Origin of the sequence: Olsenella absiana (genome assembly GCF_036408855.1) — a bacterium.
GTDB classification, from domain to species: Bacteria; Actinomycetota; Coriobacteriia; order Coriobacteriales; family Atopobiaceae; genus Olsenella_K; species Olsenella_K absiana.
In genome coordinates, this window is sequence record NZ_JAZGJQ010000009.1 from 1 (window position 1) to 57,671 (window position 57,671).

A 57,671-nucleotide genomic window follows, 5' to 3' on the forward strand; every position below is an offset into this window, starting at 1 on the left:
CCGCTCCTTCGGCAGTTGGTTTTGTTTGGCGACTTACCATCCTACCGTCAGCGGGGCCATGTCCCTGTCGCGGGACTGGGTCTATTCGGTTCTCAACATTTGCGAAAGAAACTGTACGTCATCTCCAGGAAGGGCGGGGCAAACCACGCCATCGGCCGCCCGTAGAGGTACCTCAGGTCGTAGCAGAGGTGGAAGGCCATCATCGAGAGGACCGAGAAGCCCCTCACCGCGTCGAAGACGCGCACGCGCCCCATCCGAGCTCCTAGGAGATCGAGCGGATGAGGGCGGTCACCCTGCCGAGGATCTGTGGGTTGTCGGCGTAGATGGGCTCCATGGCGTCGTTCTCCGGCTGGAGCCTCACGCGGTCCTTCTCCTTGTAGAAGGTCTTGACCGTTGCCGAGTCGTCGATGAGGGCGACGACGATCTCCCCGTTGTGGGCCTCGTGCTGCTCCTTGACCACGATGTAGTCACCGTCGAAGATGCCTGCGTTGATCATCGACTGTCCGCGGACCTTGAGGATGAAGGAGCTCGAGTCCCCCACGATGCTCGTGGGGAGCGTCAGCACCTCCTCCACGTTCTGCTCGGCGAGGATAGGGAGGCCGGCCGCGACGCGGCCCACGAGCGGGAGCCTGATCGTGTTTGCGTCCACGTCCTCAGAGACGTCCACGAGGCGGTCGGGGCGCTGCTCCTGCTCGCCCTCGACGACCTCGATGGTGCGGGGCTTCTTGGAGTCGCGGTGGATGTAGCCCATCCCCTCGAGCGACTTGAGGTGCATGTGGACCGTGGAGGGCGAGGCGAGCCCCACCGCGGTGCCGATCTCGCGCACCGAGGGCGGGTAGCCGTGGTCTCGCGTGTAAGCGCAGATGAAGTCGTAGATGCTCTGCTGACGTGCGCTGAGTTTGCCCTTGGCCATCCGAGCCTCCTGTTTGGGTCTCCAAACGAATGTTCTAGGTTCTCTTGACACGAACCTCTGTACGTAAATAATGGTAGCAGAAGTTGGGTACAGAAGTTCGGACTTCTTTTCTTGTCCCGTCCTTTCCGTATAACAGTCGCGAAGCAAAGGAGAGGGGATAGAAGATGAGCGCACAGGCATATGAGTTCGACGGTTCCGCGGCGATCGAGCGCGAGGCGGGCCCGAGGTTCAGCGTCGTCGAGGGCGGGCTTGCGGGCGTCCCGGCGAGCGCCTGCGTCGCGGCCGCGAGGAGGCCCGGGAGGCCCCAGTCGTGCCCCCAGGGCGCGCCTCTCGGCCATGCCGTGCAGGGCAGGTCGGCATGGCTCGGCGCAATCGCCCTGCTCGCGGCGGGCGCCCTCGTCGCCGTCGCCGTCAGCCTCGGGCAGTCCGCGGCCAGGGACGCGCGCTCCGCGAGCCTGCTCGGAGCGGCCCCCGAGCAGGCGATCTCCGTGGCCCCCGGGGACACGCTCACCTCGATAGCGGAGCGCCAGTCGGGCGGGGAGGTCGACACCTACGCCGTCGTGGACTGGATCCGCGAGAGGAACGGCCTCGAGGACGCCGACCTCGTCCCGGGGCAGATCCTCGAGGTTCCCGTTCTCGGATAGCGTTGCGGCGGAGCCTCGATGTGCTCGGATAGAGAATCGTGTCGTCTGACAGATTAAATGTTGAACCCGAATGAACTTTTGTCGCATAATGCCGCTTAATTTGTGGACGAAATGTGTTACTGTGCCTAGGTGGTTTTTCCTAGGAGGTCAGATGCGCTGTCCCAACTGCGGTTGCGAAGAGTCGAAGGTCGTTGATTCACGTCCATCGGAGGGCAACGACGCCATACGTCGTAGACGCGAGTGCTCGCGGTGCGGGTTCCGCTTCACGACGTACGAGCGCAAGGAGGAGATGCCGCTCCTCGTGGTCAAGCGGGACGGCACCAAGGAGACGTTCGACCGACAGAAGATCATGCGCGGCCTCGTGCGCGCGACCGTGAAGCGCAACATACCAATAAAGAGGCTCGACCAGCTCATCGACTCCATCGAGTCTGAGCTCAGGGACGAGGGCGTCGGCGAGGTGAGCTCCCAGGAGATCGGAAGCATGGTGCTGAAGAAGCTCCTCGACGTCGACAAGGTCGCCTACGTGCGGTTCGCCTCGGTCTACCGGGACTTCAAGGACATCGACGAGTTCAGCGCCGAGCTGAGGAGCCTGTCCAATGAGTGACGCTGAGGTCAAGCTCAGGGTCAGGAGGCTCGACGGAGGAGTCGAGCTTCCTGCGTACGCCTACGCCGGCGACGCCGGCCTCGACCTGAGGTCGGCAGAGGACGTCACGCTCGAGCCTGGCGAGCGCAGGCTCGTCTCGACGGGCCTCGCCGTCGCGATCCCGGACGGCTATGCGGGATTCGTGATGCCGCGGAGCGGTCTCGCCCTTCGGGAGGGCCTCTCGATGGCCAACACCCCCGGGCTCATCGACGCGCACTACCGCGGCGAGCTCAAGATCTGCGCGATTAACCTGGACCCCTCGCGGCCCATCCGCATCGAGCGCGGCGAGCGGGTCGCGCAGCTCGTCATCATCAAAGTCCCCCGCGTCGAGCTCGTCGAGGTCTCCTCGCTCGACGAGACGGACCGCGGGACGGGCGGCTTCGGTTCAAGCGGCGTCGACTAGCGGCGCCCTCGAATATGCGCGGAAGGCTCGGCAGGACCCGGAGGGGGTCATGCCGCCGCGCGGTCTTGGCAAGAAGGAAGGAAAGAAGCTGATGGAAAAGTTCTTCAAGATGAGCGAGAGGGGCTCGAGCGTCGGTACCGAGATTCGTGCCGGCCTGACGACGTTCCTCGCGATGGCCTACATCATCGCGGTGAACCCCGCCCTGCTCATGGACGCCGGCATTGCCCCCGCCGCCGCCGTCACCTCGACCTGCCTCGGCGCGGGCATCATGACCATCCTCATGGGCCTCTTCTCCAACAGGCCCGTGGCCTGCGCCTCCGGCATGGGCATCAACGCCATCCTCGCGTACACGCTCGTGGGGATGACGGGCGGCGACTGGCACGCCGCGATGGCCGTCATCTTCGTCGAGGGCATCGCGATCCTCGTCCTGGTCCTGTGCGGCCTGCGCGAGGCGATCATGGACGCGATCCCTGTGTCGCTGCGCCATGCCATCTCGGTCGGCCTCGGCCTCTTCATCGCGATGATCGGCCTCGCTGACGGCGGCGTCATCGTCGCCAACGAGAGCACCATGGTAGCCCTCGGCAACGTGAGCGACCCCAAGTTCATCGTCGGCCTCGTCTCCATCGTCGCCTCCATCATCCTGTACGCCATGAACGTCAAGGGCTCCCTGCTCTGGGGCATCCTGATCGCGGTCGTGGCCGGCATCCCGCTGGGCGTCACCCAGATCCCTACCGGTGTTGTCTCGTTCCTCGACTTCTCCTCCTTCGGCGCACCCTTCCAGGCCGACGCCAACGGCGTCATGGGCATCGCCAAGGTCGTGACCACGCCCACGCTGCTCGTCTTCGCGTTCTCCCTCATGATGTCCGACTTCTTCGACACCATGGGCACCGCCATGGCCATCGGCAAGCAGGGCAAGTTCCTGAACGAGGACGGCACCGTCGAGAACATCAAGGAGATCCTGACCGTCGACTCCGCGGCTGCGGCCGTGGGTGGCTTCATCGGCGCCTCCTCGATCACGACCTTCGTCGAGTCCGCGTCCGGCGCAGCCGACGGCGGCCGCACCGGCCTCTCCTCGATCATGACCGGCGCCCTCTTCATCATCGCCTCGTTCTTCTCGCCCCTCATCACCATGATCAGCTCCGCCGCCACCTGTGGCGCCCTCGTCGTGGTCGGCTTCCTCATGATGGGCGACGTCGTCGACATCGACTGGACCGACCTCCTGCAGGGCTTCCCCGCGTTCATGATCGTCGCTGGCATCCCCCTGACCTACTCCATCTCGAACGGCATCGGCATGGGCTTCATCTGCTACGTGCTGGTCGCCATCGTCACCGGCCAGGTGAAGAAGGTCAAGCCGCTCATGTGGGTGGCCACGGCGGCCTTCGTCCTCTACTTCCTGCTCGTATAGCCTGAGAGCCACCAGGGACCCGGAGACCCCGGGTCCCTTTTTTTGCCGGCGCGTCGCCGGCGTATAAGATTGGAGGTCACAATGCCGCACAGGCAGAGAGAGATTATCGGCGTCGATGACCGCGTGTCGGTCGGTCGCGCCATACCGCTCGGCATACAGCACATGATGTCGATGTTCGGCTCGACCGTCCTGGTGCCCGCCCTGACCGGGCTCAACCCCAACGTCGCCATCATGTGCTCGGGCATCGGCACGATCGTGTACCTGCTCGTCACCCGCCACAGGATCCCGAGCTACCTAGGAAGCTCCTTCGCCTTCATCAGCCCGATCCTCATCGCCACGGCGATGACGGGAAGCCTCAGCATGGCCCTTTCCGGCGTGGTCGTCTCGGGTCTCGTCTATCTCGTGGTGGCGGGCATCGTCAAGCTGGTCGGCTCCGGCTGGCTCGACAAGCTCCTCCCGCCGGTACTCGTGGCTTCGGTCATGGTCGTCATCGGCGTCGGCCTGTCCGCTACGGCGGTTAAGATGGCGCTCAACTCGTCGACCGAAGGGTTCCAGGCGGTGGGTGCGCTCGTCGCGATGATCACCCTCGTGGCCGCGGTCGGCTTCTCCAGCATGGGCGGCCTCTTGGGCACCATGCCCATCCTCATGGCGATCATCGTCGGCTACGTCATCTCCGCCGCCTTCGGCCTCGTGGACTTCGCTCCCGTCGCCGCGGCCCCCTGGCTCGGCCTGCCGCCCATCACGACGCCGACCTTCAGCCTCAAGGCCATCAGCCTGATCGCCCCCGTGACGCTGGTCGTCGTGATCGAGCACATCGGCCATCTCCTCGCCGTCGGCGAGATCGTCGGCAAGGACTACCGCGACATGCTGCCCCGCTCGCTCATGGGCGACGGCATCTCGACCATCATCTCCGGCTTCCTCGGCGGCCCCCCGACCACGACCTACGCGGAGAACATCGGCGTCATGAGCGTGACGCGCGTCTACGCGACCCAGGTCTTCTGGTACGCGGCCGGCTTCGCGCTCGTCGTGGGCGGCTTCTGCCCCAAGGTCGCGGCCTTCATCAGCTCGATCCCGACGCCCGTCATGGGCGGCGTCAGCCTGCTCATGTTCGGCCTCATCGCCTCCAACGGCCTGCGCATGCTGGTGACGAACAAGGTCAACTTCGACGAGAACCGCAACCTCATGATCGCCTCGGTCGTCATCATCCTCGGCGTCGGCATGGAGACCACGGGCATCACCATCCCGGTGGGCGACTACGTGCTGCCCGGCATGGCGACCTCGGCCGTCATCGGCGTAATCCTCAACCTGCTGCTCCCGCATGAGAAGGCTGAGGAGCAGGGCGCGGAGGCCTCCGGGGACACCCTCGAGGCCTAGGCCTCGGCGAGCGGCCCTCCGTCGAAGGGGGGCGCCGAGGGCGCACAACCACAGCCCAGGAGAGCGGGGGCGTCGGGAAGCCGGCGCCCCCGTTCGCTTTCAAGGCGGGCTAGAAGGACGTGCCGCACGCCAGTCTTCGCAGCCTGTAGGGGTGTCGGTGCCAACCTCAAGAGCCTTCTCGAACGCGGTAGAGCATACTAGAACAAACGTACTGAAGGGGAGAAGGACCTGGGCTCGAGTGGCGCCACGCTGTTCGGAGGGCGATTCCGGAGTGCATCTCAAGCAGCGCAGGTCCCGCAATCCGCACGGGCCCCACAAGCCGCACGGGCCTCACAGGCCATGTGCGCTCGCAAGTATGCATGCACGGCGCCTCGGCGTGTCGACGACGCCGGTTGCGCAGACTGCCGCAGTCAGGTGCGACGTGTACCTCACTCACGGACGGCTGCGAGGAGGACGCAGGGTGGGATCGCACTGGGATTCGGGGGCCTCTGTCCGGACCCATCCGGCTGCTTGACGTCCATTCGCTTCTCCGCTAAAAGCCGGATAATATATCTTATGTAAAGTTGGAGTCTAAGGCCCGACCCTGTGGCTGGTAGCAGTCCCCTGGGGACGGCCGCGTCGAGGCGTCAGTCGCGCTGCGGCGCCCACTCGGTCTCGATAGAGCCACGGCAGAGGCGCCGGAGCCTGGGCATGGCCTCGTCGGCGACATCGGAGCCCATGATGACGGTCAGCGTATCGAGCGCCTGGAGGCGCGTGTCGCCGCGCGGCAGGATCTCGTCGCTGCCGCGCTCGATGGTGACCACGAGCGTGTCGTCGGGCCACCGCACGTCCTTTATGAGCTTGCCCTCGAGGCTGCTGCCCGCACCGACCACGAAGCTGTGGAGCTCCTTCTCGCCCGCGCGTCCCGAAGTTCCGGTGGCGGGCGCGCCGCCGTCGGAGGCACCGACGAGGTTGGCGTAGAGGTGCTCGTAGAACGGGTCGATCTTGATCATGTTCGCGGTCACGTACGAGATGATCGAGACGACCGACGTGGCGAGGAGCGCGTCGAGCGAGCCGGTGAGCTCGAACACGAGCACGACCGCCGTCACCGGCGCCCTCACGACCGACGCGAAGAGCCCGGCCACGCCGAGGACGATGAAGCTGTTCATGTACGCCGTGGCGTTTCCCGTGAAGAGGCCCACGACGGACGAGAAGATCGCGCCGGAGAGGGCGCCCATAACGACCAGCGGGAAGAGCGTGCCGCCGGGTGCCCCCGAGGCGAAGCTCACGTTGGTGAAGAGGTACTTCCCCACGAGGAGCGCCACCAGCACGGCGAGCGACGGCTCCAGGACGCCCGGCGCGAGGATGAGGTCGATGATCGCGTCGCCGCCGCACATGAGGCTCGGGGACGCGAAGGCCACGACGCCGGCGACGGCGAAGGGCACGGCGAGGCGCGCGTACGGCAGGTGTCGGCGGATCCTCCCGTAGAGGCGCTCCTGGCAGAGGAACATCCCCTTGTTGTGGAGCGCCCCCAGGACGCCGCAGTAGAGCCCCATCAGCAGCACGAGGGCGTACTCGTGGTGCGGGATGTCGTTCAGGAACGAGAGGATCAGCACCGGCCTCACGCCGAGGACCTGCGAGACGAGGAAGTCGGAGACGACCGAGGCGGCCATGACCGAGATGATCAGGGGCGCCGTGAACTCCTTGTGGATCTCCTCGATGGCGAAGAGGACGCCGGTGAGCGGGGCGTGGAAGGCGGCTGACATGCCGGCCGCGGCGCCGCAGGTCACGAGGAGGCGCTCCTCGCCCCTCTTGCGCCCGAGCAGCTTGGAGACGGCCTTGCCTGCCATGCCGCCGAGCTGGACCGAGGGGCCCTCGCGGCCGAGCGAGAGCCCGCCGAGCGCGCAGAGGGTGCCCTCCACGAACTTCGCCGCGAGCACGCGGTGCCAGGGCATGTCGATCTTGCCTGCGACCTCGGCGTCCACCTGCGGGATGCCCGAGCCCTGCGTGTAGGGCTCCCAGAGCATCAGCCGGCACACGACGAAGCAGATGGCCGCGAGCGCGCAGACCCAGAGCGCCACGAGGAGCGGGTTGCCCGCGGCCGCGGAGGTGAGCGAGCGCAGCAGGCGCTCCGCGTGGCTGAGGGAGAAGCGGTAGAGCGACACGACCCCGCCGCCGAAGAGGCCCACGAGCGCCCCCTCGCCGACGAGGTTCATCTGGTAGGTGTGGCTCAGGTGGCTTGCGGTGCCCCGCGGCCCGTCTGCCTCCCCCTTCGACTCATGGCTGCGCACGTGCCCTTACCCCGGTTTCCTCGCGGCCCACCGAAGGAGCGCCCCGCCGGGTTGGCGGGGCGGCGGCGCTTCGCTTGGTCGCGCTGTGTTTCTTGGCTGACGTCACTAGGGTACGACAAGAACGCGCGCTCGCGCGACCTCTTTCGCCACGAGGCGTGCTACCGCCGTGACTTGAGCGCGGACAGGATGCTCGAGAGCCGCTCGCCCACCTCGGGGCGCTCCGGGCTTCGGAAGCCCCTGATCCGGCCCACGACGCTCCTGTGCACGGCGTCCATGGAGCCCACGAAGGCGTCGGCCGCGATACGCTCGAGCCTCTCCCCTCCACCGACGATCCTTGCGGAGGCGTCGGCGGCCGTCTGGGCGACCTCGCCCCTGATTCTGCCGGGTGCGTTCGACACGGTGGTGGCGACGCGCTCGGTCACGGCCTCCGCCCGGTCGTTGAACGACCTGTCGGCGCTGGCGACGCGCTCCTCGAAGTCGGTGAGCACGGTCACCGTGAGCGTGGCGTCCACGGACATGAGCAGGACGACGAGGTAGGAGCAGGCCTCGAGGGCGACCTCGGGGACGCTTGCGGAGACCTGCGCCATAGCGGGCATGAGCACGTAGACCGCGAGGAGCCCTCCGCCGCCGAACAGCAGGCCCGCGGGCACGCACGTCCTGCCGCGGATGTTGAGGGGTACGTTGGAGTAGTCCCACCAGTAGGCGTGGAAGGCGCGCTCCATCGCCCAGGAGGTCGCGTACTCGAGCGCCATGCTCCCGGCGAACGAGACGAGAAAGACCTGCCACCAGCCCGTGAGCTCGCACCCGAGGGAACCCGCTGCCTGGAGCGCGAGGACGATCGAGACGACGCCCACGCCGTAGATGGGGCAGACGGGCCCGAAGAGGAAGCCGCGCCGCTCCCACCTGCCGGTCCTCAGGATGGCGAAGAGGGTCTCCCAGAGCCAGCCGCCGAGGCTGCAGGCGGCGAAGAGGCAGATGGTCGAGGCTATCGTCATCTTCGTGCGCCCCCCTCGGGCGTCGTGGGGGCAAGGCCGCCGTCCAGCGCGAGGGCGGCGGCCGCGACCGTCGTGTCCTTCTCGCCCCGCGGAGCGCGCCTCATGAGCAGCGTCTCGCCGAGGCTGCACCACTTGTCCGCCGCGCACAGGATGAGCGCCTCGCGGCTGCGCGGCGGCCGGCTAGGCGGCAGCGGCCACATGTGGGACTCGATGATCGCCCTCACGCGGTCGCTCACGCCGAGGAGCTCCACGGCGTTCTCGGCGGCGTAGAGCGGGTGCATGGTGGCGTGGTGCGGGCGCGAGGTCGAGCGGTCGTGCCAGTCGTAGAGGTAGAAGTCGTGCAGGAGCGCCCCCACGACGAGGTCCTCCATGTCGACGTGCACGCCGAGGGCGCTCGCCCACGCGTAGCAGGTGCGCGCGACCCGCAGGCAGTGCGCCAGCGTCGAGACGGTCCCGTGCTGGACGAAGTCCCCCATGCGGAGGACCTCCTGGCGGGACAGGTATGGTTTGACGATGCGCGAGAAGTCCGCGCGCTGGTCTGCCGTGAGCTCTCTCATGGGGACCATCCTACCATCGGGCTCCGGCGGGGCCCGCGTGCGGAGGGTCGCACACGGTATCGCTACGAGCCGCCTTGCGAGGGGCCCGCGGCGGGGCGTGCGGCGACCGGTCCTGGCCGACGTCCGGCAAACCGACGACAAATGGAGAATATCTCAATGTGATTACTTTATAGCTATGCATAAAATGCCTACGCACTTTTGCGCAAGACGTAACACGCCCTGGCCGCTCACCGCCCGTCCCTGGAAGGCGGGCGGCGAGGCCGCGACCCATGACCGAGGAGGGCCAGCCCATGGAGACGGAAGGAACGCACGCCGGCCCCGTCGTCGGCGCTGCGGGCGCGGACGCCGCGGAGGGCGACGGGGCACTGGCGTCGGTCTCGCTCTCGCAGCGCGACCTCAGGCGGCTCGAGCGGCGCGACCGCACGCGCGCACAGCAGCTCGCAGACCGGCTCGTCTGCCTGCTCCCCGTGCTCGCGGGGCTTCTCGCCGTGCTCGAGTACCTCTACGTGCCGAGCGTCCCCTCCGCGCGCCTCACCTGGACCTACCCCGCCTTCATGGCAGGGCTCATCGCGCTCGCGCTCGCGGGCTTCGTGGCCTCGCTCGTCTCGGAGCGCGTCTTCGAGTACCTGCGATACCACGCGCCCTTCTACACCCTGGTGTTTCTCCTCTTCCTCGCCTACGACGTGCTGACCGTGAAGACGGGGGTGCTCCCGCTCCCCTACTTCCCCTGGGTGGACCAGGTGCTCAACGCCGCGATCGGCGACGCCGGCTACCTGTGGATGTGCGTCAAGAGCTCCCTCAGGCTGCTCTTCTGCGGCTACTTCATAGGGGTGGCCGTGGGCCTCGCCACCGGCGTCGCCTGCGGCTATAGCCGGCGCGTCTCCTACTGGGTGGACCCCTTCCTCAAGGTGCTGGGCGCCATCCCCTCCACGACCTGGATCCCCGTGGTGATGGTCATCGCCGCGAGCCTCTTCTCCGGCGCGGTCTTCATCATCGCGCTCGGCGTCTGGTTCGCCGTCACCATCGCCACCGCGACGGGCATCAAGAACATCGACCCGGCGCTCTACGAGGCCGCGCGCACCCTCGGCGCGAGCACGCGCGAGCTCGTGGTCAACGTGGCCATCCCCTCCGCGCTCCCGAGCATCTTCCAGGGCATGATCCAGGCGATGAGCTCGGCCTGCACGGCCCTTCTCGTCGCCGAGATGGTCGGCGTGGAGTCCGGCCTCGGCTGGTACATCACCTGGCAGAAGTCCTGGGCGCAGTACGGGAAGATGTACGCCGCGATCGTGATCATCTGCCTCGTGTTCGTGCTCGTGAACTTCCTGCTCAAAAGGATCAGCGGCCGCGTGCTCCGCTGGAGGAAGGGGCTTGACGGCTGATGGCTCTCGTCCTGGATGACATCACCAAGTGCTTCGCCGCCGCCGACGGCGAGGGCGTCACGACGGCGCTCGAGGGGGTCAGCCTCACGGTCGAGAGGGGCGAGTTCCTCTCGCTCGTCGGCCCCTCGGGCTGCGGCAAGTCGACGCTGCTCAGGATCATCGCCGGGCTCACCCGGCCGACCACCGGCTCGGCCCGGCTCGACGGCGCCCCCATCGAGGGCGCAGGCCCCGACCGCTGCGTCGCCTTCCAGCGGCCCACCCTCTTCCCGTGGCTCACGGTCGAGGAGAACGTCGCCTTCGGGCCGCGCATGCGCGGCGAGCGGGACGCCCGCCGCCAGGAGGTCCTCGACCTCATCGACCTCGCGGGGCTCACGGAGTTCCGCGACAGCTACCCCCACCAGCTCTCCGGCGGCATGGCGCAGCGCGTGGAGCTCGTGCGCGCGATGGTCATGGAGCCCAAGGTCCTTCTCCTCGACGAGCCCCTGGGCGCGCTGGACGCCTTCACGCGCATGAACATGCAGGACGAGATCCTCGCCCTCTGGCGGCGCGTGGGGTGCACGGCGATCATGGTGACCCACGACGTCGACGAGGCCATCTACATGGGGCAGTCGGTGCTCGTGATGGCGCCCCATCCCGGCCGCATCGTCGAGCGCCTCGAGGTGGGCATGGACTACCCGCGCGACCGTACCGCGCCTGAGTTCTTCGCGCTCAGGAGCGAGGTGCTCTCGCGGCTCGACTACGCGTCGGCGGCGACCGCGAAGGGGCGCTAGTCCAGGCTCCGCTCCAAAGCAAGGCTGCACAACGAAGCTGCCGTCAATCCGGCGGGAGGTGGACTCCCGCCGTCGGGCGCGTGCGCGCCCTTTCGAGAAAGGATGGAACGTATGCTCAACCAGGACCTCACGCGCAGGGGCTTCCTCGGCCTCGTCGGTGCCGCCACCGCAGGCCTCGGCCTCGCGGCCTGCGGCTCCACTCAGGTGGAGAGCTCCAACGCCGCCCCTGCCGAGCAGGCCGCGACCGTCCAGTCGGCGGCCGAGAAGGTCAGGGGCATGTCCGAGCAGGAAGAGGAGGAGGCCTGGAAGAAGGAGCCCGCCTATGGCAAGACGCTGAACCTCGGCTACACCGGGGGCCTCTGCCTCGGCGCCCTGGGGCTCGGCCTCTCCAACGGCTTCTACCAGGACGAGGGCCTCGACGTCACGATCGTCAACATGAGCAGCACGACCGACGCCCTCGGGTCCGGCAAGGTCGACGTGGCCGGCGACCACATCGCCACGCTCCTGGTGCCCGCCACCAACGGCGTGAAGCTGACCATGGCCCACGCGGCGCACACGGGCTGCAAGTCGCTCTACGTGCTGAGCAGCTCGGACATCCAAAAGACCTCCGACCTCGTCGGCAAGACGGTGGGCCTGCCCGATGGCATCGGCAACTCCGACCAGAACATCTCCATGCGCTACTTCAACAAGGACGGCGTCGACATCAACAGCGTCAACTGGAAGGCCGTCACGAGCGATGCCGTCGTGCAGGCGCTCCAGAGCGGCGAGATCCAGGCGGCCAACATCTCCGACCAGTTCGCCTACCCCTTCGTCGCCGACGGCACCCTGCGCGCCATCCGCTCCATCACGACCGACGACGACTTCAAGAACGAGCCCTGCTGCGTTGTCTCCTTCAACACCGACTTCTACCAGCAGAACCCGGTGACTGCCAAGAAGTTCGTCCGCGCCTTCTCCAAGGCCAGCCAGTGGGCCCAGGACAACAAGGCCGAGTTCGTGGACATCCTCTTCGAGAACAGCTGGTCCTCGGGCGACAAGGACGTCGCGCTCGACCTCGCCAACAAGTACAACTTCGTGGTCAACGACTCAACCACCGAGGCCGCCCTGCGCGACATCATCACGGACTACAAGAAGTTCGGCGTGATCGAGTCCAAGGACGACGTCGACACGATCCTCGACAACGTCTGGGCGCCCGTCCTGGCGTAGAGGCACGAAAGCCCCCGAGCCCTATAGCTCGGGGGCGTCGCTTCTGGCAGTCCCCATGGCGCCCCGGACCTCGTAGGCGAGGTCCGGGGCGCCTCGCGTCTCCTGCTAGCTCTCCTTGGCCTCGGCGGCGCGGAGCTGCGGGCGCACGACGAGAAGGACGACGAGGAGCCCGACGATCGAGACGACGCCGGCGACCAGGAAGGTGAGGTTCACGCCCGCCTGCACGTTCGCCAGGATCGTGGGGTCAGGAGCGGTCTTGAGGTTGTAGGTGAGGGCGAAGACCGCGGCGGCGACGGAGCTCGCGAGCGAGTTGAAGAAGTTCACGAGCGAGGTGCCCACGCCGATGTCCTCCGGCGTGAGGGTCGCCTGGGCGGCGGGGGTGATGGAGACGGAGCGGAAGCTCTCGGCGACGCCCGTGAGGCCGAGCGCGACGAAGTAGACGGCGAGCGGGAGCTCGGGGGAGGTCAGCGACATGGCGAGCATGGGGACGCCGGCGAGCAGCGTCGCCACCGCCATGGCCTTCCAGTAGTTCTCCTGGCGCCTGGCGACCCAGACGCCCACGACGGCGGGGAGCGCCATCACGAGGATCATGCGGGGCATCTGCAGGGCGCCGGCGACGGCCGCCGAGCTGCCCATGACCTCGAGGGCGCCGATCGGCGCGTAGACGTTCATCGCGGGCTGGTAGAAATAGCAGATGAAGCCGACGACGAGCAGGGCCACGTAGTAGCGGTTCCTGAAGAGGTAGAGCGGGATGAGGGGCTCGGCCGCCCTGCCCTCCACCCTCACGAGGACGAGGATCGCAGCCACGCCGACGGCGAAGCCGCCGAGGATGTAGGGGCTGCCCCAGCCGAGCGAGGGCGCGAAGTTGAGCGAGAGCAGGATGCCGCAGAGGGCCACCGCGAGCGCGACCATGCCGGCCACGTCGATCGAGACCTTGCCGGCCTTCTTCTGGTTGGGCATGTTGAGGCCGATGAGGGCGACGCCCGCGAGCAGGGGGATGGCCGGCAGGAGCATGGCCACCGTCATGAGGCCGAGGTCGGTCAGGATGCCGGCCACGATGCTGCCGCCGAAACCGCCGATGGCGATGGCCATCGCGAGGAAGCCCATCATACGCGGCACGTCCTTGCGCTCGTTTATGAGCCCCGCGATGATGTAGGGCGCGGCCGTGAAGGCGCCCTGCGCGAGGGAGATCACGAGCCTGAGCGCGAGCAGCATGCCGACCGAGCGGGAGAACGCGAAGGCCACGCCGGCCGCCGCGCAGACGAGGCCGGGGACCACGATGATGTTGCGCCTCCCGATGAGGTCGCCCAGCTTGCCCCCGATCGGCGTCATGATGGAGACGCCGAGGGCCGCGAAGATCGAGAACAGACCGACGTACTCGATCGCGTCGACGCTCGCCAGGATCGGCGCGGTCAGGGTCGAGAAGGCCAGGCCGTACATGGAGACCGAGAGCATCATGCAGACGCAGCCGATCTCGACGAGGCGCTTCTGGCCCCTCGGCAGCGGGACCGCCACAGCGGCTGCCTCCACCGGGGCTGCCTTGCCCTCCACCGGGGCGGCCTTCCCCTCGCCCGCGTTCTTCTCCTTTGACATGGGGACCTCCTTAGTCCGACGACGTCGTCCCTACCTGTTGTTCTCGAGCCACCTCACGGCGCAGTGGGTGAGGCACGCGGCGCCGATCGGCAACACCTCCTCGTTGAAGCGGACGCGCGGGTCGTGCGCGGGGCGCTCTCCCCTCTCGTCCTCGTATCCGGCTGAGAGGTACATGAAGGTGGAGGGCACGCGCTGCGCGACGAAGGAGAAGTCCTCGGAAGCGCTCGCGTGGACGCCCGGTACCGGCGTCATGCCGGGGACGTCCATCTCGCCCATGTAGCCGACCATCTCCCTGGTGAGGTCCGGGTCGCAGACGAGCGGCGGGCACGCGGAGAGCGACGTGACCTCGGCGGTGCCGCCGAAGACCTCCGCCTGGCGCACCGCGACCTCGCGGATGCGCCCGAGCACGTGCTGGCGCAGCTCCTCGTCGTCGGTGCGCAGGGTCCCCTCCAGGACCGCCTCGGCGGGGATGCTGTTGGCCGCGGAGCCCGCGTGGAACTGGCCCACGGTGAGGACGCACGACTTGTAGCTGCTGCACTCCCGGGCGACGAGCTCCTGCAGGGCGAGGTGGACGTGCACCCCGATGTTGATGGGGTCCACCCCCAGCTCGGGGTAGGCGCCGTGGCTCGGCTTGCCGAGTACCTTGATCCTGAAGCCGTCGACCGAGAACATCATGGTGTCGGCGTCGTTGTACATGTAGAGCCCGGCGGGCATCCTGCCCGCCCCGACGTGGTAGGCGAGGGCGGCGTCCACGTGGGGGTCCTCCAGGATCCCGGCCGCCATCATGTCGAGGCTTCCCTTGAAGACCTCCTCCGCGGGCTGGAACATGAGCTTGACGGTTCCCGCGAGCTCGTCCTCGCGCTCCTTGAGCATGCGGGCAGCGCACAGCAGCATGGCTGCGTGCATGTCGTGCCCGCAGGCATGGACGGCGCCGTCGGCGCACGAGAAGGGCTCCCCGCTCGCCTCGTACATGGGCAGCGCGTCCATGTCGGCCCTCAGCAGCAAGACCTTGCCCCCGTGCCCCAAGGTCGCCGTGACCCCGTGGCCGCAGCGCTTCGGTGCGAGCCCGTACTCCTCGAGCTTCTCGCACACGAAGTCGACCGTCTTGGGGAGATCGAGCCCCACCTCCGCGTTCTGGTGGATGTGCCGGCGGTTCCGCACCGTCTCATCCGCGAGCGAGAGCGCTTCCTGGTACTCGTCCATGATGCCGTCCCTTCTCGACCTGTGGGCCAACTGCCCACCTTGGCTGAATTTCCCGTTCGGGGAGAAAGCGTGGAGAGAGCGAGAACTGCGTTGTGAGTTTAGGAATATAATGAGAAGCGCGTTCTAAGTTAAAGAATATTATTAGAATATGAGGCGCGATGAGAATATAGCAACATCGGATAATCGCGTCAAGCAGATTAGGAACATTTTTGGCAATGAATTCCGCAAGGCGCCGTGGCCTCCGTCACGGTGCCCGAGGCCTCGGGAAGGCGGGAGAGGGACAGCCATGAACCCAAGAGTGGTCGCGATCGTGAGCGAGTACCTCGAGGACTCGATGAGGGAGACGTTCGCCGACATGGGCTACAACCCGCCGGTCAAGGTCGTCCCCTACGAGAGCTTTTCCACCATCTCGGAGGTCTACGACGAGTACGCCCGCGACGTCGACGGCTTCCTCGTGAGCGGCCCCATCGCGATGGCCGCCATCCGCGAGGGTAGCCACGAGCTCGCGCGGCCGATGCTCGCCTTCGAGACCGACCTCTCGAGCCTCTACCGGACCCTGCTCGACCTTCTCATCAAGGATCGGGGCCTCGACCTCTCGCGCGTCGTCTACGACTACCTCATCCCGGTGTTCGACGGCTGCACGGCGGACTACTTCCTCAATACGATGGACAGCGCGGAGAACCAGCGCGCCTACCAGCGCTGGAGCCGCTCGCTCACCTCCGACGCCATCCGCGAGCTCGAGCCCACGATCGTGGGGAGGCTCAGGGAGATGCGCGAGCGCTGCGAGCTAGATGTGGTGGTCTGCCAGTACAGCAACATCATCCCCGACCTCGAGCGGGCGGGCGTTCCCTACGTGTACCCCGTCCCCCGCCGCTCCTACCTGAGCGGCCTCATGGAGCACCTCTTCTCCCTCATCGAGCTCGAGCGCATCCGCGCGAGCCTGCCCGTCTGCATCGGCCTCGTGCCCAAGGGCTACCGCCGCGGCGAGTTCGACGAGGAGGAGGCGGGCCGCAGGTCGCGGGAGCTCGCGCGCGCTGTCGGCGAGTTCTTCCGCGACAACCTGCTGGACTGCGAGCCGGAGGCGGACGGGGCGTTCTGCAGGGTCAGCACCGACGTCCGCGTCCTGCAGTTCCTGACCGAGAAGGGGACGGTCTGCAAGATCGCGACCGAGCTGGCCGACAAGGTCGACTTCCCCTTCCTCGTCGGGTACGGCGTGGGCGTCCGCTACGAATACGCCGTGGCCAACTCCGACGCCGCGCTGCGCGAGGCCGCCCGGGCTGGCGGCTCCTTCATCGTGAACGAGAACGGCGACATGACCGGGCCGCTCGGCTGCGAGCGCCGCATGGTCGTGGAGAACCTCCCCTCCGGCGCCGCGGGGCGGATCGCGCGCGCCTGCCACCTCAACCCCGCGACGGTCAACAAGGTCGTCGCCGTCACGCGCCTCGAGAACACGAACAAGATCACCGCCCAGGAGCTGGCGGGCCACCTCGGGAGCACGGTGCGCAACGCGAGCCGCATCCTCTTCAACCTCGAGACGGGCGGCTACGCGCGGCAGGTCTCGACCGGCCCGGGCACCAAGGCCAAGGGCCGGCCCGTGAAGGTGTACGAGGTCATGTTCGAGGAGTGACGGCCCCTAGCGCTTGGCGTCCATCTCGGCCATGTCGCCGAAGATCGGGGTCGGCATACCGAAGCCGCCGGAGACGTCCATGATCTGGCCCGTGGTGTAGGCCGCGTCGTCGCTTGCGAAGTAGGCGACGGCGGCCGCGATCTCCTCGGGCTTGCCCATGCGCTTGATGGGGATGTGCTTGAGGAAGAACTCGCGGAACTCCGGCGAGAGGTTGCCGGAGACCGCCTCCGTTGCCGTCATGCCCGGGAGCACGGCGTTGCAGCGGATGTTGTCGCGCGCGCACTGCGTGGCGATGAGCTTGGTCAGGTAGTTGATCGCGGCCTTGCTCGTGCCGTAGGCGATCTGCGAGATGTCCGGTCGGATGCCGCCGACCGACGAGATGTTGACGATGCTGCCGCCGCCGGCCGTCGCCATGTGGGGGATGACCGCCTGGGAGGCGAGGAAGACGCTCGCGAGGTTCATGTCCACCGTGCGGATGAACTCGTCGTACTCGGTCGTCTTGATGTCCTTGTCCTTCTGGGGGTTGGAGGTGCCGAAGTTGTTCACGAGGACGTCCACCCTGCCCTCGGCGGCGACGACCTCCTCCACCATGGACTCGTAGGTCTCGCGCTTGGAGGCGTCGTTGTAGACCGGGTGCACCGTGCAGCCCTCCTCGTTCAGCTCCGCGGCGCGCGCCTCGGCGCGCTCCATGTTGCGGGCGCCGAGGTAGACGGTCGCGCCGTCGCGCGCGAGGCGCTGCGCGCAGGCGAGGCCGATTCCCCTCGTCGCGGCGGTCACGATGGCGACCTTTCCGTTGAGGCTCATGACGGGCTCCCTTCTCGTTGGGGGCACTTGCGTTTTTGCAGGTGAGATGCCCTATATGTGTCTTGGCGAGCATGGTAGCACGCGCCGGGCGCCAGATAAACGAAGAATTTTAGAAGAATAACGGTCACCGCCGGGCGGGCGCGCGGTTGAGGAGGGGCGGCCCGTCTGCTACACGCGGGGGCGGGCGCCTAGCGTGCCTTGGCGAGGAGGCTGCCGATGCGGGACATGAACTCCGCGAGGAACCGCTCGACGTCCACGCGGACCGCGACCTCCATGGTCTTCTCCGGGTCGTTCAGCCGCCTCTCGTCGCCGATGGTGCGGCCGCGCGTGGCGCCCTCGATTTCGACCTTCATGTTGATGGGCAGGCACTCGACGAGCGTGGGGTCCAAGGCGACGGCGGCGGCCAACGGGTCGTGCAGGCCGCAGCCCCCGAGGTGCGGCGCGGTCGTCTCGTACGCCTTGATGTAGAAGTCCGTCATGTCCGCGTAGGCCTCCCCCGCCCGCGTGCCGAGCTGGCGCCATTGGCGCGTCTCGTCGTAGGTGAGCAGCGTCTGGTGGGTGACGTCGAGCCCGACCATGGTCGCGCGCACGCCCGAGCGGAAGACCTCGTTCGCGGCCTCGGGGTCCTGGCCGATGTTCGCCTCGGTCCAGGCGTTGACGTTGCCGGGCTGGGTCAGCGCGCCGCCCATGAGCACCACGCGGCCGATGAGGTCCTTGACCTCGGGGTCCTTGTGCAGGGCGGCGGCAACGTTGGTCAGCGGGCCCGTGGGGACGAGGACGAGGTCTGCTCCGTACTCGTGCGCCGCGCGGACGATGAAGTCCACGGCCGGCACCTCCTCCGCCGTCCGGCGGGGCGCTGGCAGCTCGACCCCTCCGACGCCGTCGGGACCGTGGATCAGGGCGGTGGCCGCGCTCACTCGGAAGCCTTCCGCGGCCTGGGCGTGCGGCTCGCCCCGGAAGACGGGGACCTCCGGGTGGCCGAGGAGCTCCGTCAGCGCGAGGCTGTTGCGGACGCCCTGCTCCAAGAGGACGTTGCCGTAGGTCCCGGTGATGCCGACGAGCTCCGCGTCGGGGCTGCCGAGCACGTAGGCGATGGCCAGCGCGTCGTCGATTCCGGTGTCGAGGTCGAGGATGATCTTCTTCATGTCAGGTTCGCCTTCCGTCTGCGTTTGCGGCGGCACTCCGTGCGTCCGGCGTACCGCTCACTGATTGCGTACATGTTAAGGCTGGCGGGGGCCGGGATGCCCCGAACGGCCGAGGCACTGAGAGGCCCTCTAAGGCCCCCGCGCCAGACCAATGGCCTGCGGGACCTTCTCCCCTCTGCGACGGTAGCGTGAGCAAATCGCTTTTATCCGACAAAAACTCGAAAAATTGTTCGGTAAAAGCGATTTGCCCACCCAGCAAAAGACGTTTTCCGGACAATTTTTGAGGAAATTGTTCGGAAAAAGCGATTTGCGTGGTGTACGTACCGCATTTGATGTGCACCGACGGGGGCCGGGGCCGGCCCGAGCGCTATCCTTACGAGGTGAATTGAGGGCAGGTGCCGACGGCTTGCCGGCGCCGTGTCAAGTGAGGGGCAGGTCCATGGACAAGGGCCGCATGGAGGCGTTCAGCGACGGTGTCATCGCGATTATCATAACCGTCATGGTTCTCGGCATCGGGGCGCCCGTGGGCGACGGGCTCTCGGACCTCGTCGGCGTCTTCCCGGCGCTCGGCGCCTACGCGCTGAGCTTCGTCGGCGTGGGCACCTACTGGAACAACCACCACCACCTGCTCAAGCTGGTGAGGCGCGTCGACGGCCGCATGCTCTGGCTCAACCTCGGCTTCCTCTTCGTGCTCTCGCTCGTGCCGCTCGCGACGGAGTGGATGGAGAAGAGCGTCTTCTCCGCAATTCCCACGACCACCTACGTCGTGCTCAACGTGCTGCTCTCCCTCTCCTACATGGCGCTGGAGAGCGACATCCGCCACAGCATCGCGAGCGGCTGCTCGCGCAAGGCGCCGGAGGAGGTCGTGAGGCGCTCGACCATGAAGGAGAGGCTCACCCTGGTCGCGGAGGCGGCGGCCTTCGTCCTCTCGCTGGCGCTCCCCTCCTCGCACCTCGCGCTCGTGCCGCTGGCCCTGGGATATGCGCTCTGGATCGTGCCGGACATGCGCATCGTGCACCTGCTCGACTTCCTCGCGGATGCGGACGACGCCGCAGGCGTCGAAGTCGCGGAGGAGCCCGGCGCGAGCGCCGCGGGCGCAGGCGTAGTCGCAGGTGCGGACGCCGCCGCCGACGGCCTCGGGTCGGAGAGGGGCGGCGGCGCCGCGGCGTGATAGGCTTGCACCACCCGCCCGCCGATGGGCTCGCCCCCGGCGGGCGCCCTCCCGGCGGGCGCGCGCAGGGTGCTCGGAACTGACGGGAGCGCGGCCTGGCCGCGCGGACGGGAGGGAAGATGACAAACACGTTCTGCAGGCAGCCCCTCTGGGAGTGCAACGACCGGCTCGTGCGCGTGGCGCAGGGCCAGGAGCCGGCGGACCTCGTCATCAGGCATGCGAGCCTGGTCTCGGTCCCCACCCACGAGATCCTCCCCGACACGGACATCGCCGTGGCCGCGGGCAGGGTCGCCTACCTGGGCGTCGGCGAGCACACGGCCGAGCACTGCATCGGAGAGGGGACCGTGGTCGTGGACGCGGGCGGCCTCTTCGCCACCCCCGGCTTCATGGACTCGCACATGCACGTGGAGAGCTCGATGGTGGGCGTCTCCGAGTACGCGCGCGCGGTCGTGCCGCACGGCACCGTCGGCGTCTACGCCGACCCGCACGAGTGCGCCAACGTCTGCGGCCTCGCCGGCGTGCGGGAGATGTTCAAGGACGCCAGGCGTGTGCCCCTCAAGGCCATGCTCACGACCCCCTCGTGCGTGCCTGCCGTACGCGGCGTCGAGGACACCGGTTCTTCGATCGACGCGGCCCAGGTCGCCGAGACCATGGGGTGGGACGACGTCGTGGGCCTCGGCGAGATGATGAACTTCCCCGGCATCCTCTCCTGCGAGCCCAACGCGATCGACGAGGTCCGCGAGACCCTCAAGGCCGGCAAGTCCGTGACCGGCCACTACGCCGTGTCCGAGACCGACCGCGGCCTCAACGCCTACATCGCCTCCGGCGTCTCGTCCTGCCACGAGTCCACGACGGTCGACGACGTTGTCTCCAAGCTCCGCCTCGGCATGTACGTGCAGCTCAGGCAGGGCTCGGCGTGGCACAACCTGCCGAACTACCTGCCCGGCGTCCTCGCTTCGGGGGTCGACACGCGCCACCTCGTGCTCTGCTCCGACGACGACCACCCCGCGACCATCGTCGGCGACGGGCACATGGACCTCATCCTGCGCCTGGCGGTGAGCCTCGGCTGTGACCCCGTCACCGCGGTGCAGATGTGCACGATCAACTGCGCCGAGTGCTTCGGCATGGGCTCGGACCTTGGCAGCATCGCCCCGGGCAAGTGCGCCGACATCAACCTCGTCGAGGACCTGGAGAGCTTCCGCGTGCGCAAGGTCTTCATCGACGGCGAGCTCGTCGCCGAGGACGGTCGCGCCCTCTTCGACGTCGAGCCCTACGCGTGGCCGGACTTCATGACCCACACGATGAACCTGGGCATCGACGTCACGCCCGAGACGTTCCGCTTCGAGACCGAGAAGCCCGACGGCTCGCGTGCCCGCGTGCGCGCGATCGGCATCGAGGCGGGCCAGACCCTCACCAAGGACGCCGTCGTCGAGGTCCCGGTGGAGGGCGGCCAGCTGCTCGCCGACCCCGCGCACGACGTCTGCAAGGTCTGCGTCTTCGACCGCCACCACGGGGTGGCGGGCGTACACTCCGAGGGCTTCGTCACCGGCTTCGGCATCCATGGCGCCCTCGCGCAGACGGTCAGCCACGATGCTCACAACCTGCTGGTAGTCGGCGACAACGAGGAGGACATGGCGCTCGCGGCGAGCACGCTCGCCGAGTGCGGCGGCGGCGAGGTGGCCGTCTCCGACGGGCGCGTCCTCGCCCTGGTGGAGCTGCCAGTCTGCGGCCTCATGAGCGACGAGCGCGTGGAGGTCGTGGCGGAGAAGGTCTCGCGCATGGAGGAGGCCTGGAGGGAGATGGGCTGCTCCATGCCCTCGCCGTTCATGACCATGGGCGTCATGTCGCTCGCGTGCGTCCCCGTACTGCGGCTCACCAACCGCGGCTACGTGAACTGCCTGACGTTCGAGATGGAGCCGCTCGAGGTGGACTAGCCGGTACGGAGCCGGGCGCGGCGGCAAGGACGGGAAAGGTTGAGGACGGGAGGCCCCCGTCGTCCGATCGGACGACGGGGGCCTCCCTCGTACAGGTCTACCGTGACGGCCGGCAGTTAGTGACGGTCACCAGTCGCGGGTGCCGGGACTTGCGAACGGCCTACTTCTTGCCGTAGTCGTAGAAGCCCTTGCCGGCGTTGAGGCCGAGCTCACCCTTGTCGATCTTCTCCTTGAGCCTGCTGACGATGCGGTACTGCACGGTCGACGGGTCCTTGGAGCGCGGGTCCATGATGCCGATGTTGTAGGCGGTCGTGAGGCCGACGATGTCGAGGATGCGGAATGGGCCGGCGGGGGCGCCGGTGCCGAGCGTCCAGGCGCGGTCGATGTCGATGGGGTCGCCGACCTCGTTGGCCCACAGCGCCTCGGCTGCGTTCAGGAACGGGACGAGCATGGAGTTGAGCAGGTAGCCCGGCTGCTCCTTGTTGACGCGAAGCGGGATCATGCGGATGGAGCTGGCGAAGGCGATCGTGGTCTCGAAGGTCTCGTCGCTCGTGCCGGCGTGGCGCATGACCTCGGCGGTCGGGTGCGACCAGATCTCGTTGGCGAAGTGGAGGGCTCCGTACTTGGCGGGACGGCCCGTGGCCTCTGCGAACTGCGACGGCAGCAGCGTGGAGGAGTTGGTGACGACGAGGGTCTTCTCGGGGAGGTGCTTTGCGAGCTCCTCGTAGAAGGCGACCTTCTGCTCGACGCTCTCGGCGACGGCCTCGATCACGAAGTCCGCGTCGCCGAAGGCCTCGTCCCAGTCGGTCGTGAGCTTGAGGTTCTTATAGGCCGCCTCGACCTTGGCCTTGGCCGCCTCGCAGCTCTCGGGGGTGACGTCCTCCTGGGCCATGAGGCCGTAGGCGTATGCCCTCGGGTCGGTCTTCATCGCGTCGAGCGTCTTGAGGTAGGTCTCGCGCAGGTAGTCGATCTTGGGCTTGCAGCGGCCGATGGAGCCCTCGCTGCGCAGCCAGATGGTCACGTTGTACCCGCTGTACGCGCTCTGGAACGCGATCTGGCTGCCCAGCACGCCACCACCGGCTACGGTTACGTTCTTGATTTCCATGCTGCCTCCTCTTGGGACCTCGTCCCGTCGTGGTTGTTACACCCTGCACGATACCCAGTGCGTGGCGCCGGCTTTCAGCGGGGCGCGCGGAGCGGTCGGGAAACGCCCGCAGGCGTTGAGTTATGGTCGCATCCGGCGTATGTCCACTTTGAGGTGGCGGGCATCGCGGGACGCGTGGTGTTTGCCCCGCATTACCATCGATTGCATGGATACCCAACATGACAACGCTACGGAGAAGTTCCGGCAGATGACCGAGGAGCCCATCAGGCCCCTGATCCTCTCGCTCGCCGCCCCCTCGATCGCATCGAACCTCGTGACGAGCCTCTACAACCTGTGCGACACCTTCTTCGTGGGGTCGCTGGGCACCTCGGCGGAGGGCGCCATAGGCATCTCCTTCGTAGTCATGACCGCCATCCAGGCGGTGGGCTTCGGCATGGGGCAGGGCACCGGCAACGCCATCTCCCGCTACCTCGGCGCCAGGCAGCGGGAGCGCGCCTGCGTGATGGCGACCAACGGCCTCGTCTGGACGCTCGCAATCGGCGCCCTCATCGCGCTGGTGGGCAACGTCCTCATCGAGCCCATCTGCCGCCTGGCTGGCTCCACCGAGACCATCCTCCCCTATGCCAAGACCTTCGTGGGCATCATCCTGCTCGGCGCCCCCTTCATGTGCAGCTCGCTGATGCTCAACATGCAGCTGCGCTTCGAGGGGGAGGCGCTCCACTCCATGATCGCCATAGTCACGGGCGCCCTGCTCAACATCGCGCTCGAGCCGCTGCTCATCTATGGCGCCGGCCTCGGGATCGCGGGCAGCGCCATCGCGACGGTCGTCTGCCAGTTCGTGAGCTTCTCCATCCTCGTGTGGCAGATTCAGCGCGTGGGGATAACGCCGCTCTCGCCCAAGTGGCTGAGAAGGCCGACGCGCTCCGCGCTGAGGACGATAGTGAACGGCGGCCTCCCCTCCTTCGTCCGCCAGTGCATGCTCGGCGTGGCCACGACCCTCCTGAACGGCGCCGCTCGCCCGTTCGGCGACGCCGCGATAGCCGCCCTCGCCGTGGTGCAGCGGATCGCGGGCATCGGCAACTACGTACAGATCGGCATCGGCCAGGGCTTCCAGCCGGTGATCGGGTACAACTTCGGCGCCAGGATATACGGGCGCATCCGCGAGGGCTACCGCTTCTCCGTGGGGACGGCGTTCGTCGCCGTGGCCCTCATGGGTGTCTTCTCGTTCGCGTTCGCGCCGCAGCTCGTCGGCCTCTTCTCCAGCGACCCGGAGGTCATAGGGATCGGCACCCTCGCCCTGCGCGTCGAGAGCGTCACGCTCCCCATCACGGGCACCGCGATGATCACCAACTTCCTGCTCCAGACGATGGGGCGCATGTGGCGCGCGACCGTCCTCGGCGCCTGCCGGCTCGGCCTCGTCCTCGGTCCCGTCGTGCTCGTGCTGCCGCCCCTGCTCGGGCTCCTCGGCGTCCAGCTCGCCCAGCCGGTGACTGACGTCATCACCTTCCTGGTGGCGCTCCCCATGGCCGCCTCGGCCCTGCGCGACCTCGCAAGGGGCGAGCACGAGGCCGGCGCCGGTAAGGGCGGCCTCGCGGAGGGTGAGCGCGAGGCCTGCTGAGCGCGGTACGGCTACGGTCTCCGTGGCGGCCTCCGCGGCGGGCCTGAGAACCCGCCCGCCGCGGGGCGCGTCCGTGGCCTACTGTGCGTTCGGCGAGTAGTAGTCGGACCCGATGTTGAAGCCCTGCACCTCGACCTTCACCGAGTCCGCCGCCTCGGAGATGTTGGAGTCAAGGTAGGCGTCGAACTTGACGGACTCCCCCGCACCCCAGGAGTTGGTGCTGGCGTAGGTCTCCCCGATGCGCGTGCCGCCTGCGTCGTAGACGCCGAGGACGAGGGAGACGTTGCTGTAGTCGTTCTCGGTCGTGTTGCTCACGGTCGCCTCGTACTCGTAGTTGCCGTATCCCGAGACGTCGACCTTCTCCCACGTGACGTCCGAGAAGAGGGACTGCATCGCCTCGACCTGCGTCTGCTGCGGACTCTTGACCGACTCGTCGATGGAGTCCGCCTTGACGCCGGGGATCGACACCTGGCCGCCGAGCGCCGACTGGTAGGATACCTGTCCCGTGCAGCGCCCGTAGACGCCGACGTACTGTCCCTCGACGACGTGGTTGCCCTGTATCACCGCGGGGTCGAAGGTCACGTAGTAGACGTCCTGGTACCCGTCGACGCTCGTGGCGACCCTGAGTACCGTCTCGTGGTCGCCGTTCTCGACCACCTGCACGACCTTGCCCTCGAAGTGGAGCATCTTGTCCTTGTAGTCCTCCGGGCTACGGGCGACCGCCGCGTAGTCGGCGTCCTCGTAGTTCGCTGGGTCGAAGGGCTTCTCCTCCTCCTTGGAGCAGCCTGCGAGCGAGGCGATGGCGACGATGGCGGCCGCCACGAGGACGGTCGCGAGGGCGAGGGGGCCGCGACGCCTCCTGCGTGACCTCTCGTGCCTGCCGCTCCGGGCTCCTTGCGTTACTTCGGCGGTCGCTCCTGCCATCGGTGACACTGAAAGCATGACGTCCTTATCCATGGTCTGCCTCCCCTGCTCCCGCCGCGGCCTCGCCGCGGTCCTTGTCGCACATCGTAGGGAGGGAAGGCGGCTTGCCTGTCCTGCGGCGCGTACAGTACCGTTTATGGGTCAGGTCTTTCAGGGAGCTTGAATTGGCCTATGGTGGTCCGAAGTACGGCGCGAACGGTCGAGTCCGACGGGGTCGCACGAGGTGGCGCGGACGCGCGCCTCGGGGCGCGCCCGGCGCGGCGCGCACGAGGCGAGGAGGCTCCATGCCTGGCAATGGATCGAGGTCGAAGCTCAAGATCCTCTACCTGCTCAAGATCTTCCAGGAGGAGACCGACGCGGAGCACGGCCTCACGATGCCGCAGCTCATCGGCCGGCTCGCGGACTACGGCATCTCTGCGGAGCGCAAGAGCGTCTACTCGGACATCGCGGCGCTCAGGGAGTTCGACGTGGACATAAGGACCTACGAGCGCCACCCGGTCGAGTACGCGCTCGCCCGCCCCGACTTCTCGCTCGGCGAGCTCATGCTGATGGTCGACGCCATCGAGTCGTGCCGGGCCATCACGGACCGCCAGGCCCAGCTCCTGGTCCTAAACGTCAAGACCCTCGCCAACAACTTCGAGCAGGAGAAGCTCGACAGGCGCATCCACGTCGTGGGCCGGATCAAGTCTCGCAACGAGAGCGTCTTCGGGAGCATCGATGCGATCCACGAGGCCATGAGGCTGCGCCGCCAGGTCGCGTTCCCCTACTTCAGGCGCCGCCCGGACGGGAGCCTCGAGCCCACCCACGAGGGGCGCCCGTACCACGTGACGCCGCTCGACGTGGTCTACGACGGCGGTTTCTACTACCTGACCGCCTGGGACGGCCAGCGCCGGCGCATCGCCGAGTTCAGGGTCGACCGCATCGGGCGCGTGCGGGTCACCGACGTGCCGGCGGACTCCAACGACACGATCCGCGCCTACCGCTACGAGGAGAGCACCTACGAGTCCTTCGGCCGCTTCAAGGGCGAGAAGTTCGTGGCGACCCTGGCGGTCAGGCCGGACAAGACGGAGATCATCACCGACCGCTTCGGCTCCGCCGCGCGCTTCTCGACCCGCGAAGACGGCACCGTCCTCGCGCAGGTGAAGGTCTACAAGTCCGATCAGTTCTTCGGCTGGGTCGCGGGCATGGGGACGATGGTCTCCATCGTGGGGCCGGAGAAGCTCGTGCGAGAATGGAAGGCTTTCCTGAGGAAGCTCCTCGCGCAGGCCGAGGCGACGGGCTAACATAGGCCCATCGTGTCGTTCGGCCGGAAGAGGGGATGCGCGTGGCGTCCATGGTGATCTGCGTCGCTGGGGTGCCCTTCGAGGTGGGCTACCCCGAGGGCGCCGTCTCGGTCACGCGCGCGCTCTCGCCCTATGAGACCAGCGAGCCCGCGCTCTTCTCCGTGGGGCCTGACGCGTCGTACGAGACGTGGGCGCGAACCGTGGCCCCCGGCCGCCCCGACGAGGAGTACCTCCACAGCGGCCTTCTGCACCGGGTGGCGCTGGGGCTCCTCCCCTATGGGTGCCTGCTGCTCCATGCCGCCGTCGTGGCGGTGGACGGCAGGGCCTACGCCTTCGCCGCGCCGAGCGGCACCGGCAAGAGCACGCACGTGGGGCTCTGGATGCGCCACTTCGGCGGGCGCGCCCGCGTCGTGAACGGCGACAAGCCCATCCTGCGGAGGCGCGACGGCGCGTGGCTCGCGTGCGCGGCGCCGTGGGCGGGCAAGGAGAACTGGCAGACCAGGATGGACGTGCCCCTCGCGGGGCTCTGCTTCCTGGTGCGCGGGGGCGGCAACGCCATCCGCCCCCTGGGCGAGCGCGAGGAGACGGACCGCCTCTTCGCCCAGCTGGACCCGCCGGGCGACCCCGCGCTCACGGACGCGTGGCTGGGCCTCGTGGGCGAGCTGGTCCGCGAGGTGCCGTCCTGGCAGCTCACGTGCACGATCTCTGACGAGGCGGCGCGGCTTTCGTATGGGGCGATGAGCGGAAGGGACGACTGGGACCATGGGGAGTAGGGCCGTGAGGGCAAGGAAGGACTTCATCCTGCGAGACCTGGGGAGCCAGCACCTCGTGGTGCCCACGGGCGCCGCGACCAGGGACTTCCACGGCTTCGTGCGCCTGAACGACTCCGGCGCCTACCTCTGGGGGCTCCTCGGGGAGAGACGGACCGAAGACGAGCTCGCGCGCGCCCTGGTCGAGCGCTACGGCATCGGCGAGGGGCAGGCGCGCGAGGACGTCGCCGCCTTCCTGCGCCAGGTGGCGGACTTCCTGGATGAGTGAGGCCAGGGAGGGCGTGCGCGACGCCCGGGCGGAGAAGGACCCGCGGGCGGAGAAGGACCCGCGGCCCGCGGGCTCCCCCGCACTCGGAGGCCCCGCGCCGGGCGGCGACGGCGCGACCCTCAGGTGGGTCGTCTCGGTCGCAGGCGCCGACCTCCGCTGGGTGGGGGCGATCCTCGTCGCGTCGGTCGCGCAGTCGGCGCTGGGGCTTTCCGTCGCTTGGGCGCTCGGCGCGGTCGTGGATCGCGCTACGGGCTCCGATCAGGCCGGGTTCGGCCGCGCCGCAGCACTGCTCGTGGTCCTTCTCGCCTGCCAGGTCTGCCTGGGCTCGGTCTCCCGCTGGCTCGCCGAGCGGACGCGCTCGCTCCTGGAGGAGCGCCACCGCGCCCGCGTGCTCGACGCAGCCTGCAGCTGCGACCTGGGCCTCCACGCGACGCTGCACAGCGGCGAGTGGCTCAGCCGCATGTGGTCGGACGCGCGCGTGGTGGCCGAGGGGGTGGCCGACATCGTCCCGGGCATCGCCGGGACGTCGGTCAGGCTCGTGGGCGCCATCTGCATGCTCGTGGCCATCGTGCCCGAGTCCGCCGTGCTGCTCGTCGGCGGCGGCGTGGCGCTCGGCGCCATCGCGACCGCCTTCCGCAGCCGCATGAAGGGGCTGCACCGCGCGCAGCAGGAGGCGGCGGGGCGCGTGAGGTCCTTCTCGCTCGACTGCCTGCAGGGGCTGCTCGTGGTGCACACCTTCGTCCGCGAGGCGCTCGTGGGCGAGCGCGCCCGCGCGCTCATGCGGGACCACCGCGAGGCCCGCCTCCGGCGCGCGGCGTTCTCGAACCTGTGCAACACGGGGTTCGCTGCTGCCATGGACGGCGCGTACGTGCTCGGCGTCTGCTACTGCGGCTGGCGCCTCCTGCAGGGGACCATGGGCTACGGCACGCTGATGGTCGTGGCGCAGCTGGTGGCGCTCGTGCAGGGGCCCTTCGCCAACATCTCGGGCTACCTGCCGCGCTACTATGCGATGCTCGCCTCCGCCGAACGGCTCATGGAGGTCGAGTCCTGGCCCGACGCCTTCGGCGGCCCCGTGGCCGGCGCCGCGGAGGTGGCCGCGGCCTACGGCCGGCTCTCCTCCGTCCGCCTCTCCGGCCTGAGCTTCTCGTACGGCGCGGCGTGCCGGCGTGCCCTGCCGGGCGAGAAGGACCCGGGGCATGCAGGCGCCGCCGTAGGCCCGGGCGCCGCGGGCGCCCACGCCCTTCTCGCCTTCCCGGACCTGGAGGTGCGCCGCGGAGAGGCCGTGGCCCTCGTGGGGCGTTCCGGCTGCGGCAAGTCGACGCTGCTCAAGCTCCTCATGTGCATCTACCTGCCGGCCACGGGCACCCGCGAGCTCGTGTGGTGCGACGGCAGATCGCTCGCCTACGGGGCAAAGTGGCGCGGGCTCTTTGCGTACGTGCCGCAGGACGACGCGCTCATGGCGGGCATGGTGCGCGACGTGGTCTCCTTTGGCGAGGGTGCGGGCGCCGACGACGCGCGCGTCTGGGAGGCGCTCGAGGTGGCCTGCGCCGACGGGTTCGTGCGAGACCTGCCGCGGGGCCTGGACGCCGAGCTGGGCGAGCGCGGGGCCGGGCTCTCCGGGGGCCAGCAGCAGCGCCTGGCGATCGCGCGGGCGGTCTACTCGGGGCACCCCATCGTCGTGCTGGACGAGGCCACGAGCGCGCTCGACCGCGCGACCGAGGGACGGGTGCTGCAGAACCTGCGCGCGCTCGGCGGCCGCACCATCGTGCTGGTGACGCACCGCAGGCAGGCCGCGGAGGCCTGCGACAGGACCATAGAGCTGGGAGGATGCGAATGAGGGAGACGGAGGCCCTTCTCCGCCTGATGGGCTTGGCGCTCAACGGGCGCGTGCCGGAGCCGGAGGAGCTGGCGGCGATGGACCAGCCCGCGGTGCTGGAGCTCGCGCGGGCGCATGGCGTCGGATCGCTCGCCGCCTCGGCCGCGATTGCCGTGCAGGGTGCGGACGAGGCCTGGAGGCGCGCCTACGACGGGGCGTGCTACCGTCAGGCCCTGATGGGCGTCGAGCGCGAGTCCGTCTGCGCGGGCCTCGCGGGGCTGGGAGTCGACTACGTGCCGCTCAAGGGCATCGTCGTCGCGGGGCTCTACCCCGACCCGGCCACGCGCGAGATGGCCGACAACGACCTGCTCTTCAGATGCCCGGACGCGGTCACGCGCCGCGCCGTGCGCTGCCTCATGGAGGGGCTTGGCTACGAGGTGGACTGCTTCGAGCAGGGCAACGAGGACGTGTACCTCAAGCCGCCGGTCTGCAACATGGAGCTTCACGTGGGGCTGTTCCCCGAGTACACGTCGAGAAGGGCCGCGGAGGGCTTCGCCGACGTCTGGGACCGCGTGGTCCCGGCGAGCGGGCGCGAGTGGCAGCTTCTGCCCACGGACCAGTACGTCCTCGTCGTCGCCCACATGCACAAGCACTTCTCGCAGGGCGGCTGCGGCCTGCGAACGCTGGCGGACCTCTACGTGCTCGACTGCCTTCCCGGGCAGTACCAGGACGCGATCGACCACGGGCGCGCCACGAGCGAGCTCGCGCGCATGGGGGCCGCCAGCTTCGAGTCCGACATGCGCTCGCTCGCGGAGAGGTTGCTCTCCCCCGGCGCGGACGTGGCGGCAGCCCTCGCGGCGCTGACGGGGCGGGAGGCGGCTGACCTGCGCTACCTTCTCGAATCAGGCACCTACGGGACGGAGCGGCACTTCTACGCCAACGCCACGAGAAGGGCCGGCGGCGGCACCGAGCAGGGCAGGCGCGCCCGCTACCTGCTCTCGCGGCTGTTCCCCGCGCCGGGGCTCGTCCTCTCGCAGCACGCCGTCATCGACCGGCACCGCTGGCTGCTGCCGCTGTTCTACCCTTACAGGATCCTCCGCGGAGCCGTCGCAAAGCGCGAGAAGATCGCGCGCGAGCTCCGTTACGTCCTGCGCCCGGGCGACTAGGCGCGGGCGCAGGACCGGGCGATCGCTGAAAGGCGCGAGCGCATAAAGGGGCAGGAGCGGCACTTGGGGCTCCCGCGAAGGGGTGCGGGCGCTAGCCGATGTCGCCGGGGTCGATGGTGCCGCTGGGGTTGGGGTCGATGAGGACGCTCGTGTCGATGCACTGGGCGCTCGCCTCGACGCGCACGACCTCCGCACGCGGCGCCTCGTATGCCTCGTGGACCTCTACCGGCGATGTCTCCGATTCCATGCTCTTCTCCCCTCTTATGGGCGCTTGGACGCCAGGACTGCCTGAGGACCCCCCGAGGACTGAATGAGGGTTGCCTGAAGACTGCCTGACACACGTGCGTGCCCTCCCGCGCGCCCCCTTGGGCTGGCGGGTGTCGTCTAAGCACTGATGATTCTAGCCGTTCGCCCAGACTCGGCGTCTCGCGGAGGTTTCGCGACGGAGTCGCTCCCAAAAACTACGCACGGCTGAGTTCCGGACCCCTTATGGATCCCTCAATCCTGGGGTTTTGGCAAATGCCAGTTCAGCCGTGCGTAACTCGCGCGCGATAAGGATGACGGGCTCACGCCGACGGCTCGTAATGGCGGGCTCGCGAGCCGCGTCTCGCGCGTCACGTCGCAGGGAAGGCTAGCGCGTGGGACCCCAATCCGGCTTGCCCTACGCCAGCAGCAGCTCCAGCACGAAGACCACTCCGCAGCAGCCTGCGGCGACCTGCGGAAGGCTCGCGCCCATCCAGGCGGCGGCGATCCCCACGGCGAGCGCGGCGGCGCCGGCCAGGGGCGAGTCCGTCGCGGTGAGGATGGCCGGGAAGGTCATCACAGCGAGCGTGACGTACGGCACATAGAAGAGGAACGACCTCAGGAAGCGGTTGGAGATGGGGTGGCGGATGAGCGTGAGCGGCAAGATCCTGGTGCCGAGGGTGACCGCCGACATTACCGCGAGGTAGGCGAGGACGCTAGGCCGCACGGCGCACCTCCCGCCTCGGGGCTGTGGGGGCAGCCGCGTCGGCCTCGGTCGGGGCGCCGGGGCCGCATGCGTCGGCCGCGGCTGCGACGCCAGCGCCCTCCTCCTCGCCCACCGGCGCGAGCGCGGCTGCGAGCGCGGAGAGCGCCACCGTGAGGACGATCGTGCGCGTGCCCTCCGAGACGCCCGAGAGCGGCGGCGCCCAGGCGACAAGCGCACTGGTCGCGAACCCGCCGAGCACCACCGCGGCCACGGCGCGGTTCTTGCGCGCGGGCGGCACGATGATCGCGAGGAACATGCCGAAGAGCGCGACGGAGAGGGCGCTCACCACCCGCTCCGGCAGGACGCTGCCGGCGATGACCCCGAGGGCGCCGCCGAACGCCCAACCAGGCAGCGCCACCGACATGGCGCCGTAGCTGTAGTACGGGTCGACCTGCCCCGGGCGGCCGATAGCGATGCCGAAGAGCTCGTCGGTGAGGTCGAAGCCGACGAGGACGCGGTGGAGAAGCGGCGTCCCCGGCGCGAAGCGCTGCGCCATGGAGCAGCCCATGAGGAGGTAGCGGGCGTTTGCGACGAGCATGACCACGGCCATCTCGAGCAACGAGCCACCGGCCCCGATCACGGCGAAGCCGGCGAACTCGCCCGCCGACGCGTTGTTGAGCAGGCTCGCGAAGAAGCATTGGACGGCGTCGAGCCCCACCTTGCGGGCGGCGATGCCGAGAGAGAAGGACACGGCGAGGTAGCCGAGGGCGATGGGTATGCCGTCGCGCAGCCCCTCGCGCAGGCTGCCGCCGTGTCGGGCGGCGATCCCGTGGAGCAGAGCGAGGGTCCCGCGGAGGTGGGCGCACCCCTCTCCGCCCGCGAGCGTGCCTGCAGAAAGCGTCCCGCCCTCAGAGGTCCCCATCTCGACCACCGCCCGTCTCCGTGCGTCTTTCCCGTCGTGCCCATTAAGCAACAGATGCGAGCATAAGTAAAACGAATGATTCTTATCGGTTGTGTAGATATACTTATGCAAAGCAGGGGCGCGGGCGTCGGGTCGGGCGCACGAGAGCTGGGGCGTCCGCGACGGAGGGAGAAGACCAATGGCGAGAAGGACGACCGGCCGTGACGGGGGGCGGGCGGTGACGCGGGAGCCCGGCGCCCCGGGGGAGCTCGAGGCGGCGGCGCCCGGATCGCCCATCACGGCTGCGGTGAGCCCGCACGCCTCCCCCGCTCGCCTCTCTCGCTACGCTATCTTCGTCGAGGTGGTCGAGGAGGGCAGCTTCACCAAGGTCGCCGAGAGGATCGGCTACACGCAGAGCGCCGTCTCGCAGACCGTCAAGGCGCTCGAGAGGGAGCTGGGCTGCACGCTCGTCGAGCGCGGCCGCGACGGCGTCTCGCTCACCAAGGACGGCCGGCAGTTCATGCCCTACCTGCAGGCCGTCGCGCGCGACGAGCGCGCCCTGGCCGAGAAGCGCCGCGAGGTCTTGGGCCTTGGCAGCGCGACGATCACCATCGGCACCTTCACCAGCGTGAGCAGGAACCTCCTGCCACGCCCCATGCGCGAGTTCCGCAGGCTCTACCCCTCGGTGCGCTTCAACCTCAGGCAGAGCGAGTACACCTCCATCGCGGAGTGGGTGCGCACCGGCGCGTGCGACCTGGGCTTCACCAACCTCACGGACGCGGAGTCGGCCGGCCTCGAGTACCGCCCCCTCGGCACCGACCGCATGATGGCCGTGGTGCCGCGCGCAAACCCGCTGGCAGAGAAGGACGTGCTCTCCCTCGCGGACCTCGCCGAGCAGCCGTTCATCCTTCTGGACGAGGGCCGCGAGTCGGTCACCCTGCACGCCTTCGCGCAGGCGGGCCTCTCTCCGCACGTGTGCTACGAGGTCACGGACGACTACTCGATCCTGGCGATGGTGCGCCAGGGCCTGGGCGTCACGATTCTGTATGAGATGATGCTTGTGGGCTTCGAGGCCGGCGTGGAGGTGCGCCCCATCCTGGAGGAGCCCCGTCGGACGATAACGCTGGGATGGCGCGACTCCGCGACGCTGCCGCTCGCGGCACGGCGCTTCTCGGAGTACCTCGTCCGGGAGCTGGGATAGCCGCCCCGACGCGCCCGCTCAGCTCCTCCTGCCCCTCCTGTCGAAGCCGGTCCGCTCGTAGTAGCGGCGCTTGTCCTCGTACATCTGCCTCTCGGCCAGCTTGACCAGCTCGTCGACGTCGATGCCCGGCGCCTTCGCGGTGGAGACGCCAAGGGAGACGTGGCAGTGCGCCGCCTCGGTCTCGGCTCGCACCGCGGCCACCTTCGCCGTCACGGCGGCCGCGTCGAGGTCCCGGCAGAACGACACGAACTCGTCCCCTCCGATTCGGTAGGTGTCGTCGCCGCCGAACGCCGAGCTCAGCATGGCTGCGACGCACTTCAGACGCTCGTCTCCCACGGAGTGCCCGCTCTCCTCGTTGAGCTCGTGGAGGCCGTTCAGGTCGGCGAACACGCAGGTCAGGGAGAGCTTGCAGCTCGATCCCAGGCCGGCGAGCGCCCTCTCGTAGGAGTTTCGGTTCCTGACCCCCGTCAGGAGGTCGATCCAGCTGAGCTCGGAGAGCCTGGCCTGGGCGTACTCGTGCTTGAGCTTCACGTTGAGCAGATAGGAGTTGATGCCTACGCTCACCGCGGAGAAGAGGCAGGAGTTGGTGACGTCGTCCACGACGAAGCGAGGGCTGTCGAATGCGAGCGCCATGCAGACGAAGAACAGGGTGTGGATGCCGATGCAGGTGACGAGCCGCCTTCGCCTGTCCATGAAGAGGAGGGGCGAGGCGAGGACGAAGGCGGGGAAGGAGGCGGCCATCTGGTCGGAGTTGAAGAGCGTCCCCAGTATCGTGGAGTAGAGGAGGAGGCCGCTGATCGTTACGTAGGTCAGGACGCTGACTGCCCGCTCGTCCCCATCGTCGACCTTGGAGGCGATCGCGTACATCGCGATGGAGCACCCCAGCGAGACGACGTAGAGGGGCAGGGCGTTGCTCATCTTGCTGCTGAAGTTCGAGATGAGGATGCAGATGAGCATCATCAGCGAGAAGGCGACGGAGACCACCCTGACGCTCCGGCGGTTCGCCTTCGTCACCGACGGAAGAATCTGGCGCCACTGCTCGTCGGACGTCATACTCCATGCCTCGTGCCGGCCGTTCCTTGCGGAAGCCATGTCCTGGATAACCCCCTTCCCGCACGTCCCTCCGACTCGCGCGGCGGCCGCTTGTCGGCCGTGCGCTTCCGCGGACGGGGCGCGACGTCGTCGTTTAGGTACCTACCGCCGGTCCTTCTCGCCCCGCGTGTCCGGCCCAGTCGCCTTGCGCTCCGCTGCGTCGCTTCGCTCCCCGACGGGCGCGAAGAGGGAGACGAGCTCCCGGATCCTCCCCGTGTTGTCCTTCATGGGTAGCACCACCTCGCGGAGAAGGACGTCTCCGCCGGTCTTGGTGTGGGCGCGCAGCTGCGCGTTCGAGGGCCTACCGGTCGCAAGCGCTATGGCGGTCGGCGTGCGGCTCTCCGGGACCTCGTCGCCGTCGGCGTCGACGCAGCCGAGGGGCAGGTCCGCGCACCTGCACCCGAGGAGCTCCTCGGAGGGGACCCCAAGGAGCCGCTCGGCCTCGTGGTTCCAGTACAGGACGGTATGGTCCGGTCCAAGGACCGAGCAACCCAAGGGCGCCGAGTCGAGAAGGGCGCGGAAGCCCCGCTCTGCCCCCCGGGACATCTTCCCCGCGTCGGTGGCGCCCGACAGGTCGCCCGCCACCAGCGAGCGGTTGAGCTTCTTCACGAAGTCGTCCAGGGCCTCCGCGTAGATGACGCGCACGTCGGCGAAGATGGTGAGGTCGTAGGCCCCGACCCTGTGGATCGACTCCACGGCCCTGCGGACCTTCTCCCCGAGCTCCAGGATCTCTGCACGCGAGCGGTACTTGCCGAGGATGGCGAAGCACCCCGTGGAGAGGCGTGCTACGCTGCCGCGGTTGCCGACGAGCTCGAGGATGGCGGAGCTGCAGGCCGAGTCCAGGAGCGAGGCCGCCTCCGGCCCGCACTCCTTGGCGATGCGGGGAAACTCGGGCAGCTTCACCCTCACCATGCCGAAGGGGCTGCGGTTGAGCTCGTAGTCGATCTCGTAGGACAGGAAGTCGTCCATGAACCTGCCCGTCTCGCAGACGCCGCCGGCCTCCGTCCCGCGAGGGTCCGGACGCCGTTCGGCGGCGGGGTCCTCGCGGAAGTAGCCCATGAGGCCGGCGATCCGCCCGTCGCGGTAGATGGGCCACTTCGTCGCCAGGATCGCGTGGCTGGCGCCCTTTGCGATGCACTTGCCGGGCACGTCGCGGGACATGCGCCCATGCCTGAGGACCTCGAGCTCCGCGTCCCGGTAGCCCTGCTCGATCGGGTGCCACCTGAGGTCGTCGTCCGTCTTGCCGAGCAGGTCGTGGACGGAGTCGAGGCCATAGTAGTCGAGGAAGGACCTGCTCGCCCCGCAGAACCTGCGGTCCTTGTCCTTCCAGAAGAGCTTCAGGGGCGTGTGCGCCATGAGGCTGTCCCAGAGGATGCCCCCCGTGCCCTCGTCCCTGCTGAACTGCGCGGCGACGGCGTTGTCGTTGGCGCTCGAGAGCTCGCGCTCGAGGTCCTGGATGTCGAGCGGGCGGATGCCGTAGAGGGCCTGGGTCCCGTCGGAGCCCTGGAGCAGGACCAGCATGTGCTCCATCCACCTAAAGCCGCCGTCCCTGTCCATTGTGCGGAAGATGCTGCGCAGCACCCCGCCTCGCACCTCAGCGAGCCTGCCCTCGAGCGTGTCGGGGTCGAGGAAGGTGCGGTAGCGGGCCTCGTCCACGTCCAGGACCTTCGGCAGCAGGTCGTTGTAGCTGCCGTCCGCGCCCCGCAGAGGCACGAAGTCCTTGTCGAGCCCGCCCGACAGGTTGTTGCCGTACCTGAGGCTGCGGATGGTCTGGCGCTTGAGGTCGAGGCTGAAGACGTTGCGGTAGAACTCGAGGATGCTCGTCGTCGACTTTGCCAGGCTTGTTATCTCGGCGAAGCGCTCGGTGACGTCGAAGTACTTCGCTACGATGAGGCTGTGGCCCTCCATGTGGGCGAGGGAGCGGAAGCGGAAGAGCATCTCCTTGCCGGAGAAGGTGATGGCCTGCTCCCCCGCCTTCCCCGTGCGGTCGGCGTAGCTCATGGCGTAGTCGAGCGCGTTGTTGGACGACCTGTTCCAATCGTTGACCGCGTCCTCGAACTGCTGGGCGTCCTCTAGCCCGTAGTGGATGAACATCTGGCGGGCGGCGGCGTTCGTCTGGAGGATGCGGAAGTGGCTCCGGTGGAAGTCGTAGAGGACGAGGGGTGCGTCCGTGAGGAAGTCGACGTCCGCGGCGGCCTCGTAGTAGGCCCTGTGCTGCGCGTCCTCGACGACGAAGCCGCGCTCCTGGTTGCGCTCGAGGGTCTCCTCGAAGGGCAGGGGCCTCCCGAAGTGGTACCCCTGCATCATCGAGCAGCCCGCCATGCTGAGGAAGTCCGCCTGCTCCGGCGTCTCGACCCCCTCGGCGAGGGTGCGGACGCCGATCTTCTTGCCCATCGAGATCACCGACGAGATGATCGCCCGGGACCTCGGCGTGTCGTTGCGCAGGAACGCCATGTCGAGCTTCAGGACGTCGAAGTCGTACTCCTTGAGGAGGTTGAGCGAGCTGTAGCCGCTGCCGAAGTCGTCCATCCAGACCTCGTAGCCTGCCTTCCTGAAGCGGGCCAGCGTCTCGACAATCTCGCCCTCCTCAGAGGCGAAGGCGCTCTCCGTGGCCTCGATGTGCAGCGTGCGACGGGGTATGTCGTGCTCCTCGACCAGTGACTCCACCTCCGAGAAGACGTCGCAGCAGGAGAAGTCGACCCGCGAGATGTTCACTGAGACCGGAATCTCCGGCAGCCCCTGCCGGCTCCGGTCGGCGATCATCGTGACGACCTGCCTGATGACGCAGAGGTCGAGCACCCATATCAGGCGGGAGTCCTCGAGGGGCTCGACGAACGAGGAGGGCTGCAGGAGACCCCTCGTGGGGTCGTCCCAGCGAGCCAACGCCTCCATGCCGCAGATCTCGCCGGAGACGGAGCCGATAATCGGCTGGTAGTAGACGTGGATCCAGCCGTTCCTGACGGCGCCCTCCACGTTGGAGACGACGTACTCGGAGACCTCGAGGTCCCTTCCCATCTCGTCCGTGTAGAGGGAGAGCGGGCCGCGCGGACGCCGCTTGCCCACGTCGCAGGCGATCTTCGCGCGGCCGCAGATCGTCTCGGCGCTCAGCCCGTGGTCCTGCCAGACGCAGGCGCCGATGCTCGCGCTCACCCCCTTGGGCGCGAGCGCGAGCACCATGTCCCGCGCCACCGCCGCCTTCGCATCGAGGTTGTCTGCGTGCATCAGCAGGGCGAAGTGGTCCACGTCGAAGCGGGAGACGGCGCTCGCCGGGAAGAGCATCCTCAGGTGGTCGCCCACCGCCTTCAGGAACGCGTCCCCGCCCTCGATGCCGTCGTGGATGTTGATAGACTGGAAGTTGACCACGTCGAGGTACATGACAGCGAGCTCGGACCCGTCGCCCTCCGGCGAGAAGTGCTTCCTCCACCTGCGCATGACGTGGAAGAAGGAGTGCATGTTGATGAGCCCGGTCACCGGGTCCGACGATTCGTAGTCGACGGTCTCCGGCCTCGCGCCGAGGGCGACCACGAGGTTGACGACGATGCGGTGGCCGTCTGTGGTGGTTCGGGCCTCGGACAGGACGCGGGCAAGGCAGATGCGATGGTCCATCGTCGCGATGTGGCACTCGTAGGCCACCCGATCGCCCTCCGACTCGAGCGCACGGAGGGTGCTGTCGCGCACCAGGCCGAGGTCCGACGAAAGGAAGAAGTTCCGCATGCTGCCCTCGTAGAAGGCGATTGCGTCGTCGAGCGAGGCGGCGCCCAGCATGTCGAGGCAGCGCTGGTTCATGTAGATGGGGTCGTACCTGTCCCCATCCGGCGCGTAGGCGTACATGGGGACAGGCAGGACTTCGAGCAGCTCGAAGAGCATCTCGTTGGTATACCTGTTCGCATCTATCTGCGGTGACATGACCTTCCCCTCACAGAGCGAAGCCATGGCCAAGGGCGTCGCGTTCTTTGTCAGCAGGGCCGGGCCGTTTCGGCAACGTGTTCGTTTTATTCCTGCGAGGGCGAAAAAGCAAATCCGGCGCGGGAGGAGTTGGTCACGCGCCTGCCCCACGCCCCTAGCGGAAGAGCCGCCGATAGGCCTCCGGCCCCTCGGAGAGGGCAGCCCTGCGCTGCAGGTCCAGGTGCCGGCGAAGGAGGCCCCTGGAGCCCCTGAGCTTCCTCATCAGGGCGACAAGCGCCTCGGCGTCATCGAGGACATGCTCGGGGCACATGAAGCGCGGCCGGTGCAGGGTCTGCCTGAGGCCGAGGACGAGCTGGTCGGCCAGGAACGCCCGTCTCACGGAGGAGCGAACCTCTGTCCCGTAGTTGACGTCGAGGTACCAGTCGCACGTGCGGAAGAGGCGCGCCAGCACCTCACGCGAGGCGACGGGGTGCAGGAGCACGTTCTTCTCCGCCCCGAAGGCGAGGAGTCGGCTCGACATCTCCGTCACAGCCGCTATGTGGAAGCGCATCTCCGGCAGGCCCCTCACGATGGCCTCGAGGGACGCGACCTGGTCCGAGTTGGTGCAGATGAGGACCTCGTCGGAGCCGGCGTTCTTACGCTCGAAGCCGTAGACGAAGCCGAGCGGGCGCACGTAGTCGGCAGAGGCGCCGAGGGCGAGGAGCCTCTCGCAGCTGCGCGCGTCCTGAACGAGGACCTCGTTCGTGCGCGAGCGGCCCTCGAGGATCATCCGCATGTTCCCCGGTATGTCGTCGCGAGGAGGCTCCTGCCAGAAGAGCACGTTGCCCCGCGGGTGGGCCCGGAGCCGCTCGCTCACGAAGAGCGGCGTGGAGAGGGAGTTATAGAAGATGCGCTGCCCCTCGAGCCCCCGGGCGCGGAGGGCGTCGACCGCGAGCTCCACCCGGTTCGCGTAGTGGCGCAGGCGCCCGTCGCGCGCGACGAGGAGGTCGCCCGTCACGTAGTTCTCCACCACGCGCTCGCGGCCCCGCTCGTCCAGCCAGGTGCGGCAGAACCGCTCGCCGCGGCCGTTGAAGGTCGTGCGGGCGCAGAGCCGCCCAGCGAGGTCGTAGTGGTCGGTGAAGCGGACTGTCCCACCCTCGTCGAGCCAGTCGACGTCACCCACGACACGAGGCGTGCCTCCGCGCGCGTAGTAGACCCGCGCGCGGAGGCGACCGCGGTCGAGGACCCTGCCGGAGGCGCCGTCCGCGGCGACCTCCCAGAGGTCCGGCATCTCTATCTGGTCGAAGAAGCGGCTCGCTCCGGGCTCCCAGCCCGCGTGCGCGAGGCGGTAGGCCCGCACCTGCGCGGCGGACTCTGGCCGGGCATCGCGCACGGCGCCCGGGATGGGGGCCGAGGAGCCGTCCTCGCCGGCGAGCCGGAAGACGGACTCCACGCCCTCGGGCAGGTCGGTCTCCTCCGAGAGCACGATGGCGGGCCCGTCGAAGCCCGCGCGCCGGAAGGAGCCCACGAGGAGCTCCGCCATCTCGTCGAGGTGGTCCAACAGCAGGATGCCCTCGTCGTTCGTCATGCCCCGATCACCTCTCCCCAGCGCGCGGCCACGCGGTCCGTGAGGTAGGCGGACGCGACCTCGTAGGACCTCTCCTCGAAGGCGGCCTTGTCGTCCTCGAGGAAGTAGCGCACGACCTCGCCGGCGAGCGCCCTTACGCGGTCGTCCTCCTGCATCCCCTCCGCGAGCGGGACCAGGTGTCCGTTCGCCCCGTCGTCGACGAAGGTGGGGTTGCCGTAGGGCACGTCGAAGCCGATCAGCGCGAGCCCGGAGCCGACCGCCTCCATGAGGCTGAGGCCGAACCCCTCGCTGGTCGAGCCGGAGAGGTAGAGCTCGTGGCGTGGGTAGACCTCAGACATCTCGCATTGGCCGAGGAGGCGCACGTAGCCCTCCGCCCCCAGCTCCCCCACGAGGGCCTCGAGGCGGCCGGCCTCTGCGCCCGCGCCGCAGACGTCGAGCGTCAGCCCCGGCACCCGCTCATGCGCCAGGGCGCACGCCCTGATCACCCAGTCGACGTGCTTCTCGGAGGCGAGCCTCGAGGCGGTGACGACGGAGAAGGGCCGCCTCGGGGACTCGGGGCGAGAGAGCGCGTCGAGGCTGCCCACGGGTATGGCGACGACGCGCGGTGTCTCCCCCACGTAGCGCTCGAACTGCCGCTCCAAGAGGCGCGCCTGGGCCTCGGTGGAGGTGACGTAGAAGTCGACGTGGCGATGCATGTCGAAGGGATACTCGTAGTAGTTGTTCCACAGGACGTGCTCGTCGTCCGTGCCGGAGGCGCTGTAGTGGTCCGCGTGGACCACGACGCCGACCCGCGCTGCGCCCGCGTTCTCGAGTATCGCCTGGCCGATGCCGGTCGTGCGGTCGACGAGTACCACGTCCTTCTCCGTTAGGCCGAGGCTGCGCACGAGCTCTCCGACGAGGTCCTCCTTGGAGTAGAGCACCCGGTCCTTGAGGCGGAAGACCGTCGTGGCCCCGTCGGGCATCTCCTCCAGGGCGACCGAGCCGTCCTCGTTGAAGAAGCGGCGCAGGTAGAGGTGGGCCCTGCCGTCGAGCGGGGCGTAGTACTCGGAGTAGGTGCGGCCGTAGGTGAAGTAGTCCTTGCGGACGAGGAGGCCGCGGGAGACGTACTCCACGCGGTGGAGCAGGTCGTGTCCCTCGTCGACGAAGTACAGCGAGCAGTAGTCCTTGCTGCCAGAGAACGTGAGCCTCCCGCGCCGCCCGTCCCTGGTGACGCGGAAGCCCTGGTCGGCGAGGGTGGCCTCGAACTGCGCAAGCGTGTAGCTCACGGGCGCAGTCCGGAAGTCCGAGAAGTGGGAGTAGAGCCAGACGACCTCGTCGTCGGCGAAGCCGATGTTGCGGGTGAGATGCTCTATGTCCTCCTGCGGGAACATGTCCGTGAAGACGAAGCGCGCGGGCACGCCCAGTGCCCGGAACGCCCGCGCCCGGTACGCCTGGGCGTACTCCACGCCGCTCGACGCCCAGCCGATTCCGAGGTTGAAGCTGTAGACCATGCGCGCCTCCCTAGGGGAACAGGATAGTCCTGGTGCCGTCCGAGGTCACCTGCGGCTCCGCGAGGAAGAAGTTGCGGGCGATGGCCTCCATCATGGTGCGCTCCATGTCGTGGAAGGAGCGGTACGCCTCGCGGCTGTACTCGAAGAGCGGGTTCCGCTGGGCGGTGCCCCTCGAGGTGATCGCGTACTGGAGCTGCTGGAGGTAGTCGACCTCCTCGACCCAGCCCTCGTCGAGCGCCCGTAGCATGCAGGCCCTCGTGAAGTCCTGGAGCTCCTCGTCGGAGGAGAAGGACGCGGCCTTCTCCTCGTAGAGCCTGTCCGCGAGGGCTTCCAGTCGGCCCAGCAGCGCCGCGCGCGACGTGGCTCTCCCGTCCGCGGCGAGCTCGGCAGGGTCGAGCTCGTAGGTCAGGTTGTCCAGCACGTAGCGGTTGAGCTCCCCTTGGGTCGGACGGGGGTGCTCCCTGACATAGCGCTTTAGGTTCTCGTGCGCGATCGAGAGAACCTTGCCCTCCGCCACCGCGTCGCCGTCGAGCAGGCGGTCGCGGGCGGCATAGAGGATCTCGCGCTGGCGCCGTAGGATCCGGTCGTAGCGCACGGCCTGCTCGCGCGAGGAGACGCTCTGCTCCTCCATGGTCCTCTGGGCGCCGTCTACGATCGAGCGGATGCGCCGCCGCGAGGCCCTGCGCCCGCCGTCCAGGATCCTGTCGACCTTCTCCTCGTAGAGCTGCGTCACGATCCCGTCCTCGAGCGAGACGAAGAACTGGCTCGACCCCGGGTCGCCCTGGCGCCCGGCACGTCCGCGCGCCTGCCGCTCGAGGCGGGTGTTCTCCATGCGGCCGACGCCGATGACGGCGAGCCCACCCAGCTCGCGCGCTCCCTCGCCCAGCCTGATGTCCGTGCCGCGGCCTGCCATGCCGGTCGAGACCGTCACGGCGCCCCTCTGCCCGGCGGCGGCGATTATCTGCGCCTCCCAGTAGGCGTTGTTGGCGTTGAGGACGTTGTGGGGCACGTGCCTCTCGACGAGCATGCGCGAGAAGACCTGCGTGTCCTGGATCGTTGCGGTGACGACGAGCACCGGCTGGCCGGTGCGGTGGTAGGCGAGGGCGGACGCGAGGGCGGCGGCGTACTGGTCCTCGGCGCTGCGGAAGTAGAGGTCGGGCAGGTCGGTACGGGCGAGCGGGCGGTGCGGCGGCACCACGAAGACCCGCTTGCCGTACACGCTCCTGAGCTCGGCGCGCGCGTCGGCGAAGGTGCCGCTCATGCCGCACATCTCGGGGAACAGCAGGAAGAGGTTCTGGTAGGTGATGGAGGCGACCGAGCGCTGCTCGCGCGAGAGCTCGAGGTGCTCCTTCTGCTCGAGGGCCTGGTGCACGCCGCCGCGCAGCCTCATGCCCGGCAGGAGCCTGCCGGTGGTGTTGTCAAGGAGGACGACCTCGCCCTTGTCGGAGATCACGTAGTCGCGCTCGCGCTCGAAGAGAGAGCGCGCGCGGAGCGCGAGCAGGATGTGGCGGTTGAGCTCGAAGCTCTCGCGTGCGAAGAGGTTGGGTACGCCGAAGAAGCGCTCGGCGTAGGCCACGCCGGCCTCCGTGAGCCAGCAGGCCTTGTCCTCCACTTCGAAGTCGCGCCCCTCGCGCAGGGTCGAGACGAAGAAGTCGGCGCTCGGGTAGAGGTCGGACTGCACGCGCGGGGAGCCGGAGATGACGAGTGGCATCTGGGCGCCGTCCAGGAGGACCGAGTCGGCCTCGTCGATGAGGACGAAGTCGAAGTCCCGGAGGAAGCGGTCCTCGGCGCGGGCGACGAGGTTGTTCAGGAGGTAGTCGAAAGCGAGGACGCTGTGGGTCGTGTAGAGGACGTCCGCCGCGTAGTTGGCGCGCTTCTCGTCGTTCGTGAGCGCCTGGCCGGGGGTCCTCCCCACGCCGGCGCGCTCCGTCACGCCCATGAAGGCGAACGCGGGACGCATCTGCTCGGCGTCTCGGTAGGCGAGGTACTCGTTCGCGGTGACGAGGATCGTGCTCCTCCCCGTGAGCGCATGGAGGTAGAGCGGCAGCGTAGCCGTGAGGGTCTTGCCCTCGCCCGTGCGCATCTCCGCCAGGCAGCCGGCCTCGAGCGCCACGGCGCCGAGGACCTGCTCGTCGTAGGGGTAGGTCCCGAGAACCCTGCGGTCGGCCTCCGCCATGGCGGCGAACGCCTCGGGGAGAAGCTCGTCGAGCTTCCTGCCCGAGGCAAGCTCCGCCCTGAGGCGCGCGGTCTCGGCGGAGAGCTCCTCGTCGGAGAGGCCACGGGCGCGCCCCGCGCAGGCCCTCACGGCCTCCGCGGTCCTTCTCAGACGCCTGGTCATCATGCGAGCCCCGTCACCTCCGTGATCGTGAAGGAGTGGAAACGCAGCGCATGCGCTCCGGCGCAGACGAGCTGGGCCTCGTAGCTGTAGGTCTTGAGCGGGCACCTGAGGTCGGCCTCGGGGCCGTCGACCACGAGCGCGCCCGCCTCCTCGCCGTTCTTGTCGAGGAAGGAGAAGCGCAGCAGGATGCCTTGTGGCACGTCCGACTCGAGGTCGACCGTGACGTGATAGGAGCCCTCGCCGTCGATGATGGGCAGCGTGGGCTCGACGCGCCTCTCCTGGAAGTTGACCATCGAGTGCCAGGTCTTGATCACCGTGCCCGCCGGCATGAGCTCGTTTGCGAACTCGACGTCGTCGTGAGCGTGGAAGCTGATGCTCGAACCGTAGAGGTAGGCGTCGCTCGCGTACTCCTCCCAATAGACGGTCCAGCTCCTATCTTGGCTCGGCATCAGCGTCCCCTCCCCTCCCGTATTCCCTGAGCACGCGGAGGTACTGGGCCTTGAACCAGGCCACGACGCCCGCGGTGTCGTCGTTGTGTCGGCCGTGCAGGCCCTTGCCGATTACCCGGGCGCCGCTGCCGCGCACGTGCGAGAGGAGCCTCGGGTAGGCGTCGCCGTCGTAGTCGTCCTCGATCATGTACGCGGCGAAGATCGTGCGCCCGGACCAGTCCGTCTCGTCGAAGCGGTCCCAGAAGCTGCGGTTCAGCCGTGCCACCGCGTCCTCGCCGAGGCCTCCGCACTCCTTCCGGAGCACGTCGAGCGAGGTCGGGAAGACCGCCGGGCGCCTCAGGCGCTCGTTTGCCGCCACGTTGCCTAGGCTCAGCAGCGGCTTGCCCACGATCACATCGGCGCAGGGAATCATCGTAGCGTAGTACAGCGCCGCGAAGGTGCCCATGGAGAGCCCCGAGAGGACGACGTCGCGCTCGGGGATCCCCAGGTAGTCGAGGGCCTCGTGGACGGCGTCCAGGACGAGGCGTCCGTAGTCCTCCCCGAGGTAGAAGTCTCCGCCCTCGAGCCTGGGGTCGCTCACGAGCAGGAAGGGGCAGCCGAGGCGCCGCATCATGTAGTAGCCCTCGAAGCCCTCCATGGTCTTGTAGCCCGAGAAGTACACGCATAGGGGCGGCTCGAGGTCACCCGGGTCGAAGTAGGTGAATAGCTCCTCGCGCGCGGGCGTGACCCAGCGCCTGCCACCGGGGAGGAACGCGCCCGCACCGCGGCGCGAGTGGCGGTCGTGGAGCGCCCGGATCTTGAGGGTGCCCCTCCCCCGCGCGTTGATGGAGGCGAAGAGGGAGGCCGCGGGGCCGTCGTCCTCCACGGTCACGGGCTCGGCGAGGTCCTGCTCGGAGAAGCGCCGCACGTCCTGCACGGAGGAGATGCTGCCGCGCACGAACTGCACGGTTTCGAGCTCCACCTCGACCCCGCCGTCCTTCTCGTACTCGAGCCAGAGGTCGAGCGCCTGGCCAGGCTCCACCGGGATGTTCGAGCGCCAGAAGGCGACCTGGCCCATCCGCTCGCCGAAGTCGCCGGAAAGGATGGCGCCGACCCCGCCGTCCCAGCTCACGTCCCCGCGGAAGCCGGGCGAGACGGCGAGCATGTGCGGGTCGAACTTCTCTCCGTAGGGCTTGGAGTAGTAGTTCCTCAGGTCCTTCTCGAGGATGCGTTGCACGTCGTCTTCGGAGAAGAGGCGCGCGCGCCGGCTTCGCACGAGGTGGCGCATGGGCGCGTCGAGCGCAAGGTCACGGGAGACGAACAGGCAGTAGGCGCGAACGTGCCTCTCGAGCCAGCGCGCCTCGTCCGCGACGAGCGGACGGCTGACGAAGGCGACGTCGTACTCGCGCGCGGCCTCGTCTAGCTCGGGCTCGAACGACCAGGCCACGTCCTCGCCGAGCGTCGCACGTCGAGCGTAGTCCTCAGTCCCGAGCTGGAGCGCCCTGATGTCCGCCAATCCCGATCACCTCCTTCCACGCCCTCACGAGCTCCTGCGCACTGAACTTGCCTCCGATTTCGTACGAGGCGATCTGCGCCTCGTTGAAGTGCTCCATGCTTCCGAGGTAGAAATCCACCGCGTCCGCCAGCTCGCGCACGTCATGCAGCACCCTACCGTTCCTCCCGTCCACGACGTACTCGGTCGAATGGGCCGTGACCTGCGGCACGCCCATGCTCATCGCGGAGATCTGCAGGAACTGGTCCGGCCTGGGCGAAAGGTCGACGACCACGCGCTGCTCGCGCATCGTTCGGCTCACGTGGAGCTCGTCCACGCACTGGCGCACCGAGAAGACGCAGGGCGGGTGGGTGCCGTCCTCCCCCTCCGGCAGCTCGTTCTCCGAGCGGCCTTCGCTGGGCTCTGCCATCGCGGGGTCGAGCCCGGCCCGTCCGAGCGTCGCGCGCACCCTCGAGAGCAGGTCTGCCGCCACGTCGTAGCGGGAGGAGCGCGTGAAGAGGCAGACGCGCGCGAGCCCGTTCTTCTCGGCCACGTACTCCGCGAGGCACACCGCCACCGCGTCGAAGAGCACGTCGTCCAGGGCGTCGACGGCCACGAGCACGTTCTGCACGCGAAGGTGCAGGCTGTCGCCTACCTCCACCCGTGTCTCGTAGGGCGAGATGACCCGAATCGGCGCCGCGATCGCGCCCGCCTGCGCGCGAACGCGGCTTGCCGTGGCCTCCTTGTCGGCGACGACGCAGGAGCACGAGGCGAGAAGCGCACGCCCCGCCTCCGTGAGCCCGTCTCCCATGCGGCGGTCGAAGAAGGAGAGCACGGTCGTTCGTCCGCGCAGCGCGCGGGAGAGGACCGCAGAGTGCCGGGGGTGCATTGCGACGGTGAAGACGTCGTCGGGAGCGGCGTCGGCGAGGTAGTCCTCGAGGACCTCCTCGATCACGTCGTCGACGCTTTCGTAGCGCTCGCGCCGGTAGGGCACCCGCCTCGTGCCCTCGACGCCGACATGCAGATACCAGGCGACCTTCGGGTTGACCACGACGTGCCCGTCTGAGAGGGACTCCGCGAGCCTCCAGGTGCCATCCTCGTCGAAGAGGCGCCGGCGTACGGGGACGCCGTCCTGGAAGTCGACCTGGCACGAGACGAACCCGCGGTCGTCGTAGAGGTTGCGGCCGACGAGGGTGTCGTCTCGGAACAGGTCGACGCGGAACAAGTTGCCGTCCTCGGCGAACTCGACCTGCGCGTACTTCTCGCCCGCGAGCATCGCGACAACGGCGAAGGGCGTGTAGAGGAACTCCACGCCCTTGGGCCAGGCGAGGTCGCGGAACGAGAAGGGCCTCATCGCGCGCGAGCGGACCGCCTGGATCGCGTCGAAGCACGACCACCAGGGGGCGTGGTAGACGCCCTGGCGATGCAGGAAGTGACGGAAGTTGGGCGCATAGCCCAAGAGGACGATCTGGAATGGAGCAACGTGGCGCCGGAAGAACAGCTGTACCTGCTTGACGGTGTCATCGAACTCCGTCACGTCCTTGGAGCGGTACCAGAGGCGCTCGTTCTCTGACCACCCGTCCTGCCGGTACCAGGAGGGCACGAAGTACTGCATCTAGAACCCTCCCCTCTCACATGAAGAAGCGGTAGGCGTCGTAGCGATAGTAGGACTTGAGCTCCTGGACGAGGCTGCAGACGATGCTCGCGAGGATCATCGTCGACGCGGGGGTCATAGCGAGCGCGGCCGGGATGGCACCGCTCAGGGAGAGCGCAAGCGATACGGCCATGCACGCCGCTTGCAGCAAGGCGCTCAAGAAGCTCCATTTGGCCACGAGCGCCGTCAGGAAGCGCGCGGTCTGTCCCCCGGCGTACATGCCCACGATGCTGTCGCCGTTGCGCTGCAACTGGTGCGCCGTCTCTCGCGGGTTCAGCATCAGAAACGAGAAGAGCAGCGAAAGCACGACAATCAAGACGAGGTAGACCGCCGCCCCGAGGGGCCGGGTGAGTACGAGCTCGTCGTGTGCGGCAGCGAGCGCAGCGTTTTCCGGGTGGAGGCTCGCAAGCATGTTGACCAGGAAGTACGGGAGAAGGAAGGCGGAGGACGCGAACATCACGGGCATGATGCCCATCGGGGCACGCTTGTAGGCGAGGTAGTTCTGGTCCGCATGGACGTTGTGGATGGAGACGCGCTGTAGCGGGAGCCTGATCAGCGAGTTCTCCATGAGGACGGTCACCGCGATCGCGGCGGCACAAACCAGGCCGACGTCCGGAAAGTCGAGGAAGCGGTTATCTCCCATGCCCCGTGCGAGGGGAACGACGACGTTCACGAGGATGACGGGCATGGAGGCGCCGGCGCCGCGCCTCTCGTTCAGCATGCAGAGAACGGTGGTCAGCAGGGCGCCCGCGAACATCTCCAAGGTCACGACAAGACGGACAACCCCGGCGGGGCCTGCGTTGGGGTCGAGGGACAGGCCGAACGAGCGCATCAACGCCATGATGAAGGCAAAGGCGAGGGCGACCCTGAGCATCCAACGGTCGCTGCGAACCTTCGAGACCTTGGCGCGCGACGCGGAGCTCCGGAACGCGAAGGCAACCTGGACGAGCAGGGAGGCGTTGATGTAGGGGGCGACGCCAAGGGTCATCATGGACTGGCGGTCGCGGCCTCCGCCGACGAGCATCGTGAGGAAGTACTGCCCTCCGACGCCGTCGGTCGTGGGCTTCGTGGTGACGCCATAGAGCGGCACGTACCAGCAGAGCAGGTAGATAAACACGACAAGGGCTGCGAACAAAACCCTATTGCGCAGCTCGTGCGTTTGTCGCTTGCCCATTTGGAGTGTACCCCCTGCTTACTACGTCCCCCTCTCTCCAAGAGGAAGGTTCGGCCTGGTCGCGCAGCCCGTCTTGGGAGTGGTCGCGCGACCAGGCACATCATCCTGCCTACTCCTGTATCCGTAAGGACACGGGTTCATTCAGCAAATCAATTTCTGATGTCGTGAGCCCGGCGTTCCCAGCGCTGCTTGCGGCGCTCTTGCCAGCATCTATTTCCTGCCCGTTCGCAGTGGTCGTCGTGAGGTTGCTCGAGAGCTCGCTGAAGGCGTCCGCCGCAGACATCCGCATGCTGTTGGAGGCGCTGTTGCTGTTCTCCGACTCTGACTCAGAGGCCGCCGTAGACGCGGAGGCTGACTTGCTCTCGCTAGCCGCCGCGCTAGCGCTATCGCTCGAGCTGCCTCTCTGGCTCCTGCTCTGGGAGGTGTAGCTCTCCTCCGAGTGGGATTCGGAGAGGGTCTCGCTCCTCGTTGTGATCTCGCTTGTTGAGGGCGAAGCTGAGAAGGAGGCGTTTGAGCTGCCCGGAGCGGTCATGGCGCTGGCGACTGCCGCAGCAGCCGCCGCGGATATGGGAGCCGTGGCCGCTGCGGTCATCAGAGGCCTCGGCGTGACAGCGGCACTCGTCGCCGCGTTGGCAGACAAGAAGAGCGAGGTGCGCTCCGATGTGGATTCGGACTCGGAGGTGCTAACGGACTCCGACTCGCTCTCCGACTCCGACTCGGAGGCGCTGGCGGACTCGGACTCGGAGGTGCTAGTGGACTCCGGCTCCGAGGTGCTGACGGACTCGCTCTCGCTCTCCGACTCGGAGGTGGATTCGGACTCGCTCTCGGACTCGCTCTCGGACTCGGAGGTGGATTCGGACTCCGACTCGCTCTCGGAGGTGGATTCGGACTCCGACTCGGAGGCGGACTCCGACTCGGACTCGCTCTCGCTCTCGGAGGTGGATTCGGACTCGGACTCGCTCTCGCTCTCCGAGGTGCTAGTGGACTCCGACTCCGAGGTGCTGACGGACTCGCTCTCGGAGGTGGATTCGTACTCCGACTCGCTCTCCGACTCGCTCTCCGAGGTGCTGACGGACTCCGACTCGCTCTCGGAGGTGGATTCGGACTCCGACTCGGAGGCGCTGGCGGACTCGGACTCGGAGGCGCTGGCGGACTCCGACTCGGACTCGCTCTCGCTCTCGGAGGTGGATTCGGATTCGGACTCGCTCTCGCTCTCCGAGGTGCTGACGGACTCCGACTCGGAGGTGCTGACGGACACCGACTCGCTCTCCGACTCGGATGCGGACTCCGACTCGGACTCGCTCTCGGAGGCGGACTCGCTCTCCGACTCGGACTCGCTCTCGCTCTCGGAGGTGCTGACGGACTCCGACTCGCTAGCCAACAAAGACTCGCTTGCAGAGTCGCTTAGTGATGCACTCTCGGATGCGCTTGCAGATGTGCTGAGTACAGCGCTGGTCGAGGCGCTTTCAGATGCGCTCGTGGATGCGCTCGCTGATGCGCTGATGCTGGCGGCCCGACTCTCGGACCTGTTTGCAGAGGCGGAGCCGCTCTCACTCGCCTCATTACTGGCAGAGGTGCTGGCCGAACTGCTCGCCTCCTCGCTTGCCGAGGTCGATTCGCTCAGCGACTCAGCCTGCGACCTGGCTGCGCTCGCAGAGTGCGATACGGACGTCAGCTCGCTACGGTGCTGCGAGTACTCGTCCTTGCCCTTCTCGAAGTCAGATTCCGAGAAGTAGTAGTTGCCCTTTATGCCGAAGTAGCCAGACCTGGCATCGCCATTCGCGTTCGTGTAGTTAGAGGCTGACCAACGGTCTGCAGCAAAGCCCTTGAACTTGCCCCACCAGTTGTAAAGGGGCGTCTTTTGCAGCACCATGATGCCGCCGATCTTCGAGGGATCGGAGTAGCCGGACAGCTGCTTGCCATTGCTGTCCATCAGGGCGTTGCCGTCCTTATCCACGGTGATGTAGTCGAAGTAGGCGTCCTGAGCCCGGCCCTTCTCGTCGAGGTAGGCGACGTGGACGTAGTTGCTGGTGCCCGAATTCTTCTCCCACGAGCCGTACTCGATCCTAGTGACCCTGCTGTCTTGGTAAAAGCTGTAGCGTACCAGCAAGTTGGCGAGGGTGTCGCCCGCCCTCCAGTAGTTGCCGTTGGCGGCCACGGATTGGTGGTTCCTGGCGGCGGCCTCCTGGATGGCATGGAGGTTCTGCCTCGCGACCTCGATCTGCGCGATCAGGTCCTCGAGGTACGCGTCTTGCAAGCCCGCCTCAGAGAACGAGTCGGAGACGGAGGCGTAGACCGAGTTCGCCTCGCTCACGGTCTCGGAGAGGCTGGCCGACTGGCTGGCCGCCCGCGACGCCTCCTCGGAGGACCTCAGCGAGAGGGACTCGCTCTTGGAGGAGGACGTGGACTCCGCGGACGCAGACTGGGAGAGGAGCGCGGACTCCTCCTGGGAGAGGGCTGTGGAGGCCGACTCGCTCTCCGACCTAGCCGCGCTGGTGGAGAGCGAGTCCGAGTTGCTCGCCGACGTGCTCGCGGCAAGGATCGAGTCGTTCTGGCTCTCTGAGGCGCTTGCGACGCCCGAGACGGACTCGCTCGCCCTGGCTGAGGCTTCCTCTGAGGCGGAGGCGCTTTCGCTGGCGGCTAAGGCGCTGGCCGCAGCGGACTCGCTCTCGGATGCGAAGGCGCTCGCGGACGCGGACTCGTCGACGGCGGAGACGCTCTGGCCGTCGCTCTCCGAGCCGTCAGCGCGCGCGTCCTCCTGTCCTGCCTCTTCGCTGGTAGTCGTGGCCACCCTCGCGGCAGCCCGCCTCGGTGCGGCCTCCTCGCTGGGCTCGGCGATGGACTGGGAGTCGGCGGTGTCCTGGGAGGCGCTTGCCTTCGAGGCGCTCTCTGCGGGCGACTGGGAGGACCGCGTGGGCTCAGGCGCCGCCGAGACGGACTCGGAAGCAGTCTGCGAGGCGGACTCGAAGCTCTCGAGCTCGCTGTCCACTCCTTCCGTGCTGGCTGACTCCAGCTCCTTCGCAAAGACCGTATTGCCCGGGGCTGCGAGGGTGGTCCCGATGATGGTGCCCGTGGCGGCGGTGAACTTGAGGAGTGCGCTCTTGCGCCTCTTGCCCTTCTCGTCGCCCTTCTTGTTCTTGCGAATCCTCATAGCAGCCCTGGTTTCGACTGATTTGTTATACCCATGTACAGTATAGGAGTGTTTTATCGAGTCACAATCCTCTTACTTTCGGACCCCAGCATCCTTACCCGACCAACGGGTCGCCAGTAGCACCCCGCTTAGCGCCGGTCGCTCCGCCTCCTGTGGAAGCTGTGTCCCTTGTCCAAGTACATGTTGAAGTCTGCCCTCGTGAGCAGGGCGTCGAAGTCGGTCACCTTGCCGCGGGCGTACGAGTAGCCGATCGCCATGCTGATCCCGTTGTTCTTCGCGCTCATCCTCATGTGCTGGATCAGGAGTAGGATGTCGCGCTCCTCTAGGTCCTCCGTGATGACGACGAACTCGTCCCCGCCGGTCCGGAAGACGCAGTCCTCCCCCGCGCACTCCGCGAGGATCCGTGCGGTCTCGCTTATGAGGACGTCGCCGGCGTGATGTCCTTCCGTGTCGTTCGTCCTCTTGAGGCCGTTGAGGTCGACCGACACGACGCCCAGCACGCCGTCGCCCTGCCACGCCTGGACCCGTTGCTCCAGCGCACGGCGGTTTCCGGCACCGGTGAGCTGGTCGACCAGGCTCCGTCTCTCCAGCTCGCCAATGGCGTTCCTGTTACGCACCATCACCGCGATGAAGTCCGTCAGGGTCGAGTACAGCACGCTGCCCGTCTGGAAGCTCTCCTCCGAGGGGTTCACGACAAGCGTGAAGCCCTCCCTCTGGTTCTGGAGCAGCAGCTGCCCGGAGACGAAGCTCCTCACGCCGTGGATTCGGAACGAGAAGCCTGGGTTCTCCCTCAGGAACGCATCCATGTCGCTGACCATGACCAGCCGATCCGACACGAACCGCGCGTACAGCGCCCTCAGCTCCGTCCGGGGAATGCTCTGCAGCTCCTCCCTCAGTGGGTACACGCCCGGTGCCGTCCACTCGTAGGTCGCGCTGACGGTGTCGTCATCCCTCTCTTCGAAGATCAGCAGGCGCTCAGGGTGCATGTTGTCCGCGATGGACGAGATCGTCCTCTCGATGCCCCTCTCCGGATCAGCCTCCTGCATGCCGCGCGAGATCGCCTCGTAGGCGCGCATCTCCTGGTAGACGAGGCCGTTGTCCTTCGCTAGCGTCTCGATGTACTCGTCAAGGTTGAAGGAGAACGTGAGCTTCAGCGTGCGCTTGTCCCACGTGGTCAGGAAGGAGCGGACCTGCAGGCTCTGGCCAGTCTTGTGGTTCATGTGCGCGAAGGAGAGGGCGCGGTCCATCCGCAGCATCATGTTGTGGCAGTCCCTGCACGGGGCGTCGAAGCCCTCCAGCACCTTGTAGCAGAGACGCCCCTTGAGGCAGGCATCCGGGGCGATCCCGACGTCCTTGCGTGCCGCGGCGTTCAGGTACACGAGCTCGTACGTCTCGGGGTCGCTGATGATGACCCGCTCCTTCAGGTTGTCAAGCACTTCCCTCCTGACGAAGATGCGGTCCTCTGTATAGGGCTTCTCTCCGTACGTCTCCTGTTCGACGCTGCTCAGCCTTCTGATCATCAGCTGGAGCATCTCGTCGAGGCTCATCACCTCGGAGCCGTACGCGACGGCGTGCATGAGCTCGGGAGCCTCTTGGAGACCCGCCCGACTCCACAGGCGCGGAAGCGCAGAGGAAACGGAGGAGAGACTCGGCTCGATGCCATCCCCCCGCCCCCTCCGGCTGAAGCAGAGGAAGCAGCACAACCCGATCCTGGCAATCGCCCAGCCCGGCCCTAGCGCCCTCCGGAGCGAGGAGGAGATCTCCCCGAGGACGCCCTTCGCAGTAGCTTCGTTGGTGTGGACCAGCTCCGCGAAGGCGGGCACGTCGATCAGGAGCCCGACGTAGTCCAGCTTCCTCAGGCGGTACTGGTCCGCATAGGCAAGTCCTGCCTCTATCGCCCCTCGGAAGCTGAGGAAGCCCGTCTCGCCGTCCACGAGTCCCAGGCGCGACTCCTCGTCATCGCCCGACCCAACCCGGTCGACCATGCAGAGCGTGCCCGCGATCTCCTTCTCCTGGTACCAGGGAACGCGCGTGACGCATAGCTCTCGGAGCCTGCCGCCCGAGAGCATGAGCTCCTCCGCCCGAGCGACGGGCTTCCCCTCGTTTTGAATGGACTCCTCGGAGCGGCTTGCCTCCGTTAGGTCGAAGTTGCAACCGGTCTCGTCCTCCGTCATCCCCAGGAGCTCCGTCGCGTCGTGGACGCCATGCTCTTTCAGGAGGCTTTCGCTCGCTCCGAGTATCCTGCCCTGCCTGTCCTTCCAGAAGAACGGGTACGGTGAGTCGCTGCAGAGCATCCGGAAGAGGCTGACCTCGGCCGAGGCCCCCGGCTGCTCGGTGCCGGACCCCGAGATTCCGAGGGACCGGGAGAACACCGGCAGGAGCTTGTCCCTGTCGGCCTTTCTCTCCCAGATGTCCTCCCGCTCGGAGAGCAGGATGTTACTCGTCGCGCTCTTGTAGATCATGAGCGCCTCGAGCACCGTCCACCGGTACGTGCCGCCCGGCCTGCGGATGCGCACGATCTCGGCCAGGGCGGCACCCTCCTCCGCCCTGGCCCTGGCCTCTACGCTCTCGGAGCTGGCGAAGGCGAGGAAGCGCCCCCTGTCGTCCGGGTATACGAGCCTTTCCGCGAATGCCTTGAGGAAGGCCTCGACCTCGCGCGGGGCGTCACGACCGTAAAGCTCCGGGTGGTTGGAGCGCAGGATCTCGACCTTGCCACTCCCGCGGTCTATCAGGTAGAGCCCCTCGTACAGCTGGAAGATGTCACGCAGGGTGTCGTCGAGCCTCTGCGCCTGCCTGACTGCCAGGTCGTTGCTGATGTTGAAGAGGTGTGCCTCGCCGACCCAGCCGCTCTCGTCCCCGGCGATCCAGCGGACGCTCACCCTCATGTACTGTCCGTTGTCCGAGTAGGTCAGGGTCTCCTTGGACCTCGATTGCAGGGCGTCGGTCAGGAGCTGCCGGAACCTTCCGCGCAGCGGGTACCTCGCATCCCCGAGGTTGGCGTTCGCCTCGGCCATGTCCTGCGTGCCGGTGCTCCTGAGCTCCCTCAGGTAGGCGTCGTTCTCCTGCAGGAGGGCGATGTTCGCCCCGTCGAAGCTGAAGATCGCCGTCGGGGACTCGGAGTTCACGTTGACGCATTCCACGGAGCTCATGAGGTGGGCTTCCTTGGGATTCTCAATCTGGAGGCCCTTGTCGTGCATGTAGGAGAGCGTGTCCTCGTACATCATCGGGCGCCCGTAGAAGTATCCCTGGATCTGGCCGCACCCGATCTTCTTGAGGAAGGAGACCTGCTCTTTGGTCTCCACGCCCTCGGCAAGCGTGCGCACGCCGAGCATCCGGGCCATCGTCACGACGGAGGTGATGATCTGGCGGCTACGGTCGTCGAAGTGGCTGAAGAAGCCCATGTCGATCTTGATCACGTCGAAGTGGTAGTTGTGCAGCAAGCTCAGCGACGAGTACTCGCTCCCGAAGTCGTCCATCCACACCTGGTAGCCGGCCTGCTGGAACTGGTGGACGGTCTTCGCCATCCTCGGGTGGTTGCGGGTCATGACCCGCTCGGTGACCTCGAGGCAGAGGACCGCCCTCGGAATCCGGTAGCGCCTCACCACGCCCTCGATGGTGTCGATCGGGTTGGCCACGTCGAAGTCGCAGGCGGAGAGGTTCACGGAGACGGGCACCAGCGGCAGCCCGTTGTCCATGCGGTCGCGGTCGAGCCGGGCCACCTGCTCCAGGACGTAGCGGTCGAGGCGGTTGATCAGCTGGGCCTCCTCGAGCACCGGCACGAACACGTTCGGGAGGATCATGCCGAGCGCGGGGTCCTCCCAGCGTGCCAGCGCCTCGAATCCGCTCAGCCTTCCCGTGAGGGTCCTCACGATCGGCTGGTAGTACACCTTGATGTAGTGCTTCTCCAACGCCTCGCTGAAGTGGCGCAGCACGTAGGTCTTGCTCGCCTCGGTCTTCCCCATCGAGGGCTCGTAGACGGCGACGCTCAGGTTGCCGTCCGCCTTGATGCTGTCGCAGGCAAGCTTCGCGGCGTCGAACCCATGCCTAAGGACGTCGAGGGAGTCCCCCTCCGAGGGCGAGTAGATGCCCGCCTTGAGGTGTATCCCGTCGTCGTCGATGTAGCGGTTCACCTCTCTGCAGACCTTTTCCAGCCGCTCCTCCAGCTCCTGCGACGGAAGCAGGGCGACAAAGCGGTCCGCCGCGAGGTGACCGACGAGGGCACCTGGAAAGCCGCTGGTGATGGTCTCGGCGACCTTCTCAAGGCACGCGTCCCCCCGGTGCAGCCCGTACAGCCGGTTGTACTCCTTGAAGTCGGTCAGGTTGAAGCTGACCGGGCAGAGGGCGCGCACCGCGGGGAGACCGCTTCGCCTCTCCGCCTGCTCGAGCGCCTCCTTGTAGAAGTCGTGCATGCCGAGCACGCCCGTCTTGTCCTGACCCCTCAGGTCGCTGGAGAGCTGCTCGGCCGAGAAGAGCAAGATCACGTAGGCACTTCCGAAGGGGGTGTCCTTCAGTGACCCCACGCCCTCCGCCTTCCGGAAGTGCCCTTGCTTCGTCTGGTAGCAGTATGAGAATGCGAAGCGCTCCGGATGACTGCCCGAAGACTCCAACAGGGCCCTGTAGTCCTCGCCCTCCATCAGGCCGCGGAAGCTGGACGAGCAGAGCCGCATGAGGTCCCTCTCGTCCTCGCACCCGTACAGCGAGGCCGCCTTTCCGTTGGCGAAGACGATCCTCCCCGACCCGTCGGCGCGGACGATGAGGACGCCCGCCTCGATCAGGTCGTAGAGCTGCTGGCACTGCGCCCTCAGGCGCTCGTTATGCTCCGGTTCTTCCGTCATCGCTTCTTCGCGCCCCTCACGACCCTCCGGCGACACGCACGGGAGGCCCTTGGCATACCCACTTTTTCGTACCCAGTAAACCACCTTTCCGCCTGGTCGGGCAGCGTGGCCCCGGCGCCTACCCCGAGGCCAGCTCCTCGGCGAGATAGCGCCCGGTCAACGACTCCGCGCACCCCGCCACGTCCTCGGGGGTCCCCGCGCACACGACGCGCCCACCGGCCTCGCCGCCACCCGGTCCGAGGTCGATCACGTAGTCCGCGTTGGCGATCATGTCCAGGTCGTGCTCGATGACCACCACGGTCGCGCCGTGCTCCACCAGCCCCTGCAGCACGCGGAGCAGGACCTCGACGTCGAGCGGGTGCAGGCCGATCGTGGGCTCGTCGAAGACGAAGAGCGTGCCCTCCTGGCTGCGGCCCATCTCGCTCGAGAGCTTGAGCCGCTGCGCCTCGCCGCCGGAGAGCGCCGGCGTGGCCTCGCCCAGCGTGAGGTAGCCGAGGCCGATGTCGGAGA

46 protein-coding genes (1 of these 46 running past the window's edge) are annotated in these 57,671 nt (G+C 67.8%); 21 read left to right on the top strand and 25 right to left on the bottom strand.

Going from position 1 to position 57,671, the window contains the following annotated elements:
- Positions 1–92: 92 nt before the first annotated feature.
- Together VXJ25_RS07595 and lexA are read right to left on the bottom strand one after the other, a co-directional pair.
- Positions 93–254 carry a heparan-alpha-glucosaminide N-acetyltransferase domain-containing protein gene (locus VXJ25_RS07595; protein ID WP_330958606.1) on the bottom strand — a complete coding sequence of 54 codons (162 nt, stop codon included), beginning with the start codon at positions 252–254 and terminating at the stop codon, positions 93–95.
- An 8-nt stretch (positions 255–262) separates the two neighbouring features.
- Entirely contained in the window at positions 263–913 is a 651-nt protein-coding gene (lexA, locus tag VXJ25_RS07600; protein WP_330958607.1) for a transcriptional repressor LexA, read from the bottom strand.
- Positions 914–1,077: 164 nt separating this feature from the next.
- Here lexA and VXJ25_RS07605 point away from each other — a divergent pair, with 164 nt between their 5' ends.
- The 5 genes from VXJ25_RS07605 (at position 1,078) to VXJ25_RS07625 (ending at position 5,382) form a co-directional block, all read left to right on the top strand.
- On the top strand, positions 1,078–1,557 hold the full coding sequence (locus VXJ25_RS07605; protein WP_330958608.1) for a LysM peptidoglycan-binding domain-containing protein: 480 nt from the start codon (positions 1,078–1,080) through the stop codon (positions 1,555–1,557).
- A 151-nt stretch (positions 1,558–1,708) separates the two neighbouring features.
- Positions 1,709–2,161 carry a transcriptional regulator NrdR gene (gene nrdR, locus VXJ25_RS07610; RefSeq protein WP_330958609.1) on the top strand — a complete coding sequence of 151 codons (453 nt, stop codon included), beginning with the start codon at positions 1,709–1,711 and terminating at the stop codon, positions 2,159–2,161.
- The gene (gene dut, locus VXJ25_RS07615; protein WP_330958610.1) at positions 2,154–2,603 is read left to right on the top strand and encodes a dUTP diphosphatase; all 450 of its coding nucleotides are present in this window, start codon (positions 2,154–2,156) and stop codon (positions 2,601–2,603) included. Before nrdR ends, dut begins: the two co-directional genes overlap by 8 nt.
- A gap of 91 nt (positions 2,604–2,694) precedes the next feature.
- Positions 2,695–4,008, top strand: coding sequence for an NCS2 family permease (locus VXJ25_RS07620; protein WP_330958611.1), 1,314 nt, complete (start codon positions 2,695–2,697; stop codon positions 4,006–4,008).
- A gap of 81 nt (positions 4,009–4,089) precedes the next feature.
- The gene (locus VXJ25_RS07625) at positions 4,090–5,382 is read left to right on the top strand and encodes a uracil-xanthine permease family protein (RefSeq protein WP_330958612.1); all 1,293 of its coding nucleotides are present in this window, start codon (positions 4,090–4,092) and stop codon (positions 5,380–5,382) included.
- 626 nt (positions 5,383–6,008) lie between these two features.
- Here the strand turns inward: VXJ25_RS07625 and VXJ25_RS07630 are convergent.
- The 3 genes from VXJ25_RS07630 to VXJ25_RS07640 all read right to left on the bottom strand — a co-directional run bounded on the left by VXJ25_RS07630 (position 6,009) and on the right by VXJ25_RS07640 (position 9,204).
- A complete protein-coding gene (locus VXJ25_RS07630; protein WP_330958613.1) occupies positions 6,009–7,652 on the bottom strand; it encodes a ClC family H(+)/Cl(-) exchange transporter in 1,644 nt (547 codons plus the stop codon).
- A gap of 158 nt (positions 7,653–7,810) precedes the next feature.
- Positions 7,811–8,647 (bottom strand): putative ABC transporter permease, encoded by an 837-nt coding sequence (locus VXJ25_RS07635; RefSeq protein ID WP_330958614.1) that lies wholly within the window; start codon positions 8,645–8,647, stop codon positions 7,811–7,813.
- Positions 8,644–9,204: an HD domain-containing protein gene (locus VXJ25_RS07640; RefSeq protein ID WP_330958615.1), complete on the bottom strand. Its 561-nt coding sequence runs from the start codon at positions 9,202–9,204 to the stop codon at positions 8,644–8,646. The genes VXJ25_RS07635 and VXJ25_RS07640 overlap by 4 nt, the downstream gene beginning before the upstream one ends.
- 290 nt (positions 9,205–9,494) lie before the next feature.
- Between VXJ25_RS07640 and VXJ25_RS07645 the strand changes: the two genes are divergently transcribed.
- The 3 genes from VXJ25_RS07645 (at position 9,495) to VXJ25_RS07655 (ending at position 12,556) form a co-directional block, all read left to right on the top strand.
- The gene (locus VXJ25_RS07645) at positions 9,495–10,583 is read left to right on the top strand and encodes an ABC transporter permease (RefSeq protein ID WP_330958616.1); all 1,089 of its coding nucleotides are present in this window, start codon (positions 9,495–9,497) and stop codon (positions 10,581–10,583) included.
- A complete protein-coding gene (locus VXJ25_RS07650; RefSeq protein WP_330958617.1) occupies positions 10,583–11,353 on the top strand; it encodes an ABC transporter ATP-binding protein in 771 nt (256 codons plus the stop codon). Before VXJ25_RS07645 ends, VXJ25_RS07650 begins: the two co-directional genes overlap by 1 nt.
- 111 nt (positions 11,354–11,464) lie before the next feature.
- Positions 11,465–12,556 (top strand): ABC transporter substrate-binding protein, encoded by a 1,092-nt coding sequence (locus tag VXJ25_RS07655; protein ID WP_330958618.1) that lies wholly within the window; start codon positions 11,465–11,467, stop codon positions 12,554–12,556.
- A gap of 105 nt (positions 12,557–12,661) precedes the next feature.
- On the opposite strand, the gene VXJ25_RS07660 is transcribed toward VXJ25_RS07655, so the two are convergent.
- Both VXJ25_RS07660 and VXJ25_RS07665 read right to left on the bottom strand, forming a co-directional pair.
- On the bottom strand, positions 12,662–14,149 hold the full coding sequence (locus VXJ25_RS07660; RefSeq protein WP_330958619.1) for an MFS transporter: 1,488 nt from the start codon (positions 14,147–14,149) through the stop codon (positions 12,662–12,664).
- A gap of 30 nt (positions 14,150–14,179) precedes the next feature.
- Complete coding sequence (locus tag VXJ25_RS07665) at positions 14,180–15,382, bottom strand: M20 family metallopeptidase (RefSeq protein WP_330958620.1); 1,203 nt, start codon at positions 15,380–15,382, stop codon at positions 14,180–14,182.
- Between the two features lie 256 nt (positions 15,383–15,638).
- Between VXJ25_RS07665 and VXJ25_RS07670 the strand changes: the two genes are divergently transcribed.
- Positions 15,639–16,979, top strand: a complete 1,341-nt coding sequence (locus tag VXJ25_RS07670) for a DEAD/DEAH box helicase family protein (protein WP_330958621.1) — start codon at positions 15,639–15,641, stop codon at positions 16,977–16,979.
- Between the two features lie 6 nt (positions 16,980–16,985).
- On the opposite strand, the gene hdhA is transcribed toward VXJ25_RS07670, so the two are convergent.
- Positions 16,986–17,783, bottom strand: a complete 798-nt coding sequence (gene hdhA, locus VXJ25_RS07675; protein WP_330958622.1) for a 7alpha-hydroxysteroid dehydrogenase — start codon at positions 17,781–17,783, stop codon at positions 16,986–16,988.
- 188 nt (positions 17,784–17,971) lie between these two features.
- Positions 17,972–18,928: a nucleoside hydrolase gene (locus VXJ25_RS07680; RefSeq protein WP_330958623.1), complete on the bottom strand. Its 957-nt coding sequence runs from the start codon at positions 18,926–18,928 to the stop codon at positions 17,972–17,974.
- Between the two features lie 439 nt (positions 18,929–19,367).
- Between VXJ25_RS07680 and VXJ25_RS07685 the strand changes: the two genes are divergently transcribed.
- Positions 19,368–20,099 carry a TMEM175 family protein gene (locus tag VXJ25_RS07685; RefSeq protein WP_330958624.1) on the top strand — a complete coding sequence of 244 codons (732 nt, stop codon included), beginning with the start codon at positions 19,368–19,370 and terminating at the stop codon, positions 20,097–20,099.
- 119 nt (positions 20,100–20,218) lie between these two features.
- The gene (locus VXJ25_RS07690) at positions 20,219–22,033 is read left to right on the top strand and encodes an adenine deaminase (RefSeq protein WP_330958625.1); all 1,815 of its coding nucleotides are present in this window, start codon (positions 20,219–20,221) and stop codon (positions 22,031–22,033) included.
- Between the two features lie 160 nt (positions 22,034–22,193).
- Here VXJ25_RS07690 and VXJ25_RS07695 read toward each other — a convergent pair whose 3' ends face one another.
- On the bottom strand, positions 22,194–23,138 hold the full coding sequence (locus VXJ25_RS07695; protein ID WP_330958626.1) for a 3-hydroxyacyl-CoA dehydrogenase: 945 nt from the start codon (positions 23,136–23,138) through the stop codon (positions 22,194–22,196).
- A 205-nt stretch (positions 23,139–23,343) separates the two neighbouring features.
- On the opposite strand from VXJ25_RS07695, the gene VXJ25_RS07700 reads away from it, so the two are divergent.
- On the top strand, positions 23,344–24,756 hold the full coding sequence (locus tag VXJ25_RS07700; RefSeq protein ID WP_330958627.1) for an MATE family efflux transporter: 1,413 nt from the start codon (positions 23,344–23,346) through the stop codon (positions 24,754–24,756).
- Between the two features lie 78 nt (positions 24,757–24,834).
- Here VXJ25_RS07700 and VXJ25_RS07705 read toward each other — a convergent pair whose 3' ends face one another.
- Complete coding sequence (locus tag VXJ25_RS07705) at positions 24,835–25,680, bottom strand: FxLYD domain-containing protein (RefSeq protein WP_330958628.1); 846 nt, start codon at positions 25,678–25,680, stop codon at positions 24,835–24,837.
- Between the two features lie 284 nt (positions 25,681–25,964).
- Here VXJ25_RS07705 and VXJ25_RS07710 point away from each other — a divergent pair, with 284 nt between their 5' ends.
- The 5 genes from VXJ25_RS07710 to VXJ25_RS07730 are packed head-to-tail and all read left to right on the top strand — an operon-like array spanning position 25,965 to position 30,983.
- A complete protein-coding gene (locus tag VXJ25_RS07710; protein ID WP_330958629.1) occupies positions 25,965–26,963 on the top strand; it encodes a helix-turn-helix transcriptional regulator in 999 nt (332 codons plus the stop codon).
- A 41-nt stretch (positions 26,964–27,004) separates the two neighbouring features.
- Complete coding sequence (locus tag VXJ25_RS07715; RefSeq protein WP_330958630.1) at positions 27,005–27,736, top strand: hypothetical protein; 732 nt, start codon at positions 27,005–27,007, stop codon at positions 27,734–27,736.
- Positions 27,737–27,740: 4 nt separating this feature from the next.
- Positions 27,741–28,001, top strand: coding sequence for a PqqD family protein (locus VXJ25_RS07720; protein ID WP_330958631.1), 261 nt, complete (start codon positions 27,741–27,743; stop codon positions 27,999–28,001).
- Positions 27,994–29,838, top strand: a complete 1,845-nt coding sequence (locus tag VXJ25_RS07725; protein WP_330958633.1) for an ABC transporter ATP-binding protein — start codon at positions 27,994–27,996, stop codon at positions 29,836–29,838. The genes VXJ25_RS07720 and VXJ25_RS07725 overlap by 8 nt, the downstream gene beginning before the upstream one ends.
- Complete coding sequence (locus VXJ25_RS07730; RefSeq protein WP_330958634.1) at positions 29,835–30,983, top strand: nucleotidyltransferase family protein; 1,149 nt, start codon at positions 29,835–29,837, stop codon at positions 30,981–30,983. Before VXJ25_RS07725 ends, VXJ25_RS07730 begins: the two co-directional genes overlap by 4 nt.
- Positions 30,984–31,074: 91 nt before the next feature.
- Here VXJ25_RS07730 and VXJ25_RS07735 read toward each other — a convergent pair whose 3' ends face one another.
- From VXJ25_RS07735 to VXJ25_RS07745, 3 genes are all read right to left on the bottom strand, one after another.
- Positions 31,075–31,230 carry a hypothetical protein gene (locus VXJ25_RS07735; RefSeq protein ID WP_330958635.1) on the bottom strand — a complete coding sequence of 52 codons (156 nt, stop codon included), beginning with the start codon at positions 31,228–31,230 and terminating at the stop codon, positions 31,075–31,077.
- A 414-nt stretch (positions 31,231–31,644) separates the two neighbouring features.
- Positions 31,645–31,953, bottom strand: a complete 309-nt coding sequence (locus tag VXJ25_RS07740) for an AzlD domain-containing protein (protein WP_330958636.1) — start codon at positions 31,951–31,953, stop codon at positions 31,645–31,647.
- Complete coding sequence (locus VXJ25_RS07745) at positions 31,943–32,854, bottom strand: AzlC family ABC transporter permease (protein ID WP_330958637.1); 912 nt, start codon at positions 32,852–32,854, stop codon at positions 31,943–31,945. The genes VXJ25_RS07740 and VXJ25_RS07745 overlap by 11 nt, the downstream gene beginning before the upstream one ends.
- Before the next feature lie 178 nt (positions 32,855–33,032).
- Here VXJ25_RS07745 and VXJ25_RS07750 point away from each other — a divergent pair, with 178 nt between their 5' ends.
- On the top strand, positions 33,033–34,034 hold the full coding sequence (locus tag VXJ25_RS07750) for a LysR family transcriptional regulator (RefSeq protein WP_330958638.1): 1,002 nt from the start codon (positions 33,033–33,035) through the stop codon (positions 34,032–34,034).
- A gap of 18 nt (positions 34,035–34,052) precedes the next feature.
- Here the strand turns inward: VXJ25_RS07750 and VXJ25_RS07755 are convergent, their stop codons facing one another.
- The 9 genes from VXJ25_RS07755 to VXJ25_RS07795 form a co-directional block, all read right to left on the bottom strand.
- Positions 34,053–35,126 carry a GGDEF domain-containing protein gene (locus VXJ25_RS07755; RefSeq protein ID WP_330958639.1) on the bottom strand — a complete coding sequence of 358 codons (1,074 nt, stop codon included), beginning with the start codon at positions 35,124–35,126 and terminating at the stop codon, positions 34,053–34,055.
- Between the two features lie 102 nt (positions 35,127–35,228).
- Entirely contained in the window at positions 35,229–39,032 is a 3,804-nt protein-coding gene (locus tag VXJ25_RS07760) for an EAL domain-containing protein (protein ID WP_330958640.1), read from the bottom strand.
- 154 nt (positions 39,033–39,186) lie between these two features.
- Entirely contained in the window at positions 39,187–40,599 is a 1,413-nt protein-coding gene (locus VXJ25_RS07765) for a glycosyltransferase family protein (protein WP_330958641.1), read from the bottom strand.
- Positions 40,596–42,089 carry an accessory Sec system glycosyltransferase GtfA gene (gene gtfA, locus VXJ25_RS07770; protein ID WP_330958642.1) on the bottom strand — a complete coding sequence of 498 codons (1,494 nt, stop codon included), beginning with the start codon at positions 42,087–42,089 and terminating at the stop codon, positions 40,596–40,598. The genes VXJ25_RS07765 and gtfA overlap by 4 nt, the downstream gene beginning before the upstream one ends.
- Positions 42,090–42,099: 10 nt before the next feature.
- A complete protein-coding gene (locus VXJ25_RS07775; RefSeq protein WP_330958643.1) occupies positions 42,100–44,430 on the bottom strand; it encodes a preprotein translocase subunit SecA in 2,331 nt (776 codons plus the stop codon).
- Complete coding sequence (gene asp3 / locus VXJ25_RS07780; protein ID WP_330958644.1) at positions 44,427–44,876, bottom strand: accessory Sec system protein Asp3; 450 nt, start codon at positions 44,874–44,876, stop codon at positions 44,427–44,429. Before asp3 ends, VXJ25_RS07775 begins: the two co-directional genes overlap by 4 nt.
- Positions 44,860–46,371 (bottom strand): accessory Sec system protein Asp2, encoded by a 1,512-nt coding sequence (asp2, locus tag VXJ25_RS07785; protein WP_330958645.1) that lies wholly within the window; start codon positions 46,369–46,371, stop codon positions 44,860–44,862. The genes asp3 and asp2 overlap by 17 nt, the downstream gene beginning before the upstream one ends.
- Positions 46,337–47,962 carry an accessory Sec system protein Asp1 gene (gene asp1, locus VXJ25_RS07790; protein WP_330958646.1) on the bottom strand — a complete coding sequence of 542 codons (1,626 nt, stop codon included), beginning with the start codon at positions 47,960–47,962 and terminating at the stop codon, positions 46,337–46,339. The genes asp2 and asp1 overlap by 35 nt, the downstream gene beginning before the upstream one ends.
- Positions 47,963–47,978: 16 nt before the next feature.
- Positions 47,979–49,136 (bottom strand): hypothetical protein, encoded by a 1,158-nt coding sequence (locus VXJ25_RS07795; protein ID WP_330958647.1) that lies wholly within the window; start codon positions 49,134–49,136, stop codon positions 47,979–47,981.
- A gap of 203 nt (positions 49,137–49,339) precedes the next feature.
- Between VXJ25_RS07795 and VXJ25_RS07800 the strand changes: the two genes are divergently transcribed.
- From VXJ25_RS07800 to VXJ25_RS07810, 3 genes are all read left to right on the top strand, one after another.
- A complete protein-coding gene (locus VXJ25_RS07800) occupies positions 49,340–49,603 on the top strand; it encodes a hypothetical protein (RefSeq protein ID WP_330958648.1) in 264 nt (87 codons plus the stop codon).
- A gap of 201 nt (positions 49,604–49,804) precedes the next feature.
- The gene (locus tag VXJ25_RS07805) at positions 49,805–50,911 is read left to right on the top strand and encodes a hypothetical protein (RefSeq protein WP_330958649.1); all 1,107 of its coding nucleotides are present in this window, start codon (positions 49,805–49,807) and stop codon (positions 50,909–50,911) included.
- A 654-nt stretch (positions 50,912–51,565) separates the two neighbouring features.
- Positions 51,566–52,372: a hypothetical protein gene (locus VXJ25_RS07810; RefSeq protein ID WP_330958650.1), complete on the top strand. Its 807-nt coding sequence runs from the start codon at positions 51,566–51,568 to the stop codon at positions 52,370–52,372.
- 82 nt (positions 52,373–52,454) lie between these two features.
- Here the strand turns inward: VXJ25_RS07810 and VXJ25_RS07815 are convergent, their stop codons facing one another.
- On the bottom strand, positions 52,455–57,161 hold the full coding sequence (locus VXJ25_RS07815) for an EAL domain-containing protein (protein ID WP_330958651.1): 4,707 nt from the start codon (positions 57,159–57,161) through the stop codon (positions 52,455–52,457).
- 118 nt (positions 57,162–57,279) lie between these two features.
- Positions 57,280–57,671, bottom strand: the 3' portion of a protein-coding gene (locus VXJ25_RS07820; protein ID WP_330958652.1) for an excinuclease ABC subunit UvrA. It continues 2,140 nt past the right edge of the window; 392 of the gene's 2,532 nt are visible here — the last part of the coding sequence; its start codon lies off the right edge, out of view; the stop codon is at positions 57,280–57,282.

Bases quoted from the DNA above. Each gene is read 5' to 3' on its own strand.
- lexA (WP_330958607.1), bottom strand. From the start codon at position 913: ATGGCCAAGGGCAAACTCAGCGCACGTCAGCAGAGCATCTACGACTTC.
- VXJ25_RS07635 (WP_330958614.1), bottom strand. From the start codon at position 8,647: ATGACGATAGCCTCGACCATCTGCCTCTTCGCCGCCTGCAGCCTCGGC.
- VXJ25_RS07750 (WP_330958638.1), top strand. From the start codon at position 33,033: ATGGCGAGAAGGACGACCGGCCGTGACGGGGGGCGGGCGGTGACGCGG.
- VXJ25_RS07700 (WP_330958627.1), top strand. From the start codon at position 23,344: ATGGATACCCAACATGACAACGCTACGGAGAAGTTCCGGCAGATGACC.
- VXJ25_RS07655 (WP_330958618.1), top strand. From the start codon at position 11,465: ATGCTCAACCAGGACCTCACGCGCAGGGGCTTCCTCGGCCTCGTCGGT.
- VXJ25_RS07620 (WP_330958611.1), top strand. From the start codon at position 2,695: ATGGAAAAGTTCTTCAAGATGAGCGAGAGGGGCTCGAGCGTCGGTACC.
- VXJ25_RS07730 (WP_330958634.1), top strand. From the start codon at position 29,835: ATGAGGGAGACGGAGGCCCTTCTCCGCCTGATGGGCTTGGCGCTCAAC.
- VXJ25_RS07685 (WP_330958624.1), top strand. From the start codon at position 19,368: ATGGACAAGGGCCGCATGGAGGCGTTCAGCGACGGTGTCATCGCGATT.
- VXJ25_RS07745 (WP_330958637.1), bottom strand. From the start codon at position 32,854: ATGGGGACCTCTGAGGGCGGGACGCTTTCTGCAGGCACGCTCGCGGGC.
- hdhA (WP_330958622.1), bottom strand. From the start codon at position 17,783: ATGAGCCTCAACGGAAAGGTCGCCATCGTGACCGCCGCGACGAGGGGA.
- VXJ25_RS07705 (WP_330958628.1), bottom strand. From the start codon at position 25,680: ATGGCAGGAGCGACCGCCGAAGTAACGCAAGGAGCCCGGAGCGGCAGG.
- asp1 (WP_330958646.1), bottom strand. From the start codon at position 47,962: ATGCAGTACTTCGTGCCCTCCTGGTACCGGCAGGACGGGTGGTCAGAG.
- VXJ25_RS07695 (WP_330958626.1), bottom strand. From the start codon at position 23,138: ATGGAAATCAAGAACGTAACCGTAGCCGGTGGTGGCGTGCTGGGCAGC.
- VXJ25_RS07690 (WP_330958625.1), top strand. From the start codon at position 20,219: ATGACAAACACGTTCTGCAGGCAGCCCCTCTGGGAGTGCAACGACCGG.
- VXJ25_RS07625 (WP_330958612.1), top strand. From the start codon at position 4,090: ATGCCGCACAGGCAGAGAGAGATTATCGGCGTCGATGACCGCGTGTCG.
- VXJ25_RS07765 (WP_330958641.1), bottom strand. From the start codon at position 40,599: ATGACGAACGACGAGGGCATCCTGCTGTTGGACCACCTCGACGAGATG.
- VXJ25_RS07650 (WP_330958617.1), top strand. From the start codon at position 10,583: ATGGCTCTCGTCCTGGATGACATCACCAAGTGCTTCGCCGCCGCCGAC.
- VXJ25_RS07660 (WP_330958619.1), bottom strand. From the start codon at position 14,149: ATGTCAAAGGAGAAGAACGCGGGCGAGGGGAAGGCCGCCCCGGTGGAG.
- VXJ25_RS07735 (WP_330958635.1), bottom strand. From the start codon at position 31,230: ATGGAATCGGAGACATCGCCGGTAGAGGTCCACGAGGCATACGAGGCG.
- VXJ25_RS07670 (WP_330958621.1), top strand. From the start codon at position 15,639: ATGAACCCAAGAGTGGTCGCGATCGTGAGCGAGTACCTCGAGGACTCG.
- dut (WP_330958610.1), top strand. From the start codon at position 2,154: ATGAGTGACGCTGAGGTCAAGCTCAGGGTCAGGAGGCTCGACGGAGGA.
- VXJ25_RS07760 (WP_330958640.1), bottom strand. From the start codon at position 39,032: ATGTCACCGCAGATAGATGCGAACAGGTATACCAACGAGATGCTCTTC.
- VXJ25_RS07815 (WP_330958651.1), bottom strand. From the start codon at position 57,161: ATGACGGAAGAACCGGAGCATAACGAGCGCCTGAGGGCGCAGTGCCAG.
- VXJ25_RS07755 (WP_330958639.1), bottom strand. From the start codon at position 35,126: ATGGCTTCCGCAAGGAACGGCCGGCACGAGGCATGGAGTATGACGTCC.
- nrdR (WP_330958609.1), top strand. From the start codon at position 1,709: ATGCGCTGTCCCAACTGCGGTTGCGAAGAGTCGAAGGTCGTTGATTCA.
- VXJ25_RS07725 (WP_330958633.1), top strand. From the start codon at position 27,994: ATGAGTGAGGCCAGGGAGGGCGTGCGCGACGCCCGGGCGGAGAAGGAC.
- VXJ25_RS07710 (WP_330958629.1), top strand. From the start codon at position 25,965: ATGCCTGGCAATGGATCGAGGTCGAAGCTCAAGATCCTCTACCTGCTC.
- VXJ25_RS07680 (WP_330958623.1), bottom strand. From the start codon at position 18,928: ATGAAGAAGATCATCCTCGACCTCGACACCGGAATCGACGACGCGCTG.
- VXJ25_RS07645 (WP_330958616.1), top strand. From the start codon at position 9,495: ATGGAGACGGAAGGAACGCACGCCGGCCCCGTCGTCGGCGCTGCGGGC.
- VXJ25_RS07775 (WP_330958643.1), bottom strand. From the start codon at position 44,430: ATGATGACCAGGCGTCTGAGAAGGACCGCGGAGGCCGTGAGGGCCTGC.
- VXJ25_RS07640 (WP_330958615.1), bottom strand. From the start codon at position 9,204: ATGAGAGAGCTCACGGCAGACCAGCGCGCGGACTTCTCGCGCATCGTC.
- gtfA (WP_330958642.1), bottom strand. From the start codon at position 42,089: ATGGTCTACAGCTTCAACCTCGGAATCGGCTGGGCGTCGAGCGGCGTG.
- VXJ25_RS07605 (WP_330958608.1), top strand. From the start codon at position 1,078: ATGAGCGCACAGGCATATGAGTTCGACGGTTCCGCGGCGATCGAGCGC.
- asp3 (WP_330958644.1), bottom strand. From the start codon at position 44,876: ATGCCGAGCCAAGATAGGAGCTGGACCGTCTATTGGGAGGAGTACGCG.
- VXJ25_RS07595 (WP_330958606.1), bottom strand. From the start codon at position 254: ATGGGGCGCGTGCGCGTCTTCGACGCGGTGAGGGGCTTCTCGGTCCTC.